We start from the raw sequence: 57,012 nt of genomic DNA, 5'->3' as shown, positions 1-57,012 counted from the left end.
GCCCGCGTCGTCCTCGACCAGGAGGACCTCGACGGGCTGCGGCTGGGACGAAGTGCTCATACGGTGCTTCCTTCGGTGGTGGGTGCCGGCGATGACGGCCCGACGGCGACGGGCCGCGCCTCTTCGACGGGGAGGGTGAAGGCGATACGGGTGCCGTCGGTGTAATCCGTGTCGATCCAGATGTGGCCGCCGCTGTGCTCGACGACCTTCTTGCACAGTGACAGACCGATGCCGGTGCCCGCGTAAGCGTCCCTGGCATGCAGCCGCTGGAAGATGATGAAGACCTTCTCGGCGAACTCCTCGGGGATGCCGATTCCGTTGTCGGTGACGGTGAACGTCCAGGAGTCGTCGTCCTCCGTGCGTTCGGCCGCGATGGTGACGCGCGGGTCCCGGTCGGGGTGGCGGAACTTGACCGCGTTCCCCAGGAGGTTCTGCCAGACCATCGTGAGCAGCGTCGGGTCGCCCACCACCTGGGGCAGCTCCGCGGGGCGCTCGACCTCGGCACCGGTCTCCTCGATGGTCACCGAGAGATTCCGTACGGCGCGGTCCAGGGCCGCGTCGAGAAGAACCTGTTCCTGCGCGTCCTGGACCCGGCCGACGCGGGAGAAGGTGAGCAGGTCGTTGATCAGGACCTGCATACGCTTGGCGCCGTCGACGGCGAAGCCGATGTACTGCGTGGCCCGCTCGTCGAGCTGGTCCCCGTAGCGCTTCTCCAGCAGCTGGCAGAAGGAGGCGACCTTGCGCAGCGGCTCCTGGAGGTCGTGCGAGGCGACGTACGCGAACTGTTCCAGCTCGGCGTTGGAACGCCGCAGCTCCACGGCGCCCGCGTCCAGGTCGGCGGTCTGACGGGCCAGCTCCTCCTCGTTGGTCCGGGAGGTGGCGAGTTCGCTGACGACCCGCAGCCGCATGCCCTCCACCGCCTGGGCGAGGGTCCGCAGGTCGGCCGGCCCGTGCGCGGGGATCGCGTGGTCGAAGTCCCCGTCGGCGACCCGCCGGGACGCGGTACGGACCGTGTCCAGCGGCCGGACCACCGTGAAGTGCACGAGGACGGTGATGGCCGCCCCGGTCAGCAGGAACGCCACCAGGGCGGCGATCAGCGCCCGGTCGCGGTCGGAGCGGGCCTCGGAGAAGTCGGCCCGGGCCTGGCGCTGTTCGTCCCCGAGATGTGTCTGCTGGGCGTCGAGCGCCGCGCGTACCCGGTCGAAGGCCCGCTTCGCCTCCGTCACCGAGGCGGGCTCGTCACCCGCGCCGGCCAGCGCCGGGTCGGCGAACTCGGTGCGCCACTCGCGCGCCGCCCGGTCGACCGCGCGCAGGTCCGCCACCGGCCGGTCGAGCCCGTCGAGCAGGGCGACCAGCCGCTCACGTGCCTGGGTCTCGTCGAGGAGGCCGCGCCGGTAGGGCTCCAGCAGGGTCTCGTCCTTGGTGAGGAGATAGCCGCGTACGCCGGTCTCCTGGTTGAGCAGGGCGGCCTGGAGGCGGAACGCCTGGGTACGGGCCGGAGCCACCTCGTCGATGAGGTGGTCGCCGGTGTCGGTGGTGCGCGCCAGGACTGTCGCGGCCACTCCCCCGGCGACCAGCGTCATGAGGCAGAGCGCGGCGACGGCCAGCAGGAACCAGCCCTGGACGGTCAGCCGCCTCATTATCCGCACCCGGTGGCCGAACGGCGGCGGGGGCGCCGTGGGCCGGGACGGCGGGGTGGTCCCCTCGGGCGGTACGTCTCCGGAGGGCGGCGGATCGGAGGAGGAGCGCGGTGCTCCGACGGAGAGGCGGGTCGTCTCGGACATCAGTTGGCACCGTTCCATTCGAGGTGGAGCACGGCGACGTCGTCCGCCAGACCTCCGCCGCTCGCCGCGAGGCTCTGCGCGGTGTTGATCAGCGTGTCGACGAACGCGTCGGCCGGTTCGTGCGTGTGGCGCCGGGCGATCTCCAGGAGACCCTGCTCCCCGAGCCGTTCGAAACCCGTGCCGACCCGTCCCTCGATGAGCCCGTCCGTGAACATCATCACAGCGCCGTCCCGGTGGACGGGGACGGGCGTCACGGGCCAGGACACGAGGCCGGGCAGCAGGCCGAGTACCGGACCTCCCGGTACCTCCTCCAGGTGTACACCTCTCTCCGGCGAGCGGATCAGCACCCCGGGGTGGCCGGCGCGCTGGAGGTTCATGTGCTCGTCGGCCGGCGAGCGGGTCAGACAGGTGAGGGTCGCGAAGATCTCGGGACCGGACCGCTCGGCCACCAGGATCTGTTCGAGCAGGGCGAGGAGTTGCTGACCACGGGCGCCCGCCAGGACGAAGGAGCGCCACGCGACCCGCAGGCAGACGCCGAGTGCCGCCTCGTCGGGGCCGTGTCCGGAGACGTCGCCCACGACCGCGTGGGTCATACCGTCCGGGGTCTGGACGACGTCGTAGAAGTCACCGCCGAGCAGGGCCTGGGAGCGGCCGGGCTGGTAGCGGGCGCAGACCGCGACCGTCGTGTCGTGGAGCAGCGGGGTGGGGAGCAGGCCGCGTTCGAGGCGGGCGTTCTCCTGGGCGCGGAGCCGGCTCGTCTGGAGGGCGGACGCGGCCTGTTCGGTGTGCTTGCGCTGTATCGCGTAGCGGATCGCGCGGACGAACAGGTCGGGCTCCAGCCGCCCCTTGATCAGGTAGTCCTGGGCTCCGGCGGCCACGGCGGCGAGTCCGGACCGTTCCTCGGCGAGCCCGGTCAGTACGACCACGGCCGAGGCGCCGGCATGGACGAGGACCCGTTCGAGGGCTTCCAGACCCTGCGCGTCGGGGAGATGGAGATCGAGCAGGATGCACTGCGGAATCTCCGCCTCCAGCGCGGTGACGGCCTCCGCGAGGGTCCTCGCGAGGCTCAGCCGCAGCGGGACCTCGCTGTCCGCGACGAGTTCCTCGACGAGGAGCGCGTCGCCGGGGTCGTCCTCGATCAACAGCACGGTGGGCGGGCGGCCGTTCCACAGCGCCTGCGTGGCGTCGTCCCCCCGCGTCGTGTCCCGGCTGGCAGGGACCTGGCCCCGGGTGCCGGGGGACGAGGGGGTGCCGGGTCTGCCCGAGGTGGATTTCACAGCTGTGTTCGGGCGGGTGCCCATGGCAGTTGTTCTCCTCTCGCCACTGGCGCCGCAGCCCGTGGGACCTCCGGGTGCGTCCGCGTTGAGACTAAAGCGATCAGTTACCCCATGACAACATTTTCCTGGATCACCCTCGGGCGACCGCCGGGGCCGCGCGCCCGCCCGACCGGCCGCCCGACCGGCGGTCCGACCGCCGGTCAGACACCCGGGGACATCGAGCGCCCGCGCGCGGGACGACGGTTCCGGAGTACCCGAAAGAGATCCTGGCAGAGACGAGGACCGTGGAGTGCGGATCGATCACAACTGGCCCGCACCGCCGAGGCCCCGGGGGGCCGATGCGGCCGGGGACCGGGGGCGGCAAGGGCCGGGACCCGGCGGCGCCCCGTCTGCCGCACGCAGGAGGCCGTTGGGACTGAAAGGGTTCAGCGGCGCCGCTCAATTCCCCTGCCCGGAGGGGAAATATGCGCGCGACTCCTTGACCGACCAGGGAGCCGCCCCTACTTTCCGTCAGTGAATCGATTCACTGTCGAATTGTTCTGGGGTTGACGTGATCAGTAGACGCCGCATGCTCACCACCACGACCGCAGCAGCGCTGGGCACCACCCTCGCCACGGCCGCCACGCCGTCGGCACAGGCCGCCGACGCGTCGGTCGCCGCCGGACCGGGCCGGGCCGGCGCGCTCCGGGTCGGCCCGCCGACCGTCGAGTACGTACGCAATCCGCTGGGCCTCGACACCCCGGAGCCCCGGCTGAGCTGGCCCCTGGTGTCCGAGACGAACGGCCAGGCGCAGAGCGCGTACCAGATCCGGGTCGCCACCCGTCCCGACCGGCTTGCCGAGCCCGACGTGTGGGACAGCGGCAAGGTCGTGTCGGACCGGTCGGTCCTCGTGCCGTACGCGGGGCCCGCGCTCAAGCCCCTGACCCGGTATCACTGGTCGGTCCGGGTCTGGAACGCCTCCGGCGAGGTCTCCGGCTGGAGCGAGAGCGCCTGGTGGGAGACGGGGCTGATGAGCACGGCTGCCTGGTCCGCTCGGTGGATCGCCGCGCCGGCCACGCTGACCACCGCCCCGAGCCTGCGGGGCGCGTCCTGGATCTGGTTCCCCGAGGGCGAGCCGACCGACAACCTGCCCGCCGGGACCCGTTGGTTCCGCCGCGCCGTCGACGTCCCGGCCGGCGTCACCGGCGCCCGGCTCGTGATCGGCGCCGACGACGCGTACACCGTGTACGTGAACGGCACCGAGGTGAGCCGGACCGAACCCGACGGGCCCGCCGAGAACTGGCGCCGGCCGGCCGTCGTGGACGTCACGGCCCAGCTGCGCGCGGGCGCCAACGTCGTGGCGGCGTCCGCGGTCAACGCCACCGCGAGTCCGGCCGGTCTCATCGCCGTGCTGGAAGTCACCTCCGCCGACGGCACCGCCGCCGTCCGTACCGACGGCACGTGGCGCACGACGGACCAGGAGCCGTCCGGCGCCGACGGCGCGTGGCGGCTGGCCGGTTACGACGACAGCGCCTGGCCCGCCGCGAAGGCGGGTCCCGCCTGGGGCTCCGGGCCGTGGGGCGCGGTGGCGCCCGCGCACTTCCCCGCCACCCAGCTCCGGCACGGCTTCCGGCTGGCGGACAAGCCCGTGGCGAGCGCCCGTCTGTACACGACGGCGCTCGGCCACTACGAGGCGCACCTCAACGGACAGCGGGTCGGCAAGGACCAGTTCGCTCCCGGCTGGACCGACTACCGCCGGCGGGTCCAGTACCAGACGTACGACGTCACCGGGCTCGTCCGGCGGGGCGCCAACGCGCTCGGGGCGCATCTCGCGCTCGGCTGGTACGGCGGGAATCTCGGCATGTTCGGTCCGCACCACTACGGCGACCGGCCCGCGCTGCTGGCCCAGTTGGAGGTCGTCTATCAGGACGGGACGAGGGAGCGGGTCGTGTCGGGGGACGGCTGGCGGGCCGCTCCCGGGCCGATCGTGTCGGCCGACATGCAGGCGGGCGAGGAGTACGACGCGCGCCTGGAGACCAAGGGCTGGACCTCGCCCGGTTTCGACGACGCGGGGTGGCTCGCCGCCGAGCGGGTCGACGGGGTGGAGACGGAGATCGTCGCGGAGCTGGACGGCCCGGTGCGGATCATGAAAGAGCTGCCCGCCAAGAAGGTCACCCGCGTGGCTCCGGGGGTCTTCGTCTTCGACCTCGGGCAGAACATGGTCGGTTCGGTACGGCTCCGGGTGTCGGGCGAGGCGGGTACGACCGTGAGGCTGCGCCACGCCGAGGTGCTGAACCCGGACGGGTCCCTCTACACGGCCAACCTCCGTTCGGCGCGGGCCACCGACACCTACACCCTCCGGGGCGGGGGCGAGGAGACGTACGAGCCGCGCTTCACCTTCCACGGTTTCCGCTACGTCGAGGTCACCGGCTTCCCGGGCACACCGCGGGCGAGCGCGGTCACCGGCCGGGTCATGCACACGTCGGCGCCGTTCACCTTCGAGTTCGAGTCGGACGTCCCGATGCTCAACCAGCTGCACAGCAACATCAGTTGGGGTCAGCGCTCCAACTTCCTCTCCATTCCGACCGACACCCCCGCCCGGGACGAACGGCTCGGCTGGACCGGCGACATCAATGTCTTCGCCCCCACCGCCACCTACGTGATGGAGTCGGCGCGCTTCCTCACCAAGTGGCTCCAGGACCTGCGGGACGCGCAGACGGACGCCGGTTCGTTCACCCATGTCGCGCCCGACATCGGCAACGTCGGTGACGGCGCGGCCGGTTGGGGCGACGCGGGGGTCACGGTGCCGTGGGCGCTGTACCAGGCGTACGGCGACGAGCGGATCCTGGAGCAGTCGTGGGACTCGCTGCTGGGGTGGCTGGACTATCTGCGTGAGCACAGCGACGGCCTCCTGCGTCCGGCGGAGGGGTTCGGCGACTGGCTGAACATCGAGGACGAGACACCGAAGGACGTCATCGGTACCGCCTACTTCGCGCACAGCGCGGATCTCACCGCGCGCGTCGCGCGGGTGCTGGGGAAGGACCCCGCGCCGTACGAGACGCTGTTCGGCCAGGTCCGCGACGCCTTCCGGGCGGCGTACGTGGGCGCGGACGGCAGGGTGAAGGGGGACACGCAGACGGCGTACGTGCTCGCCCTGTCGATGGATCTGCTGCCGGAAGCGGCCCGGAAGCCCGCAGCGGACCGGCTGGTGGCGCTGATCGAGGCGAAGGACTGGCATCTGTCGACCGGGTTCCTCGGCACGCCCCGGCTGCTGCCGGTGCTCACCGCCGCCGGCCGCACCGATGTCGCCTACCGGCTGCTGCACCGGCGCACCTTCCCCGGCTGGGGGTACCAGATCGAGAACGGCGCGACCACGATGTGGGAGCGCTGGGACTCCATCAGGCCGGACGGCGGTTTCCAGGACGCCGGGATGAACTCCTTCAACCACTACGCCTACGGGTCGGTCGGCGAGTGGATGTACGCGAACGTCGCGGGCATCGCGCCGGGCCGGCCCGGCTTCAAGGAGATCGTGATCAGGCCGCGCCCCGGTGGTGAGGTGCGGCGGGCCGGGGGCCGGTACGCGTCGGTCTACGGGCCGGTGACCACCCGCTGGGAGTCCGGGCCCGGCGGTTTCGAGCTGGAGTGCGCCGTGCCGCCCAACACCACGGCGCAGGTGTGGGTGCCGGCCCGGAGGGCGGCTGACGTCAGGCACAGGGGCGCGACGTTCCTGCGGATGGAGGACGGTTGCGCGGTGTACGCGGTGGCGTCGGGGCGCCATCGGTTCACCGTCTGATCCCCGACCGGGGCGGTCCGCGCCGGCCGGGTACGGGAGGCTCTTCCGTACCCGGCTGGCTCTCCCCGCTCCCGGTCAGGCGCGCGCGGTCAGCGCCCGTACGTGCTCGCGCACCTGTTCCGGTGTCAGATAGGCGTCGGTGTACTCGAAGTCGTGCAGCGTGGCCCGTTTCTGGGCCTGGAAACCGGTCCGTACGAAGTCGTCCCCGGCGACGGCGTTGAGCATCCAGTTGGTCAGCACCCGCGCCTTGGCGACATTGGTGCGCATCGCCGACCAGTGATAGCCGCGGGCGACGGCCTGGGCGGGCATCCCGCGCAGTTCGACGCCCATCGGCTTGGAGACGGCGTCCCTGCCGCCGAGGTCGACGACCAGTCCCAGATCCTTGTGCTCGTAGCGCCGCAGCGGTTGTCGGCGCACGGTGGCGATGATGTTGTCCGCGGCCGTACGGCCCTGCCGCATCGCGTGCTGGGCGGTGGGCGGGCAGACCGCGTCGCCGCCCTTGGTCAGGTCCGGCACCGCGGCGGCGTCGCCGAGCGCGAAGACTCCGTCGAGTGTCCTGACCCGCAGCTCGGGCGAGACGACGAGCCGGCCGTGTACCTTCTCGGCGTCGAACGTGCCGACGAGCGGGCTCGCGACCACGCCTGCCGTCCAGATGAGCGTGCGGCAGGGCAGCACCCGGCCGTCGGTGAAGGTCACCTCGTCGGGCCCGACCGCGGAGACCGACACGCCGAGCGACACCTCGATCCCGCGCCTGCGGAGGATGCCGAGGGCGGTGGTGCCGAGCCTGTCGCCGAGTTCGGGCATGAGCTTCGGGGCGATGTCGATGAGATGCCATTTGATCTGGTCCGGGTCCAGCCTCGGATACCGGCGCAGTGCGCCGCTGGTGACGCGTTGCAGGGCGGCTGCCGTCTCCGTACCCGCGTAGCCGCCGCCGACCACGACGAACCGGAGGCGGGCCTCGCGCTCCTTCTCGTCCAGGCTGGCGTCCGCGAGGTCGAGCTGTGCGACGACGTGGTCACGGATGTAGGCGGCCTCGGCGAGCGTCTTCATGCCGCGCGCGTGGTCGACGAGTCCGGGGATGTCGAAGGTGCGGGTGACACTGCCGGGGGCCAGCACGAGGTAGTCGTAGGGCAGGTCGGCGATCTCCCCGGTGATCTTCCGGACGACGCAGATCCTGGCCTTGGGATCCACTCCGATGGCCCCGCCGGGGACGATCCGCGTGCGGTGCTTCCTGCTGCGGCGCAGTGAGATCGCGATGGCCTGCGGGGGCAGGACTCCCGAGGCGACCTGGGGCAGCAACGGCAGATAGAGCTGGTACGAGAACGGGGTGACCAGGCTGATCTCCGCCTCTCCCGGTACCAGTTTCCGCTCCAGGCGCCGCACGGCCGCGGAACCCGCGAAGCCTGCTCCCACTACGAGAATCCTCGGTCGTGCCACGGTGTCCGTCCTTTCCCGGTCCTGCTGGGTCGCCCCTTCACCTTCCCCGGGTCCGGTTTCTCTCACGGTTCTCCCACGGACGGACTCACTCCGTCGCGGACTTCACCACCGCGGTGCTGTTCCTGACGACCAGTCGCGTACCGAACTCGATCCGGGTGTCGGCCTGGTCGGGGCGGGCGTCGGAGCGGGTGTCCGGCCGGGGCCCGCCGCTCTGGTAGCCGCGCCGGAGCCGCAGCAGCATCTGGGCGGCCTCCTCGGCCATCTCCAGCAGCGGCTGGTGGACGGTGGTCAGCGCGGGGCTCGACCACTGGGCCAGCGGGATGTCGTCGTAGCCGACCACGGAGAGGTCCTCGGGCACCTGGACGCCGAGCACCCGTGCGGCCTCCAGTACGCCGAGTGCCTGTAGGTCGCTCCCGGCGAAGATCGCGGTCGGCGGTTCGCTGAGCCGGAGCAGTTCCATCGCGTGGTGGTAGCCGGCCTGGACATGGAAGTCGCCGAACCGCACGAGGCGGGGGTCGACCTCGACACCGGCCATCGCCATGGCGGAGCGGAAGCCGTCGAGGCGGGCGAGGGAGCAGAGCATGTCCTCGGGACCGGTGACGACGGCGATGCCGCGGTGTCCGAGGTCGAGCAGATGGCGGGTGGCGGCCAGTCCGCCGGCCCAGTTGGCGGATCCCACGGAGGGTACGTCGGGTTCCGGGTCGCCCGCCGGATCGATGATCACGAACGGGATGGCGCGTGACCACAGCTTCTTCTTGAGCTCGTCGGGGAGGGTGGAGAAGACCAGCACCACCCCGAGCGGGCGGCGGCGCAGAACGCCCTCCACCCACTCGGCGCCCGGGGAGTGCCGGGTCCCCGTCTCGGTGAGGACGACGCTGGCGCCGGCGCTCTTGGCGACGTTCTGCATGCCCCGGATGAGCTCCATCGACCAGGCGCTGTCCAGCTCGTGGAAGACGATCTCGATGAGCGGAGCCTCGGGGGGAGACGCCGAGGAGCGTCGGTAGCCGTGCGCCTCCAGCAGTTCCTCGACCTTGACACGCGTCGGGGCGGACACATCGGGGCGCCCGTTGAGCACCTTCGAAACTGTCGAAAGGGAAACACCCGCCTGGGTGGCCACCTGAGCGAGGGTGACTCGCCCCGTACTCCTGTCGTCTCGCATGGACTGAAGGATAAAGCACGGCGTTGTGTAACGGTTTCGTCGAGTGGTGACAGCGATGTTGACCGGCCCTTGAGCGGACCTTACGGTCGCTCTCCACAGAGACTTTCGATCAGATTCCCGATACTTTCGAAGGGTCGACCGATGAAGACACGCGCACGGTTCCGTCGAGCCGTCGCAGGAGGCGCGGCGCTCGCTCTCAGTCTGGGCCTCGCGGCCTGTGGCGGCGGCTCGTCCTCCGGCAGTTCGGACGAGTTCCACGTACTGGTCTACGGCGATGCCACGAACCGGGTGGAGGAGCGCATCGTCGCGACCTTCAACAAGACCTCCGACGTGAAGGCGGTCCTGGACACCGTCCCCGGCGCCGACTACCAGCAGAAGCTCCAGACGGTCATCAACACCCCGCAGGCCCCCGACGTGTTCTTCAACTGGGGCGGCGGCAGCATCACGCCCTTCGTCGAGGCGGATCTGCTGCTGCCGCTCGACGACATGATCAAGAAGGAGCCGGGGCTCAAGTCGAACTTCCTCCCGTCCGTCTTCGAGACCGCCCAGGTCGACGGGAAGTCGTACGGCGTGCCGATGCGCGGCACCCAGCCCGTGCTGCTCTTCCACAACAAGAAGGTCCTCGGCAACGCAGGTGTCGAAGCGCCCAAGACCTGGGACGAGCTGCTGGCCGCCGTGAAGACCCTGAAGGGCGAGGGCGTCACGCCCATCGCTCTCGGCGGCGGCGACCGGTGGACCACGATGATGTGGTTCGAGTATCTGTACGACCGCGTGGCGGGACCCGAGCTGTTCAAGGAGGCCCTGGCCGGCGACAAGGAGGTCTGGGAGAGCGCCGACAGCAGGAAGGCGCTGGACATGCTGAAGGAGCTCATCGACGCGGGCGCCTTCGGTACCAACTACGACTCGGTCAAGTTCACCGACGGCGGCTCTCCGGCCCTGCTGTCGAGCGGCAGGGCGGCCTTCGAGCTGATGGGGTCGTGGGCCTACTCCACCCAGCAGGAGGCGAACCCCGACTTCGCCAAGAACGACCTCGGTTACAGCGCCTTCCCGGGTGTCGAGGGCGGCAAGGGCGACGCGGCCAACCTCGTCGGCAACACCAACAACTTCTACTCGGTCCGCGCGTCGACCGAACACGCCGACGAGATAGCCGAGTTCCTGAAGCTCATGTACTCGGACGAGTTCGTCGAGTCGCAGCTCGCGATCGGCAATCTGCCGACCACCACGAACACCGGGAAGTTCCTGGGCTCCGCCGACAACCCGGAGTATCTGAAGTACCAGTACGACCTGGTGGACAAGGCGCCCGCGTTCCAGCTCTCGTGGGACCAGGCGTATCCGCCGAAGAACATGACCCCCATCTATGTGGCGGTCCAGCAGTTCTTCAACGGGCAGCTCGACGCGGACGGATTCATCAAGGCCATGCAAGCCCTCACGACCGCCTGAGAGGGACATCCTTCATGGTCTCGGTTTCCCCCACCCCTCCCCTGGCGAAGGACGGGCCCCGGCCCGCCCGGGCCCGGGGGCCGGCCGGTCCCGGTGCCCGGCGCCGGACCGGCCGGCCCGGTATCGGCTGGGCCCTGCCCGCCGTCGTGTTCTTCGCGCTGTTCGCCGTCGTGCCGCTGGTGCTGGTGGCCGTCCTGTCCTTCACCACCTGGTCGGGCCTGGGCTCACCGGAGTTCGCCGGATTCGACAACTGGGTCACGCTCTTCCAGGACCCGGTGATGATCAAGAGTCTGTGGCTGAGCGTGCTGCTCACCGTCCTGGGGGTGGTGGTCCAGACCCCGTTGAGCATTCTGCTCGGAGTCTGGGCCGCGGGCCCGCAGCGCAACCGGGCCGTGCTGTCGGCGGTCTTCTTCGTGCCGCTGCTGCTGTCCGCGACCGCCGTCTCGGTGCTGTGGCGGGCCCTGCTCGACCCGAACTTCGGCGTCCCCGCGGAGGCCGAATGGCTCTTCGGGGACGGCAATCTCCTCGGCAGCCGTACGGGAGCCATCTCCGTACTGGTGCTGGTGAGCGCCTGGCAGTACACGCCGCTGCACGCGCTGATCTACCAGGGCGCGACACGCGCGATCCCGGCGGTTCTCTACCAGGCCGCCGAGATCGACGGCGCCGGGCGGGTGCGTCAGTTCCTCCACGTCACCCTGCCGCAGCTGCGCAACTCCATCATCACGTCGGTGATCCTGATGGTCGTCGGGGGTCTCACCACCTTCGACACGGTCCTGATCCTCACCCAGGGCGGACCGGGCACCGACACCACCATCAGCGCCTACTACATGTACCAGAAGGCCTTCAAGGGCTTCGAGTTCGGCGCGGGCGCGGCCATCGCGCTGCTGCTGGTCCTGGTGGCCACCGCCGTCTCGCTGGTCGTGGTGCGGGTCTCCGGCTACGACCGGATGGCCGGCACCAAGGAAGGCATGTGATGAGGCGCCGACCCAACTACCTGGCGGGCGTGGGTGTCACCCTGTGGCTCTTCGTCGTCGGCCTGCCGCTGTACGTCATGCTCGGCGCCGGGGTGCAGTCGCGCCCGGACTACCAGTCGGGCGGCCCGCTGGGCTTCCCCGACCACGTCACCTTCCAGAACTACCTCGACAGCTTCTCGAACGGCTTCGGCCGGTACTTCGTGAACACGCTGATCGTGACGGCCAGTGTCGTCGCGATCGTCGTCCTCCTCGTCCCACCGCTGGCGTTCACGATCGTCCGCAACCGGGGCCGCGCCACGTCGGGTGTCTTCCGGCTCTTCCTGCTGGGCCTGGCGATCCCCGCCCAGGCGGTGATCGTGCCCATGTTCTACGTGATCAGCGAGGCGGGGCTCTACGACAACCTCATCGGCGTCATCCTGCCGACGGCCGCGTTCTGCATGCCGGTCTGCGTGCTCATCCTGACCGGCACCATGCGCGACATCACCGACGACCTCTTCGAGGCGATGGCCATCGACGGCGCCGACGCGCGGCGGGTGTTCTTCCAGCTCGTCGTGCCGCTGTCGAAGAGCGGACTGTCCACCGTCGTGGTGTTCGCCGCGCTCCAGGCGTGGAACGGGTTCCTCTTCCCGCTCGTGCTCACCCAGTCCGAGGAGTCGAAGGTGATCACCCTCGGTCTGTACAACTTCCAGACCCAGCACGGCATCGAGATCCCGGGCCTGCTGGCCGCCGTGGTGCTGTCCACCGTGCCTGTCCTGCTCGTCTACCTGTTCGCCCGGCGGGCCCTGGTCCAGGGGCTGATGGGCGTCGGAGGGAAGTGACCGACAACGTGACCACCGACGCCCCCTCGGGCACGCAGAACGCCACCGCCCGTGCGGACGGCGGCCCCGCCGCACTCCACGACGACCGCTCCCGGACGGCGGCCCGTGCCGCCCGCGTCGAGGAGCTCATCGCCGCGATGACCCTCCAGGAGAAGCTGGCCCAGCTGTACGGCCTGTGGGCGGGCGCCTCCGCCGACGGCGCCGAAGTCGCCCCGCACCAGCACGACATGGACGAGCCGCCCGCCCTGGACGAGCTGCTCCCGGACGGACTCGGCCAGCTGACCCGGCCGTTCGGGACCGTCCCGGTCGATCCCGCCCTGGGCGCGCTGTCCCTGATGCGCACCCAGGAACGGATCGTCGCGGGCAACCGGTTCGGCATTCCGGCGATCGCGCACGACGAGTGCCTGGCGGGCTTCGCCGCCTGGGGCGCCACCACCTATCCGGTCCCGCTCTCCTGGGGCGCGTCCTTCGATCCCGGCCTGGTGCGGGTGATGGCGGCGGCGATCGGGAGCGACATGCGGTCGGTGGGCGTCCATCAGGGGCTGGCCCCCGTGCTGGACGTGGTGCGCGACGCGCGGTGGGGCCGGGTCGAGGAGACCATCGGCGAGGACCCGTATCTCGTCGGGACCATCGCCACCGCGTACGTCCAGGGGCTGGAGTCCACCGGTCTGGTCGCCACCCTGAAACACTTCGTCGGCTACTCGGCCTCCCGTGCCGGGCGCAATCTGGCACCGGTGAGCATGGGCACCCGGGAGCGCGCCGATGTCATGCTCCCGCCCTTCGAGATGGCGATCAGGGAGAGCGGCGCACGGTCGGTGATGCACGCCTACACGGACACCGACGGCATACCCGCCGCGGCGGACGAGGGGCTGCTGACCGGGCTGCTCCGGGACACCTGGGGCTTCGAAGGCACGGTCGTGGCCGACTACTTCGGCATCGCGTTCCTCAAGTCCCTGCACGGGGTGGCCGGGGACTGGGGACAGGCCGCGGCGATCGCCCTGACCGCCGGGGTCGATGTCGAGCTGCCCACCGTGAAGACGTTCGCCCGTCCCCTGCGGGAGGCCGTCGCCGCCGGCCTGCTGACGACGGAGGTGATCGACCGGGCGCTGCGCCGGGTGCTGACGCAGAAGGCCCAGCTCGGCCTGCTGGACCCGGACTGGAGCCCCCGGCCGCCCGCCCTGGCGGACGTCGCTCTCGACGCGCCGGAGCGGCTGCGCGACACCGTGAGCCTGGACAGCGACGCGCACCGGGACATCTCCCGCCGCCTCGCGGAGCGATCGGTGATCCTGCTGCGCAACGACGGGGTCCTGCCGCTGGAGCGGCCCGCCCGGATCGCGGTGATCGGCCCCCAGGCCGACACCCCCACCGCGGTCCTCGGCTGCTACTCCTTCCCCGTCCATGTGGGGTCCCAGCACCCCGGCACCCCGGCCGGGGTGCAACTGCCCACGCTGCTCCAGTCGTTGATGTCGGAGTTCCCCGGGTGCGAGATCGTCACCGCCGCCGGGTGCGGCGTCGACTCGCCGGTCACCGATGGATTCGCCGCCGCGCTGCGGGCGGTGCGCGGGGCGGATGTGATCGTGGCCGCGCTCGGCGACCGGGCGGGCCTCTTCGGCCGGGGCACGAGCGGCGAGGGCTGTGACGCGGAGTCGCTGGCCCTGCCGGGCGTACAGCAGCAGTTGCTCGACACCCTGCTGGCCACCGGTACGCCGGTGGTGGTCACGCTGCTCGCGGGGCGGCCGTACGCGCTGGGCGAGGCGGCCGTGAACACCTCGGCCGCGCTCGTGCAGACGTTCTTCCCCGGGCAGGAGGGCACACGCGCGATCGCGGGGGTGCTGAGCGGCCGGGTCGAGCCGTCGGGCCGGCTGCCGGTGAGCGTTCCGAGGCGGCCGGGCGGGCAGCCGGCCACCTATCTGGCGGCCCGGCTGGCGCGGGCCGGCGACTCGTCGAATGTCGATCCGACGCCCGCGTTCGCGTTCGGGCACGGGCTGACGTACACCACGTTCGTCTGGTCCGCGCTCACGGCCGACAGCACGGCCCCGACCGACGGCGAGCTGGCGCTCTCCTTCACCGTGCGCAACACCGGCGGCCGGGCGGGCACGGAGGTGGTGCAGCTGTATCTGCACGACGCGGTCGCCTCGGTCGTGCAGCCGGTCCAGCGCCTCGTGGGCTATCTGCGGGTGCCGCTGGAGCCGGGCGAGGCGGCGCGGATCAGCGCCGTCGTCCCCGCCGATCTGGCCTCCTTCACCGGGCGGGACGGGCGCCGGATCGTGGAGCCGGGCGAGCTTGAGCTGCGGCTCGGCGCCTCCAGCGCCGACACCCGGCTCACCGCCCGGGTCACTCTCACCGGCGCCGTACGGGAGGTGGACCACACCCGCGCGCTGCATGCCCGGATACACCGGGAGGCGACGGAATAGATCACCCTGATGCGGGGTCAGCACAGGTGAATATCAGGGCATATGACTCGTCACCATGGGAAATCATCTGCCCGAGTTCCGCGCCGCCGCCCGTCGTATCGACCGCCGTCAGTTCGTCACCCGCGCCGGCGCCGCGGCCGTGCTCGCCTTCGCGGCGAACATGCCCGCCGCCGGCGCGGCCGCCGCCCGCCGGCTCGACCCCCGGCGGATCACCGAGGACCCCTTCACCCTCGGCGTCGCCTCGGGCGATCCACTGCCCGGGACGGCGCTGCTCTGGACCCGGCTGGCACCGGAGCCGTACACGGCGGACGGCGGGCTGCCGGCCGAGCGGGTCGAGGTGGAGTGGGAGGTCGCGCACGACGAGCGCTTCGCACGGATCGTCGCGAGCGGCACGGCGACCGCCCACCCAGAGTTCGACCACAGCGTGCGCGTCGAGGTCCCGGGGCTCTCCTCCGGCCGCCTCTACCACTACCGCTTCAGGGCCGGTACCTGGATCAGTCCGGTGGGCCGCACCCGTACCGCCCCCGCCGCCGGGGCCGCGGTCGGCGGGCTCAAGCTGGCCACGCTCTCCTGCCAGGCGTACTACCACGGCTATTTCACCGCCTACAAACACCTGGCCGCCGAGGACCTCGATGTGGTCGTGCACCTCGGCGACTATCTGTACGAGTACGCGGTGTCGTCGGCGGGCGGCCAGCGGAAGTACACCGACCGCAAGCTGCCCGCGCACTACAACCGCGAGACCATCACGCTGGAGGACTACCGGCTGCGCTACGGCCTCTACAAGTCCGACCCGGACCTGATGGCCGCGCACTCGGCGCACCCCTTCATCGTCACGTGGGACGACCACGAGACGGAGAACAACTACGCGGACGAGACCCCCGAGAACGACGTGCCGCCGGAGGAGTTCCTGCTCCGCAGGGCCGCCGCCTACCGCGCGTACTGGGAGAACCAGCCGCTGCGCGCCCCGCAGCAGCCCGAGGGACCGGACATGCGGCTCTACCGCCGGCTGCACTTCGGGCGCCTCGCCCAGTTCGACATCCTCGACACCCGCCAGTACCGCTCCAACCAGGTGCAGGGCGCCAACTGGCAGGTCCCGGGCCCCGAGTCGAAGGACCCCGGACGCACCATGACCGGCGAGACACAGGAGCGCTGGCTGCTGAACGGCTGGAAGAGCTCGAAAGCCACCTGGAACCTGCTGGCGCAGCAGGTGACGTTCGCGCAGCGCCGGTCCGTGCCGGGGTCGGACTTCAAGTTGTCGATGGACGCGTGGGACGGGTACACGGCCTCCCGCAAGCGCGTCCTGGACGGCGCGAAGGCGGCCGGGATCGACAATCTGATGGTGCTGACCGGCGACGTGCACGTCGGTTACGGCTTCGACCTGAAGGCCGACTTCGACGACCCCGCCTCCCGCACGGTGGGGACGGAGATCGCCACGACCTCGGTGAGCAGCGACATGGACGGCGCGGAGAAGCCGTCCAACTGGACCAACCTCACCTCCGCCAACCCGCATATGAAGTACTACAACGGGCGCCGGGGTTACACCACTTTCTCTCTCACGAGGGACCGGGCTACCGTCACCTTCAACACACTGACGTCCGTCACGAAGCCCGGCTCCGCGCTCACCAGGGCGGCGTCGTTCGTGACGGAAGCCGGCGATCCGGGATTGACCCCCGCGTAACCCGCGGGCATCGCGGCCGTCATGGCAGTGTGGGAGGGTCCGGCGGTTCAGGGCCGCCGCGAGGGGACGACCCCGGGCGGAGTCCTGCCCCTGGTGGCGCGGACTCCGGGGCGGCATGCTGTCGGGCATTGCCCGCACCACCTCGTCGGCCAGGGCATCACGCACGGAGATATGTGAGCGTCTACGAGCCCAACCCGGCCGCCCACACGGCCAAGATCCGGATCGAGCTGAGGACCTTGAGAGCAGGGAGCACGGTGGCCGACGCGCCCGCCGGAAGACCGCGAAAGATCAACAGGCCTGCCACTACGGCGAGTTGCTGTGGCAGACTGTCGGTCATGACTGCGGCAGTGCTCGGGGGTGCGCGATGAGCGAGCCACGGTCGGCTCCGACGATCGGTCAGATCGTGCTGAGCAGACAGCTGTTGGCCCTGCGTGAGAAGGCGGGCCTCAGCCGTGAACAGTCCGGCCGGCTGCTGCGGGTGACCGCGGCGACCGTCCGCCGGATGGAGACGGCCGAGGTCGGGCTGAAAGTCCCCTATCTGCAGATCCTGTTGCCCGCGTACAACGTCCCGGACGACGAGATAGACGTCTTCCTGCGCTTGGCCGACGAGGCCAACAAGCCGGGCTGGTGGCAGCGGTTCCACGATGTGCTCCCCGACTGGTTCAGCGGTTACGTCAGCCTCGAAGAGGCCGCGAAGACGATGCGCTGCTACGAGCCGCACTTCGTGCCGGGGCTGCTCCAGACCGAGGAGTACGCGCGGCAGATCCTGACCACCGGCGCCCTGGGACAGCGGCTCTCCGACCCGACCCGGATCGAACGACAGGTCGCGCTCCGGCTGGAGCGCCAGGCGCTGCTGACCCGTGCCGACGCGCCCGTCTTCTGGGCCGTGCTGGACGAGACGGTGCTGCGCCGGCACGTCGGGTCGGCGGAGGTGATGCGCGCGCAGATCGACCGGCTCATCGAGGCGGCCGAGATGCCGAACGTGACCTTGCAGATCGCCGAGTTCAGCGCGGGCCATCACCCCGGTACGTACAGCCCCTTCGTGCTGTTCCGCTTCGGTGTCCCCGAGGTGCGGGACATGGTCTACATCGAGTATCTGACCGGGGCGCTCTATCTCGACGAGGACGGTGAGGTCTCCGAGCACATGGAGGCCATGGACCGGATGGTGGCCCACGCGGAGTCCGCGAGCCGTACGAAGGAACTGCTGTCCGAATTCCGCGCCACGCTGTGACCGGGGGTCCGGATAGGCGGGGCAGGACTCGCCACCTGCCCCGCGCGGTGCTAGGGGGACAGAACCACGCCGGAGGCGAGGATCGGCCGACGGGGTGACGATGGGTGGTGGTGCCTATCGCGGGAGGAGGCCCCCCATGGCTTACCCGGAACGCTACGAGCTGGTGTTCGACGAGACCGCCCCCACCGACCCGACCGACCTCACGGCCCCAGGGCCCGAGCACAAGGAGCGGGACGTGGTGACGGTCAGGCGAACCGCCAGGTCAGGAGCGGGCGGGTTTCCCGTCTACGAGGACGAGACGGGCATCGTGCGTGCGGAGATCAGCGACCGGGGCGAGGTGCGGATGCTGGCCAGCGGAGGCCAGCAGGCGCCCAGCACTCCGGTGAGGGCGCGGTCGCTCGGTTCGTGAGCGAATCCCCGGCCCCGTCCGCCCGGTGATCGTCGGGGGGACGGGGCTCCGGCTTTCGCCGAACCGGCTCAGAGCGGCGTACGCAGGGCGGAGAGGCCGTCCCGCCAGGCGGAGAGCAGTCTCTCGGCGAGGCGGGCGTCCAGCACCCCCGTGGCGTCGGCCCCGAAGGCCACGTCCGTCTCCAGCCAGGGCTCCTCCTCCAGGAGCCCGCCGACGACCTCGCGGCGTACGAGCTGTTCATGCGCCCCGTCGGCCGCCACGTGCTCGTCGTAGAAGGTCGCGGCGGCCTCGCCCGCCCCCACGCGCCGTACCGCCTCCGCCAGCCGGCGTGACGCGGGCGAGGAGGCCACCTCGACGGCGGCGAAGTGGCCGACCAGGGCGCCGCGGAGCGCGCGGTGCAGTCCGAACATCGACATGAGGTTGACGCTCGCCAGCATCTCCCCCGTCGCCACGTCGACGTACCGGCCGTACGTCGTGTCCAGACCCAGATCGGTCATGAGGCCCGCGAAGAGCCGCGCGTGTATTCGGTCCGCCCGGCCCGCGCCGAACTCGTCGAACTCGATCGCGGCCATCGCCGCCTTCGCCCGGCCCCTGAGCCGCGGGATCACCCAGGCGTGCGGGTCGGCCTCCTTGAGGTGGTAGACCGAGCGCTGGGCGGCGTACTCGCGCAGATGCCACAGCTCCCCCTCGTCCCTGAGGTAGTGGGAGGCGCTCGCGTTGTCCGGCGGCTCGACCAGCAGATCCCCGAGCGCCTCGTCGATGTCGGTACGGCGTTTGGTGTCCGCGCGCAGCGCGTCGATGAAGCGGCGCTCCAGTCCGGCGCGGAAGGCGAGGAGCGCCGGATCCCACTCCCAGGCGGGGTCGACGCCGCAGAATCCGCGGTAGTGCAGTTCGTAGCAGAGGTAGAGCGCGAGGTGCAGGTCCTCGCCGTACGGGGCGGCGTCGTCGGCCGCTCCGTACGGCGGCAGGGGGGTCCCGGATCCGGGACGGCCGCGCAGGGCGCGTACGACTCCGTAACTGAGGTCGCCACGGCCCGTCGGCAGAGCCGGGCCGGTCGGCCGGACGTCGGCGTTCTCCACTGACTTCACTCCTTGACCTGATCGAACTGATCAGCGTGCTCCGTCCGATCATTCTCGCCGCTCCGCCCCGCCTTTCCCCTTTCGGGGATGTCCCTCGGGTGACTGCTCCCGGACCGTGGGTAACGTCCGGCCGCGCCTCGTGTGCGCCGCGTCGGCGCCACTCTCCCGGTCCTCCGGGCGGCCCGCGTCCCACGGTCCGGGCGCGGCGCGGCCGTGCGGCCGTTCGGGTGAGCCGGGGCCCGTCGGCGCGGGCCGCCCCGGAGCTGTCGCGGCGCGCGGCCGGGGTCAGCGGGCCGGCAGCGCGTCCAGCCACCGCGTCAGGAGACGGTTGACCTCGTCCGCGCGCTCCTGCTGTACCCAGTGCCCGCAGTCTTCGAGGATGTGCGAGGAGACCAGGCCGGGAAGGGTGGCGGGGAAGGCCTTGACGGCCTCCGCCATCCACCCGAGCGAGGCGTCGCGCCCGCCGCCGATGAAGAGGGACGGCTGGGTGATCGGGGCGCCGTGCCAGGCGGCCAGGTCGGCCCAGTCGCGGTCGACGTTGCGGTAGCGGTTGAGCGCGCCGGTCGGTCCGGTCCGCTCGAACTCCTGCGCGTAGTGGTCGAGATCGGCCTCCGAGAGCCAGGCAGGCGGCGGTCCGGCCGGGAAGCGGTCGCGGAGTCTGCCGCCCGGGGGTACGAAGTAGAGGCCCGCCCCGCCCTCGGACGGCATGGTGTCGCCGGAGAGGCCCGTGTAGAAACCGGCCAGCCAGCCGCGGATGTCGGGCTCCATCTCGGCCTCCGCGCGGCCGGGCGTCTGGAAGTAGCTGACGTAGAACTCCTCGTCGCCGCCGATCCCCGCGAACACCTCGGTCGGGCGGGGGCCGCCCCGGGGCGCGAACGGCACGCTGAGCAGCGCGGCGGCGGTGAAGACGTCGGGGCGCAGCAGCGCCGAGTCGGCGGCGATGTTCGATCCCCAGTCGTGGCCGACGATCGTCGCGGTCTCCTCGCCGAGGGCGTGGACGACTCCGACGTTGTCGCCGACGAGGGCGAGCATCCGGTAGTCCTCGACGGCCGCCGGCTTCGAGGAGCGTCCGTAGCCGCGTACGTCGATCGCGATCGCGCGATATCCCGCGGCGGCGATGGCCGGGAGCTGGTGGCGCCAGGAGTACCAGGACTCGGGGAAGCCGTGGACCATCAGGACGAGGGGTCCGGTGCCCTGTTCGACCAGGTGGACACGGCCGCCGGGGACATCCACCAGACGGTGTCGCGCGGGCGGCGGGGTGGGTGCGGTGGCTGCCGCGGGCGGGGTGACGGGGTCCTGCATGGCTCCTCCTCGGGTGATCTTTTCCCTCACCATCATTCGGGCGCCCGCGACGCACGGCCAAGAGAACTTGCCGGACCGGCAAATCGGCCCGGGCGAGGCGGGTCGAGGAGAGTCGGAGCCGAGAGCCGAGGCCGGAGCCAGGACGGAAGTCGGACCTGAGCCTGAGGCTGAGGCTGAACGTGAGCCTGAGGTTGAGGTCGCGCTCGAGTCCGAGTCCGGACCTGAGCGTGAGCGTGAGGCCGCCGCGGGGACGGATCTCCCATCCGGGACGCGTCCGATCCGGCCGACCGGCGCCGGGCACCCGGCTGCCTCCGTACCGCACGCTCGCCGTGGCCCCGGGCATGGCCGTGAGCCGGCCCTCGGCGACGTGCGCGGCGCTACCGCCCGCTCCGTAGGGTCCGGTCCCGAAAGTGACACCACATGGTGCAACCACCGTCCGGTTGCTATGGTCGGTCGCATGACCGCCATGACGCTCCGTATCCCGGACGAGATCAACGCATCGATCAAGGCGGGGGCGGCAGCGGCCGGGCTCTCCCTCAACGCCTACATCGTGCGCGCCGCCCAGCGGCAGGCCGTGCTCGACTCCGCCCGCAGGCTCGCGTCGCTCGGTCTGGGCGACGACCTCGGCGGCGAGGGCGACGCTCTGTGAAACGTGGTGAGATCTGGACGCTCGGTGACGGGCGCAATGTCCTGATCGTCTCGCTCGACGGTCTGGAGGGGGCGTACGGCGCGGTCCTCACCGTCGTCCTCCACGACGCCGGGCGCTACCCGGACACCGCGATGTCCGTGGTGATCGACGACCCGCTGCCCTGCACCGCCGTCGCGGTCAACCTCCAGCAGTTGCGGGTCACGCGCTTCGACGGCGCGAAGCTGCTCGGGCCTGTCGACACCGCCGTGATGGAGCGGATCAGCCAGGCGTTGCGCGCGGTGCTCGATCTCTGAGCGGGAGCCGGTGGGCCCGTCCTCGGGGCCCACCGGCTCTCGTCGTTACGGCTGTGCCGTCAGCCGGAAGGTCTGGCCGGCCGCCTCCGTGCAGGGCTGCTGCGTGAGCGTGGCGCCGTTCGCCGTACCGGCGCTGACGGTCAGGCACTTGTTGCTGTGTCTGGCGGCGAACCGGTAGCGGTCGGTGGTTCCGATGCGCTGCGGCTGCCACTGCTGGTTGGTGGCGCCGGTGTAGCTCCACAGATGCGCGCGGGCCCCGTCGGCGGTGGCGCCGGCTCCGCCGTCGATGTCCCACACCTTGCCGTTGTGCCGGTTGACCACCTGGTAGTACCCGTTGCTGGTGGGCCGGAACTGCCAGGTCTGGTTGTTGGCGGCGGGCGCGGAGCAGGACCACTGCTGAAGGCCGGTGCCGTCCGCCGTGCCCCAACCGGTGGCGTCGAGGCAGGCGTTGCTGCCGCTGTTGACCACCTGGTACCAGGTCGCCGGGTCGATGGAGCCGTCACCCGGGTTCCCGGTGTCGGTGCCGGTCCACACGAGGGTGGCGACGGCGCCCGCCGGCAGCGTGTAGGTGGCCGAGCGGCCGGCGTCCGTGATCGAGAACGTCCTGGCCGCGCCGGCGCCGTTCACGACGTACGCCGCCTTGCCGCCGTCCGGGTTCTGCCAGACGACGTTCTGCACGCCGCCCGCGCCCTGGCTGGTCGAACCGATGCGCGTGGCCCCGGGCCTGACGAACTTGGTGAGATGGCCGAGTACGTAGTACTCCGCGTTGCGTGTGACCGTGCTGCCGTTGATCTCGACCACGCCGTTGCAGCGGGTGGTGCAGTGGCCCTGGTGGGGGCCGCCGTTCTGGTTCAGGGCGAGGTTCCACATGATCGTGGTCTCACCGCCGTTGCGCATGTTGGCCACGACGAGGTTCTCCGCGTGCCACTTCAGCGTGTCGGCGAACGTGGTGGCCGCGTTGGCGCTGTCGGTTCCCGAGCACTCGGTGAAGAAGACCCGCTTGCCGGCTTGTCTGATCTGCGACTGGCTGGTGGGCTGGCCGCCGTAGCAGTGGAAGGCGGCGCCGATCACGCGGTTCATGCCCGGGGTCTCGGAGAAGACCTGGAGCGGGTAGTTCGGGTGGTCCCAGTTGTGGTCGTACGCCAGGAGGTTGGTCGGCAGGTTCGCCGAGGTGAGCGTGCGGTCGAGCACCTTGAAGAACGCCGCCTGCTCCGAGGCGGTCATGCTCATCGAGGGGTAACTCGTCGCGAACTCGGGCTCGTTCTGGACCGTGAGGTCGGTGAGCTTGAGACCCTGCTGCTGATATCCCTGGATCGCCTTGACCAGGTAGTCGGCGTACTGCTGGTAGCGGTCGGTACGCAGACTGCCGCCGTTGAGGCTGTTGTTGGTCTTCATCCACGCGGGCGGCGACCAGGGGCTTCCCATGAAGCGGATGCCGGGGTTGATCGACACGGCCTGCTTGAGGACGGGGATGATCGCCTCGTGGTCACGGCCGAGGTTGAAGTCGCCCTGGTTGTCCTCGTAGGTGTAGGCGGCGCCCTGGTTGAAGTCGGTGGCGCCCAGCGGCTGGCGCAGATAGTTGAGACCGATGCCGTCGCCCTGGGCGGAGAAAAGCGAGTTCATCAGGGCGTTCTTCTGCGTCGCCGGCAGCTGGTTGATCAGATGCCCGGCCGCGCCGGTGACGGAGGCGCCCGCACCGGTGAACTGCTGTTCGCGCTGGCCCTGGTTGACGTTGATGTCGATGGCCTGCGGGGTGGAGTTGAAGGTGATCTGGCCGGCCGAGGCCAGCTTGCGGCTTCCGTCGGCGGTGGTGACCCACACCTGGGCGGTGGGGTCGGCGGCCTGCGCCGTACCGGACGCGGTCAGTCCGAGGCTTCCGCCCAGCGTGAGCACGCTGAGCGCGACGACGGCTCGGCGAACGACGTTTCTGTGCAGGGTTCTTCGCATACGTGGGGGCTCCTGCCGGTTCGTGTGTCGAACGAATCGCCTGCGGCCCGGGGCGTCCCGTGCCGTGGCCGGGTGGCGCATCGGCGACATGAAAGCACGCTTACTAAGTACTTAGTAAGTCGTCGGGCGGAACTTGTTTCGGCCGGACCCGCCAAGGCCGTGGGCGTGATCCGGAGAGCCGTAGACTGCGCCCGGTGAGCAACAGACGAGTGGGGGAACGGGGCGGCGCGCCGGCCGGGCCGGCCCAGCCGCGGACGCCCCGCAGCCCGGGGGCGCGGCAGCGGCGCGAGGAGATCCTGCGCATCGCGATGGAGACGTTCGCCGCCCGGGGCTACAACAACGCGTCACTGGCGGAGATCGCGGATCGCGCGGGGCTCACGCAGGCGGGTGTACTGCACTACTTCCGGTCCAAGGAGCTGCTGCTCACGAGCGTCCTCGAACTGCGGGACCAGACCGACATAGAGCAGCTCGGCCCCGACCGTCCGCGCGGTCTCGCCTTCCTGCGGCATCTGATCGACACCTCGCGCCGCAACGCCGAGCGGGAGGGCATCGTACGGCTCTACGCGGTGCTCTCGGCGGAGAGCGTCACGGAGAACCACCCCGCGCAGGAGTACTTCCGCGACCGGTACACGGGGCTGCGCGCCTTCGTGGTGGACGCGCTTCGCGAGGCGGCCGAACTGGGCGAGGCCCGCGAGGACCTGGACGTCGAGAACGTGGCGAACGCGATCATCGCGGTGATGGACGGGCTCCAGGTGCAGTGGCTGCTGTCGCCGGAGTCGGTGGACATGGCCGCGTCAACGGAGCGGGTGGTGTCATCGCTGCTGGCGTCCATCGCCCCGGCCAAGAACTGAGACCGGACCTGATCCGGCGTCAGGAGGCTTGCGCGGCCCGCTGCTTGGCGCGGATCAGACCGGCGGCCCACTCGCACCACCGCTCCGTCTCCGCCTCGTACCGGATGCCGCGCCGACAGGTCAGATACGGCCCGAGGTGGTTCGTGGTGCGGACGAACTCCTCCTCGTCCCGGCCGGCGAGGATCGAGGTCTCCGTCCGGCGCAGCGTGTCCAGTTTCCGCCGGGCCTCCTCGGCTCGCCGCCCGAGATGCGCGAGCAGCGCGTCCGGTTCGACCACGTCCGCGCACTGCACCGCGACGGTCAGCTCGTCCCGCAGGTTCGTCGGCCGCAGCGGCCCGGCCGCGAAGTCGACCAGCGCCTGGGTGCCCGCGTCGGTCAGCGCGTAGAGCCGCTTGGTCGGCCGCGACTCCTGGACCACTTTGGTGGCCCGTACGAGCCCTTCCGCGTGCAGCCGGGTGAGCTCCGCGTAGAGCTGCTGGGGCCGGGAGTGCCAGAAGTTGGCCACCCCGACGTCGAAGCGCTTGGTGAGTTCGTAGCCACTGGCCTCGCCCTGGATCAGGGCTGCCAGGACAGCGTGCCGCAGAGACATGACGTCACCCTATCCAGGCTGGTGAGCAGGGCTTCTCGGGCCATGATTAATCATCTACATTATTACTCATGAATATGAGTACGGGGGCGGGTCTGGTCGCGGTCGGCGACAGCGTCAGCGAGGGAGTCGGCGACCCGCACCGGGGCGGCGCGCTGAGGGGCTGGATCCACTACCTGACGGAGAGGCCGGGGCGAGGTCAGGGGTCCGGTCGTCCCGGCCCGGTGCTCGTCGCGAATCTGGCCCGCAGCGGCGCCACGGTCGCCGCGCTGCGCAGCCATCAGCTGGACCGGGCCGTCGCGCTGGCACCCGCGTACATCACCTGTGTGATCGGCGTGAACGACGTGATCGCCGGGCGCTTCGACGCCGCGCGCTTCGAGGAGGACTACGCGTATGCCGTCGCCGTGCTGAGTGCGGCGGCATCCGCCGGTGTCCTGACGATGACGCTGCACGACGTCGGCGCCTCACTGCCTCTTCCGCGCGCGAGGCGGGCGGAGTTGCGGCGCCGGATCGCCGAGGCGAACGAGGTGATCGAGCGGGTGTCGCGGCGCCACGGGGCGTGGATGATCGACGCGCGCGAGGGGGTCCGTGTCGAAAGGGCGGGGATGGTCTGCGTGGACCGGCTGCACCCGAACCGCCGGGGCCACCGCTATCTGGCCGCCCTGGCGGGTGATGTCCTGCGCACGGGTGGCGGCGCCGCGCCCGCGCCGGCGGTGATCCCCGACGCCGATCCACTGGGCGACCGGATCGTCTCCGGCGCGCGGCACACCCTGTGGGTCGGCCGGCATCTCCTACGGCCCCTGGCCGGTGCCCTGTTCACTTCTCCGCGGGCCGGGCGCGTACGTGCATCTTCTCGCCCTGCCGGCCGAAGATGGTGAGGAACTCGACCCCTTCGGGACTCGCGCTGGCCCATCCGTGCGGGGTGCGGGTGTCGAACTCGGCGGCCTCCCCCACGCCCAGCACCAGATCGTGCTCGCCGAGGCGCAGCCGTAGGCGGCCGGCCAGGATGTAGAGCCACTCGTAGCCCTCGTGCGTCCGCTGTTCCAACTCGCCCGTGTGCGGCCGACCGGCCGGGATGATCTGTTTGTACGCCTGGAGCCCGCCGAGATGGCGGGTCAGCGGCACGAAGGTCATGCCGTAGCGCGAGAAGGACCGCAGATGGACGCGGGGGTCACCGGTCGGTGGCGCGTCCACCAGCTCGTCGAGCTGCACGCCGAACGCCTTGGCGAGCGGCAGGAGCAGCTCCAGGGTCGGTTTACGGCCACCGGACTCCAGCCGGGACAGGGTGCTGACCGAGATCCCGGTCGACTCGCTCAGCGAGGTGAGCGTCGTACCGCGGTCGCGGCGCAGGGCCCGAAGGCGCGGTCCCACACCCTTCAGGACGGTCGCGAGGTCGTCGTCAGCCATGCTTCTATTTGCCACCTCGGCAAGGAATTTTGTCAAACGGCGAGCCAGGGACGGACCATCTCCAGCACAGGGAGGTGCTTCGCATGAAGGTGCAAAAGGTAGATTTCGATGTCGTGGTGGTCGGTGGCGGAGCCGCCGGGCTGAGCGCGGGGCTGGTCCTCGCGCGGGCACGCCGTTCGGTGCTGGTGATCGACTCCGGTGAGCCGCGCAACGCCCCGGCGTCCCAGGTCCACGGCTATCTGGGCCGTGAGGGCATCGCGCCGGCCGAGCTGGCGGCCGTGGGCCGCGAGGAAGTGACGGGCTACGGCGGTGAGTTCCTCGACGGAGAGGTGACGGCCGTCAAAGGGTCCGTCGCCGACGGTTTCCGTCTCGTACTCGCAGAGGGCGCGGCGGTCGCCGAGGTGACGGCGCGGAGACTGCTGGTCACGACGGGGCTCGTCGACGAACTGCCGCCGGTCCCGGGCCTGGCCGAGCGGTGGGGGCGCGATGTGCTGCACTGCCCCTACTGCCACGGGTGGGAGGTGCGCGACGCGCCCATCGGCATCCTGGCGACCGGGCCGCTCGCCGTCCACCAGGCGCAGATGTGGCGGCAGTGGAGCGACGACGTGACGCTGCTGCGGCACACGGCGCCGGACTTCGACGACGAGCAGTACGAGCAACTGGCCGCGCGTGGCGTCGCCGTCGTGGACGGCGAGGTGGTGTCCCTGGACCTGACGGACGACCGGCTGAGCGGGGTCGGACTGGCCGGCGGCCGGGTGGTCCCGGTCCGCGCCCTGGTGGTTCCGCCGCTGTTCGGCGCGCGCGGGGGCATCCTCGCGGAGCTGGGGGCGGCGCCGGTCGACCGGGAGATGGCCGGTCAGGTGGTCGGCAGCGCCGTCCCCACCGACCCGGCGGGCGCGACCTCCGTGCCCGGTGTCTGGGCGGCGGGCAATGTCGCCGATCCGACGGAGACCGTGATCGGCTCGGCTGCCGCGGGACTGCGGGCGGCGGCCGCGATCAACGCGGATCTGATCGCCGAGGAGACACGGCGTGCGGTGGAGGCGCGACAGGGCGCGCCGGGTGGTGAGCGGTGACCGACACGACCCGCGGCGATGACAGCGGTGACAGCGGTGGCAGTACGCAGGATCAACTCGACTCAGGAGAAACATCGATGACTGACGGTCAGGCGTTCCCGGACAACGGCACCACGGGCTCGGAGGGCACCGGGAGCGGTACGAACGAGGAGTTCTGGGACTCGCGTTACGGGGAGAGCGAACGTATCTGGAGCGGGAAGCCGAACACGGTCCTCGTCCGGGAGGCCAGCGGTCTGGCGCCCGGCCGGGCCCTGGATCTGGGCTGCGGCGAAGGGGCCGACGCGATCTGGCTGGCGGGGCAGGGGTGGCGGGTCACCGCCTGCGACATCTCCGGGGTCGCGCTCGCCAAGGCCCGGCGGCACGCCGCCGCGGCCGACGAGGGCGTCGCCGAGCGCGTCGACTGGCAGCGGCACGACTTCGGGACGTCCTTCCCCACCGGGACGTACGACCTGGTCTCGGCGCAGTTCCTCCACTCACCGGACGACATGCCTCGGGAGAAGATCCTGCGGGCCGCCGCCGCGGCCGTGGCCCCCGGCGGTGTGCTCCTGATCGTCGGGCACGCCGGGCTGCCGTCCTGGGAGCCGGAGCGGGACATCGAGGTGCACCTCCCGACGCCGGACGAGGTCGTCGAATCGCTCGAACTGGCCGACGGGGAGTGGGAAGTGCTGCTCAGCGAGGAGCACGAGCGGATCCAGACGCGCCCGGACGGGCAGCCGGGCACGCGTACGGACAACGCCGTGAAGGTGCGCCGGCGCGCGGTGTGAGGGGCCTCGACCGGTCGTGAGGTGCGTTCGAGGCGCTCGACGTGCGTTCCATGCCTCTGACGTGCGTGCGACGCCCTTGACCCGCGTCGACCCGCGGTGAGGTGCGTGAAGTGCGGCGTCGACGCCGTCGGGCTCCTGGCGGGCCGTTCAGTCCTTCGGACCGTTCGGTCCGCCCAGCTCGCCCAGTGCCGCCCGCAGGTCGTCGGCGGTGCGGTGGAGCACCCCGGTCATGCCGAGGGCGACGGCGGCGTCCACGTTCTCCTGCCTGTCGTCGACGAAGAGGCAGCGGTCCGGGGAGACGCCGGCGCGCTCGGCGGCGATCTCGTAAATGCGGCGGTCCGGCTTGGACACCCCCACGAGGGAGCTGTTGACGACACTGTGCGCGAGCCCGGTCAGTCCGAGTCGGGCCAGGTCCTCGTCGAGCCAGGTCGTCGCGTTGCTGACGAGCACCAGCGGGCAGTGCTCACGGACGTGCCGGAGCAGGCCCACGACGGTCTCGTCCGTCCGGAAGTCGGCCACCGTGAAGGCGAGCGCCAGGGCCTCGGCCTCCTTCCGGGAGACCCGCGGCAGCAGGTCCCGGACGATCGAGCCGGCCCACTCCTGACGGGTGATCTGCCCGAGCAGCAACGGCAGATCGTTCTCCGGGGCGTAGCCGACGGACGCCGTGGTGCCCTCCGGCAGGCCCGCCGCCCGCTCAAGACGTGACACCTCGGTGGAGTCGAGGTGGCGGATGACGCCGTCGACATCGCACAGCACGGCGTCGAAGGGCCGGTCCGCGGCGCCCTGCCCGTTCGGATGGGACTCAGTCGCTGGCACGCCCGGTTCTCGCCCTTCCCGCCGGTGCCCCGCCCGTGGGGGCACGCTTCGTCGAACGTACCGCCTCCACATACGCGCGGACGAGTGGGCGCGTGTCGTCCGCCCGCCAGGCCAAGGCGAGTTGGGCGGGTGGGAGCCCGGCGACCGGGCGGGTGACGACGCCCGGCCGTGCCACCAGAGGTGCGTTCCCGCTCGCGAGCAGGCAGACGCCGAGTCCGTCGACGAGCGCCTCGTACGTCTCGTCGGGGCTCGCTATCTCCGCGCCGATCACCGGCGGACAGCCCTCGCGGGCATCGAGGGCGAGCCAGTGGTCGCGCAGCGGTCCGGCGCTCCCCGGGAGGGCGAGGAACGGCTCGTCCCTCAGGTCGGCGAAGTCGACGGTCTCCCGCAGCGCCAGCCGGTGTGTCTCGGCCAGCGCCACGAGTTGGGGCTCCTCGGCCATCACGAGCCACCGGTAACGGTCGGCGTCGGGCAGCGGCAGCCAGACGAACGCCACGTCGCTCGTGCCGTCGGCCAGCCCGGCGGTCGTGTCGTGCCAGCTCACCTGACGGAGCGTCAGGACGGCATCCGGGTGGGCGGCGGTGAAACGTGACCTGATCGCGGGCAGCATGCCGCCACGGCCGGGGCTGGTGCTCATCCCGACCGCCAGTGTCGCCCGCTGCGCGGCCTTCGCCGCCTCGAACTCGACCAGCCCCGCCTCCCATTCGGCCAGCACGCGCCGCGCGTGGGGCAGCAGCGCCGCGCCCGCGCTCGTGAGCCGTACGCCCCGCCTGTCCCGGTCGAACAGCGGCGCGCCCAGTGACCGCTCCAGCACCCGGACCTGTTTGCTGAGCGCGGGCTGCGAGACGAAGAGCCGCTCGGCCGCACGCGTGAAGTGGAGTTCCTCCGCGACCGCGACGAAGTAGCGGAGATCCCGGCAGTGCACGTCCATAACCAATGGCTATCACGGAGGGTCTTGGACGCGCGAGGGCGCCCGTCGGCAGGGTCGTACCGCAGGCCCCACCGACGGAGGAGAACTTCATGAGCAGGGTATGGCTGATCACCGGCGCCAACAGCGGTTTCGGCCGGGCGATCACCGAGGCCGCGGTGGCCGCCGGGGACACCGTCGTCGCGGCGGCCCGTCGCACGGGGACGCTGGACGATCTCGTCGCCCGCCACCCGGACCAGGTCGAGGCGGTGCGGCTGGACGTCACCGACGCGGCGGGGATCGACACGGTGGTGGCGGACGTGGCCGCCCGGCACGGCCGGATCGACGTCCTCGTGAACAATGCCGGCCGGACCCATGTCGGGGCCCTGGAGGAGACGACGGACGAGGAACTGCGCTCGCTCTTCGAGGTCCATGTCTTCGGTCCTGCGGCGCTGACCCGCGCCGTGCTCCCCCACATGCGGGAGCGCCGCTCGGGCGCGATCGTCCAGCTCAGCAGCATGGGCGGCCAGATGTCCTTCGCGGGGTTCTCGGGCTACAGCGCCACCAAGTTCGCCCTGGAGGGCATGTCCGAGGCGCTGGCGGCCGAGGTCGCGCCGCTGGGGATCAAGGTGCTCGTGGTGGAGCCGGGCGCGTTCCGTACGGGGCTTTTCGGCGGCCGGACGATGAGCGCGGAGATCGACGCGTACGCGGCCACGGTCGGCCCGACGCGGGACATGGTCAGGACGGAGGACGGCGCGCAGCCCGGCGACCCGGCGAAGGCCGCCGCCGCGATCCTCACCGTGCTGGCGGCCGAGAACACTCCGCTGCGTCTGCCCCTGGGCCCGGACGCGGTCGACGCGGTGACGGGCCATCTCGACGGGGTCCGGGCGGAGATCGAGGCCTGGGAGAAGGTGGCGCGGGACACGGCGTTCGACAACTGAGGGCGTGGGACCGGGAGTCGGCCCGGGCCCCGGCGGCCGGGGGGGCTGCCGGGGCCGGCCCGGCGGCGGGCACGCGGCAGATTGTCGCCGCGCTGTTATATTAGTGCTGTGACATCTTCCGAGCCGACCGCGGCGCCCGAGCCCACCACGGCACGCGGCCCCACCCAGGCCGACCCCACCGCCGTGCCCGATCCCTGGCAGCCGCTGCACGCGCTGCTGGCCGCCATGGACGCCGAGATCGAGCAGGTCTACGTCGCGCGGGGCATCGAGGGGGTGCGGCCACGGTTCGCCTATCCGCTCATCCGTCTCGCCCACACCGGACCGCTCACCATCCGTGAGCTCGCGGCGTCCCTCGACCGCTCGCACTCCGCCATCAGCCAGACCCTCACCGCGATGCGCAAGGAGGGTCTGGTGACCTCCGAGCCGGGGCCCGACGCGCGTACCCGGCGGATCGATCTGACCGAGCGGGGCCGGTCGCTGGTGCCGTTCCTGGAGGCCGAGTGGCGGGCCACCCATGCGACGGTCACCGAGCTGGACGAGGAGATCCCGTACGCGCTGACCGCCGTCGTCGAGGAGTTGCGGCAGGCGCTGGAACGCCGGCCGATGCGGCAGCGGGTGCTCGACCATCTCGTCGAGCCGCGGCGGTGAAGGGGCGCGGTCAGTTCCTCGACACCCGCCCGCTGCGTGGCGGCGGGCCGTTCCGGGACCTGTGGATCGGCACCGCGGCCTCCCAGCTCGGCGCCCAGATAGCCATGGTGGCGGTACTGGCCCAGGTCTGGGACCTGACCGGCAGCCCGCTGGGCACCGGCGCCATCGGGCTGGTCACCGGTGTGGCGACGCTGCTGTTCGGGCTGCTCGGCGGGACGCTGGCCGACGCCGTCGACCGCCGTACGGTCGTACGGGCCACCACCGGCGGCCAGCTGCTGGCCGCCGCCGGGCTGTGCGTCCAGGCCCTCGCGGACAACCGGAACGTCCCCCTTCTGCTCTCCCTGGTCGCCGCCGGAGCCGCCTGCGCCGCGCTGGGGGCGCCCGCCCGGCGTACCTTGCCGGTCCTGCTGCTGCCCGCCGACCAGGTCGCGGCCGGGCTCGCGCTGAGCAACATCTCCTTCCAGGCGTCGATGCTCGGAGGGCCGGCCGCTGCCGGGCTGATCATCGCCCGGTGGGATCTCCCCGCCGCGTACGCCGCGCAGGCCGTGGCCGTCGCGATCTCGGCGCTCGCGGTGATCCGCCTGCCGTCGATGCGCCCCGAGCGCACCGGCCGCACGCCCGGCAAGCGCGGGCCGCGACGCGGCGGCTGGGGGGTCGTCCTGCGCCGCCCGACCCTGTGGGGGTCGATGGCCACCGACCTGTCCGCGACCGTGCTCGCCATGCCGGTCTCGCTCTTCCCGCTGGTCAACGAGATGCGCTTCGGCGGTGACCCGCGCACCCTCGGTCTGTTCCTCTCGGCCGTCGCGGTCGGCGGGATCACGGCGGGCCTGCTCTCCGGCAACGTGACCCGCCGGCGCGGCGGGGGCCTCGTCCAACTGGTCGCGGCCGGGGTCTGGGGCCTCGCGCTGGCCGGCTTCGGCCTGGCCGGGCCGCTGTGGCTGGCCCTCGGCTGTCTGGCCGTGGCGGGTGCCGCCGACACCGTGTCGGTGATCACGCGCAGCACCCTGGTCCAGTTGGAGACCCCCGACGCCTACCGAGGACGGGTCTCCTCGGTGGAACACGTCATCGGCGTGGCGGGCCCGGAGGTCGGCAATTTCCGCGGCGGTCTCGTGGCGTCGGTCACGTCCGCCCCTGTCGCCCTGGTGGTGGGCGGCCTGTCCGCGACGCTGGGGGTGGCGCTCGTGGCCGCGTTCAACGCGCCGCTGCGCGCGTACCGCACGCCGGCTCCCCCGCCGGTGGCAGCACGTGAAGCGCCCGAGACATCCCCCGCCTCACCTGCCGGAAGTCCGGAATCGGCCGACCTCCAGCGGTGAGAGACGGCTTCGGGGGCCGCCAGCCCCAGGACGCGACGAGAGCCCGTGCCGGATCCCCGATGTGCCTGTTCCGGCCGCCCGAGGGGCGGTAGCGTCGAGTCCCATGATCGTATGGCTCAACGGCACGCACGGCGCGGGCAAGACGACGACCGCCGCGCTCGTGCAACAACTGCTCCCGGATTCACGGGTGTTCGACGCCGAGAAGGTCGGCGAGACGTTGATGGACATCACGCCGGGGCTGCCCGCGACGGACAACTTCCAGCACTGGCCGCCATGGCGGCCCCTCGTGGTCGAGACCGCCCGGCACATCCTCGACTACACCGGCGGCACGCTCGTGATGCCCATGACGGTCCTGGTCGAGCGGTACTGGCGGGAGATCAGCTCGGGCCTCGCCCAGCACGCCATTCCGGTCCGGCACTTCGTCCTCCACGCCGACCAGGAGACCCTCCGGGCGCGTATCGCGGGCGACACCGTCCTCGGCCCCGACTCCCCGTTCCGTCTCCAGTACCTCGCGCCCTACGCAGAGGCGGCCCGCACATGGCTCCACGCCGAGGCCGAGGTCGTCGACACCACTCACCTCACCCCCGCCCAGGCCGCTCTGCGGATCGCGGAAGCGGTCAAGAGCTGAGAGAAACGCCCTTCCGGCGGTCGCTCCCCCGGCCGTCCGGATCGCCGACGCCCGGGCCCCCGGCACGGACTCAGAGGTTCATCTCCATGCAGTCGAGATCGGTGAACTCGACCTGAGGACCGGTCGGGCGGCGGCCGCCGGCTGCGGAGCCTTCACCGGAGGCGGAGCCGGGGCCTCCATCGGCTCCGGCTCCGGCTCCGCGGGGCCACGACGATCCGGTACATGGACCGGATCGTCGCGCGTGCGGAGGTTCTATCGTGCGTCGGTCACCGCCTCCGGCGGGGTGACCGGGGCGAGACTGCCGCTGCGGGTGAGTTTGGCGTACCAGTGGGCGCTGCTCTTGGGGATGCGCCGCTGGGTCGAGTAGTCGACGTACACCGCGCCGAAACGCCTGCTGTAGCCGTACCCCCACTCGTAGTTGTCGAGGAGTGACCAGAGGAAGTAGCCCCGTACGTCGGCGCCCGCCTCGATCGCGCTGTGCACGGCGGCCAGATGGTCGCGGAGATAGTCGATCCGCTCCGGGTCGTGGACCTCGCCGTCGGGGTTGGCGTAGTCGTCGAACGCCGCGCCGTTCTCGGTGATCATCACCGGCAGTTCCGGGTGGTCCCGGCGTACCCGCATCAGCAGTTCGTACAGACCGTCCGGGTCGATCGTCCAGCCCATGGCGGTGCGGGGACCGGGCGTCTGGTGGAAGGCGACGTGGTCGGCGGCCGGCCAGGGGCTGTGGTCGCTCACGCCGTGCCCGTCCGACCCGTGGGCGGGCGGTCCCTCGTGGTGGGAGACGAGCGTGGGCGAGTAGTAGTTGACGCCGAGGAAGTCCAGCGGCCGGTTGATGAGCGCGGTGTCGCCGTCCTGGACGAAGGACCAGTCCGTGAGGGACGAGGTGTCGGCGACGACGTCCTCGGGGTACGCGCCGTCGAGCATGGGGCCGGTGAAGACGCGGTTGGCGAGTCCGTCGATACGGCGGGCCGCGTCGGCGTCCGCCGCGCTGTCGGTCAGGGGCCGTACGTGGTGGAGGTTGAGCGTCACGGACAGCCGCGCGTGGGCCGGGAGCCTGTCGCGCAGCACCTGGGTCGCGAGTCCGTGCCCGAGGTTGAGGTGGTGCGCGGCGCGCAGGGCGTCGACGGGGTCGGTGCGGCCGGGGGCGTGGACCCCGGAGCCGTAGCCCAGGAACGCGCTGCACCACGGCTCGTTGAGTGTGGTCCAGGTCTTGACTCGGTCGCCGAGGGCGTCGGCGACGAGGGCCGCGTACTCGGCGAAGTGCTCGGCCGTCCGGCGCTCGGGCCAGCCGCCCGCGTCCTCCAGATGCTGCGGGAGGTCCCAGTGGTAGAGGGTGACGACCGGTTCGATGCCCTTGGCGAGCAGGTCGTCGGTGAGGCGCCGGTAGAAGTCGAGTCCCTTCTGGGAGGCGGGTCCGCTGCCGGTGGGCTGTACGCGCGGCCAGGAGACCGAGAAGCGGTAGGCGCCGACGCCGAGGTCGGACATGAGGGCGGTGTCCTCGCGCCAGCGGTGGTAGTGGTCGGCGGCGACGTCACCGGTGTCGCCGTTGCGGACCTTGCCGGGGGTGCGGGAGTAGGTGTCCCAGATGGAGGGGGTACGGCCGGCTTCCCGTGCGGCGCCCTCGATCTGGTAGGCGGCTGTGGCGGTGCCCCAGAGGAACTCGGGCGGAAAGACTCGTACGGAGGGGGATGTGGCCACGGAGGTCCCTTTCAGGAGTTGAACTGTGTGCTGTGCGCGGGCTGTCGCGCTGCGGCGCGCAAAAGCGCAGGTGCGCAAGTCACAGGGAGCAGAGGGCAGTTGGCAGCGACCCGAGGAGCGCACTCGGGCCCGGGAGGGGAACACGGAGGGGGCCGGGACAGCGGCGGGCGGAGGTCAGCCCTTGACGGCTCCCTGCATGATCCCGCCGACTATCTGGCGGCCGAAGACGACGAACATCGCCAGCAGCGGCAGCGTGCCCAGCAGAGCCCCCGCCATGATCACGGACTGGTCGCGCACATAGCCCGCGCTGAGCTGGGTGAGGGCGACGGGGACCGTGGGGTTGGTCATGTCGAGCGCGATGAACGGCCAGAAGAAGTCGTTCCACGCGTGCACGAACGTGATCATGAAGAGGACGGCCATGGGCGGCCGGGCGATGGGCAGCACGATGCTCCAGAAGATACGGAGCGAGTGCGCGCCGTCCAGACGCCCTGCCTCGATGAGTTCGTCCGGCAGCGCCTCCCTGAGGTACTGCCGCATGAAGAACACGCCGACGGCGCTGACCAGTGTCGGGAAGATGACCGACGGGAGCGTCTGCCCCCAGCCCAGCTCGGCCATCATCATGAACAGCGGTACGACTCCGAGCTGCGGCGGCACCAGCATCGTCCCGATGACCAGCAGCAGCAGGAGGTTGCGCCCCCTGAACCGCAGCTTGGCGAAGGCGAAGCCCGCCAGGGTGGCGAAGAAGACCGTGGACAGCGCGATGGCGCCGGCGACGATCAGGCTGTTGAGCATCGCCTTGCCCATCGCCGCGTCCTGCCAGGCGATCCCGAGGTTCTTCAGCAGGTTCGGACCCGGCAAGAAGGGTGGTGGGGTCTGCGCGACACGGGTGTTGTCGGTGGAGGCGGCCACCACCGTCCAGTACAGCGGGAAGAGGGAGATGAGGGCGGCGATGCCGAGCAGGACGTAGGCCAGTGGTCCGGCGTGGTGCGTGCGGCCGGCGCCGGGGCGCAGCCCGCGGCGGAACCGGAAGCGGCCGGAGGGCGGCGGGGCCTCGGGCGCCCGCTCGCGCGCGTCCGCCCGGACGGGTGCGGTGTCGATGGTCATGACGGTTGCTGCTCCCTGGTCAGGACGTCGCGGACGGCGTGGACGTGGCCTTCTTCTGCCGGGCCGTGGCAGCCCGTGCCGGTCGGCGCGCCCTGACCGCGGTGACGACGCGCTGGAGGACGAAGACGAGGACGAGGATCAGGAACATCGCCCAGGCGATCGTCGCGGCCCGGCCCATCTGGTAGTTCTTCCAGCCCTCTTCGTAGAGGAGCAGCCCGAGTGTCTGGTACTGGTTGTCGGCTCCCCCGCTGATGCCGTTCGGCCCCTGGCCGAAGATCAGCGGCTCGCCGAAGAGCTGGGTCGCGCCGATGGTGGAGAGCACGATGGTGAAGACGATCGTGGCGCTGATGCCGGGGACGGTGACCTGGCGGAACTGCTGCCACCGTGACGCCCCGTCGATGGCCGCCGCCTCGTACAGGTCCCTCGGTATCGCCTGCATCGCCGCCAGGTAGAGCAGGGCGTTGTAGCCGGTCCAGCGCCAGATGACGATGGCGGAGATGGCGAACTGGGCGGGCCATTTCTGGTTCTCCCAGTCGACGTTCTCGATCCCGAAGAAGCTCAGGCCCCAGTTGATCATGCCGAAGTCGCGTTCGAAGAGCATGGTGAAGACGAGCGCGGCGGCGGCGATGGAGGTGGCGTACGGGGTGAGGACCGCGACCCGGAAGAACGTCGAGCCCCGGAGCCGGTAGTTGAGGAGATGGGCGAGGCCGAGCGCCATCAGGAGCTGCGGGACGGTGGAGATGACACCGATGGTGAAGGTGTTCGTCAGCGCGTTCCAGAACCGGTCGTCGTCGATGAGTTCCGTGAAGTTGGCGAGTCCTCGCCACTCCATCATGTCCATGGTGGACAGCTCGACGCGGTGCAGCGAGATCCAGAAGGTGTAGATCAGCGGGTAGAGGCCGAAGGCCCCGAAGATCAGGAAGAACGGGGCGATGAAGGCGTACGGCACGGCCCGTACGTCCAGGCGGTGCAGGAGGGTGCGTCGCGACTGGCCGGCGGCTCCGTCGCGGCCGGTGCCGCCCTTCCCGGCGGAGCCGTCCGGGGGCGGGGGCGGCTGCCCGTCGGTGCGGGCTGCCGGGGTGGAGGTGGCCACGCGGGCGTCCTTCCTCGATGTCTGGGTGGAGCGGTTCGGTGGAACGGGGATGTGCGCGGTGGGCGGGTCCCGGCGGCCGGGCCGGTCAGACGGCTTCCGGCTGCCGGGACTGCCCCGCCGGTCAGCGCGTGGCCTTCTCGATGCGCTCGTCCGTCGTCTTCCATGCCTCGTCCGGGCTCTTGCCCTGGGCCTCGATCAGCTGGAGGCCGGCCGAGAACGCGTCCTTGATCGTGCCGTCCTTGCGTCCGAGCACCTGCTCGTCCGGGATCTCCTTGGCTGCGGCTCCGAAGATCTTGCCGATCGGCGCGTCGCTGAAGTACTCGGAGGTGCCGTTGGCCACGGCGGGGATGTCGAGCGCCGTCTTCGAGGAGGGGAAGTTGCCGAGCTTCTCGAAGATGTACGCCTGCTGCTCGGGCGCGGTCAGCCAGGCGATGAGGTCGGTCGCCTCCTTCTTCACGGGGCTGTTCTCCATCACGCCGAGGAACGCGCCGCCCCAGTTGGCTCCCTTGGGCGCCTTGGCGACGTCCCACTTGCCCTTGTTCGCCGGTCCGGCCTTCTCACTGATGTGCGCGAGCATCCAGGCGGGACAGACGGTCGTGGCGAACGTGCTGTTGGCCAGTCCCGGGTCCCAGCCCGGCTGGAACTGCCGGAGTTTGGCGGTCAGTCCGGACTCCGCCGCGTCGGACGCGAGTGACCAGGCGTCCTTGACCACGGGATTGTCCTGGTAGATGAGCTTGCCGCTCTTGTCGTAGAACTGCTGCTCGTCGCCGTAGATCATCGCGTTGAACAGTCCGCTGGAGCTGTCCATGAAGGCGAGCTTCTTGTTCTTGGTGCCCGACTTGAAGTCGCGCCCGACGTCGACGTACTTGGACCAGTCGCCGGCCCACAGCTTCTCGACCTCGGCCCGCTCGGTCGGCAGACCGGCCTGCTCGAACAGGTCCTTGCGGTAGCAGACCGCCATCGGGCCGATGTCCGTGCCGAGTCCGAGCAGTTTGCCGTCCTCCGTGGTCACCTGGCTCGACTTCCACGGCAGGTAGTGGTCGAGCCCGGGGGTCTTGGAGAGGTCGGCGAACTTGTCCGACCGGGTGTCGACCAGCTCCTTGGCCCGGCCTATCTCTATGCCCTGGATGTCCTTGAGGCCGCTGCCCGCGGCCAGATGCGTCTGGAGCGCCGTGTAGTACGTCTGCTCGTCACCGGCCACGTCGGCCTCGATGAGGATGTCGGGGTTCTCGTCCATGTACCGGTCGAGGAGCCCTGCCTCCTTGAAGCCCATGACACCGAAGAGGCCCACGCTGATGACGGTCTTGCCGTCCTTCGTCCGCGCCTTGTCCGTGTCGCCGCCGCCTCCGCAGCCGGCCACGAGCACGAGGGAGAGCCCGGCCGCCGCGACGGCGGCGAGCGAGGGGAAGCGGTGCGGAGAACGGGGCGGAACACGGGAGGGGAGTGCGGAGAGAACGGATCCGAAGCGATGCCGGGCGGTGCCCATGTGCTTCCTCCTTGCGGGGCGCTCGACGCGCCGAAAAGTGACTCGGTGAACACACCGGACGCGAGCCCGTCATCCGGCGAACAAGTGAGTGGGAGCGCTCCCAGTCGGTTGTGGAAGACTCTGCGGAGTACGTCGCACCGTGTCAAGAGTTGAAGACATTTCCGTTGCCCGGAGATGTCCGGCACCGAGCAGGGCGGAGCGGTGTGTCGCGGGCCAAGTGCCCTGCGTAGGCAGGAACCGGACCGCCCTCGGGGGCAGAAGTCAGGAGAAGCGATGAACAGCCGTAAACAGCAAGGTCAACGGCCAACTCTTGAAGCCGTCGCCGAGCTGGCGGGGGTGGGCCGTGGCACCGTCTCGCGGGTCGTCAACGGTTCGCCCGGGGTCAGCGCGAAGGCCCGCGCCGCGGTCGAGACGGCGATCTCGCAGCTGAACTACATACCCAATCCGGCCGCGCGCAGCCTGGTCACCAGCCGCACCGACTGCGTCGCGCTGGTGATCCCCGAGTCCGAGAGCCGGCTGGCGGCCGAGCCGTACTTCTCCGCCGTGATCCGCGGTGTCAGTACGGAACTGGCCGACACCGAGATGCAGTTGCTGCTGATCCTGGTGCGTGACCGGCGTGAACTCGACCGGCTGACGCGCTTCGCCGCGGCCCGGCGGGTGGACGGTGTCCTGCTGGTGTCGATCCATGACGACGACCCGCTGCCCGGCCTGCTCGAAGAGATGCGGATGCCCACGGTCCTGGCGGGCCGGCGCTCGCCCGACGAGTCCCTGAGCCATGTCCACTCCGACAACGTCGGCGGCGCCGCGACGGCCGTGCACCATCTGATCGACGGCGGGCGCGGCACGATCGCGACGATCACCGGACCGCTCGACATGGACGTCGGCAACAGCAGGCTCCGGGGCTGGCGCGAGGCGCTGACGGAGCGCGGCGTGCCGGTGGACGAACGCCTGGTCGCCGTCTCGGACTTCACCGAGGAGGGCGGGCGTACGGCGATGCGCGACCTGCTCGACCGCGTCCCGGGCATCGACGCCGTCTTCGCGGCGTCGGACGTGATGGCGGTGGGCGCGCTGACCGAACTGCGCGAGCGGGGTCGGCGGGTGCCCGACGACGTCGCGGTGATCGGCTTCGACGACTCGGTCATCGCCCGGCACACGACACCGGCGCTGACGAGCGTGCGGCAGCCCATCGAGGCCATCGGCCGCTCGATCACGAGGCTGCTCCTGGAGGAGATCGCGGAGCCGGCCACGGCTCATCAACAGCTCGTGCTGCCGACGACGTTGGTCGTGCGCGACTCGGCGTGACCGGGACGGGGGCGGGGAACTCTCGCAGTGGCCGACCGCCGGGCCGGGCGGTCGCCGCGACCGCGAACGATCCGCGCGAACGATCCCTACCACCGGGCCCCGGCGGGCCCGGGCCGGCGGGAGTCGGAGCCGTAAAAAATCAAGAGGTCCCGCCCCCGTCCCCTCACCCTCCCCACCGTCCACCGAGGAGAGCCCCGTCCATGAAGATCCAGTCCGTCGAAACGGTCGTCACCAGCCCCGGACGCAACTTCGTGACCCTGCGCGTCACGACGTCCGAGGGGGTCGTGGGGCTCGGCGACGCCACACTCAACGGCCGCGAGCTGGCCGTCGACACCTATCTGCGTGAGCACATCACCCCTCTCCTGCTCGGCCGGGACGCGGGCGCGATCGAGGACACCTGGCAGTACCTGTACCGGGGCGCCTACTGGCGGCGCGGCCCGGTCACGATGGCCGCCGTCGCCGCAGTCGACATGGCCCTGTGGGACATCAAGGCGAAGACCGCGGGCATGCCGCTCTACCAGCTGCTCGGCGGGCGGAGCCGGCACGGGGCGCTCGCGTACGGGCATGCCGCGGGCCGCGACATCCCCGAGCTGCTGGACTCCGTGCGGGCGGTGCTGGCCGACGGCTACCGCGCGGTCCGCGTCCAGACCGGGGTGCCGGGTCTCGACGCCGTGTACGGGGTGAACGGCGGCGACGCCGCGACCGGCGTCGGCCTGCGGACGGGCGGCGGGAACGGGGCGGCGGGCGACCACCCACTGCCGTTCGAGGAGGTGTGGGACACGGCCGCCTACCTCCGGCACATGCCGACGGTCTTCGAGGCCGTACGCCACGAGTTCGGCCCCGAGCTCCCCCTCCTCCACGACGGGCATCACCGGATGACCCCGATCGAGGCCGCGCGGCTCGGCAAGTCCCTCGAACCGTACGGCCTGTTCTGGCTGGAGGACTGCACACCGGCCGAGGACCAGGCCGCGCTTCGGCTCGTACGGCAGCACACCACGACCCCGCTGGCCATCGGCGAGGTCTTCAACCACGTCAACGACTACACGACGCTCCTCGGCGAGCGGCTGATCGACTACGTGCGCTCGGCGGTCACCCATGCCGGAGGCATCACGGCGATGCGCAGACTCCTCGACCTGGCGGCGGTCCACGGAGCCAGGTCGGGAATCCACGGTCCGGCCGACATCTCACCGGTGGGGATGGCCGCCGCGATCCATCTCGACGTGGCGATCCACAACTTCGGCATCCAGGAGTACACCCGCCACTCGGCCGACACGGTGGAGGTCTTCCGCCCCTCGTACACCTTCGACGGCGGGCTGCTGAACCCCTCGGAGGCACCCGGCCTCGGAGTCGAGCTGGACCTGGAGGCCGCGGCCCGTTTCCCGTACTCCCCCGCCTATCTGCCGGTGAACCGGCTGCTGGACGGCACGCTGCACGACTGGTGAGCGCGGCGCGGCCCGGCCGTGAAAACCCGGTTGCCGGTGGTCGGCGCCGCTGACAGGGTCTGCGCGATGCCTACCTACTCCGCACCTGACACCACACAGCTCGCCTACCACGTGTTCGGGGAGGGCCCTCCCCTGGTCTGTCTGCCCGGCGGGCCGATGCAGTCGTCCGACTACCTCGGCGAGCTGGGCGGCCTCTCGGCGCACCGGCAGCTGATCATGCTGGACCCTCGCGGTACGGGCGGATCCGCCGTTCCCGAGGACTCCGCCTCGTACCGGTGCGACCGGCTGGTGGACGACGTGGACGCGCTCCGCGATCATCTGGGCCTCGACCGGATGGACCTGCTGGGCCACTCCGGCGGCGTGAATCTGGCGGCGCTGTACGTGGGCCGCCACCCGGAACGCGTCGACCGGCTCGCGCTGATCACACCGAGCGTCTGGGCGGTCGGTATCCCGATCCCGGGCGAGGTGCGGCGCGAGACGGTTCGGCCCCGCCATGACGAGCCGTGGTTCCCCGAGGCGTACGCCGCGCTGGAGGCGATCGCCGAGGGACGGGCGACCGCCGACACCTGGGGGGCCATCACGCCCTTCTCCTACGGCCGTTGGGACGAGGAGGCACGGGCCTACGAGAGCGCGGGGGAGGCACAGCGCAACGACGAGGCCGCGGGAGTCTTCGCCGGGGAGGGCGCTTTCGACCCGGAGTCCACGCGCGAGGCGCTGGGCCGGTTCGAACGGCGGGTGCTGCTGCTCGCGGGCGAGGTCGACCCGGGGGCACCGCCGGCGACCGTGACCGAGTTCGCCGGACTGTTCCCGAACGCCGACCTCGTCGTCCAGCCGGGCGCGGGGCACTTCCCGTGGCGCGACGACCCCGAGCGCTTCGTGGCGGCCACGGAGGCGTTCCTGGGCTGAACTGCCTTCGGGTGGTGGGGAGTTACGGGGGGGAGGAGTCGCGGCTTCCGGGGCGTCGCAGGTCGTCGTTCGGAACCAGTACGCCCGTGACCGTGCCGGACGCGGCCGGGCTCATGGCGCCGGCGGCCCGCGACGGCGTCAGGCACCTTCCTCTTCTTCCACAGTGGCCCGGATCCGGTCCAGCAGGGACGTGTAGACCGACCGCTTGTCGGGGCGTGCGTGGTCGGCCGCGCGGCGGAGTGCGGGGATCACCCGCGGGCCCAGGTGCTGGAGACCGTCCGCCGCCGCGCCGCGCACCGCCGGGTGGGGATGGTCGAGCAGGGCGACGATCGCGGGAACGGCGGGCTCCCAGCCCGCGTGGGCGAGTGTGCGGACCGCCGACCGCACCACGTCCGGCTGCGGATCGCTCAGCAGCGACGACGTGTGGTGCAGGTACGTCGCCCGGTCGTACAGCGCCCGGGAGGTCCGGTGGGCGTGCAGCCGGACCCGGGGCCGGGGGTGGTGCAGCAACTCGCCGATGAGCGCACGCAGTTCGGGATCGTCATGGGCCGCCGGATCGAAACGGTCCTCGGTGAGACGGGTGAGCGCCCGGCGTATCTGGTCGGGCCCCCCGGTACGGGCCAGGTGCAGCAGCTCCTGGCGGGAAGGTGCGTCACTGGCCCCCGCGCGCTCCGTCAACCACGCACGCCGGTCCGCGCGTTCGGCCGACGGGTCGAGCAACGGGCCGTCGACAAGGACCAGACTGTCGGCGACCCGGTCCCGCCCCTCGGCGCGCAGCCGACGGCGGATCTCCGTGAGCTCGGGGGTGCGGAGCAGCGTACGGCCCGCGAGAAGGTCCAGGAACCCCCACGCGCCGGCGGCGAGACGGTCGCCGAGGAGCACGGCGAGCGTATCCGCGGGTACGGCCGCCAGGACGGGACGTACCGCTTCCGGGGTGCGCTGCCATCGCTCCAGGAGCAGGGATACGAGCGGTTCCAGCGTGGACGGGTCGAGGCGTACGGCCAACCGGGCCAGCCGCTCGTACCGGATCTCCCCGCCGTCGGGCTCCGTCTCGCCAAGCAGTGCGGCGAGCGGTCCGGTCGGTACGGCGTCGGCCGGGATGTCGACATCGACCCGACCGTGGAGATGGGCGCGCAGCACCGCCCGACGGACGCCGGGATCGGGCCACTTGAGCAGCGCGAGGGCGGCGGTCCGACGCCGGTCGGGTTCGGGCGCGTCCAGCAGGGACAGCAGACGCGCCCGCAGGGCAGCTGATCGGGGCTGGTCCAGATCGTCCGCGCGTACCGTCCGCCCGCGTCTCCCCGTCATCGACGCGTCGGCGCCGGTCTCGGTCTCGGTCTCGGTCTCGGTCTCCCCGAGGGTCCAGGGCGGCGCGTCCAAGGGTTGGAGCGCCGTCATCCGGTCGAGCAGGGTGGTCCGGGTCGTGGGATCGGCCGTGGGATACGAGTCCACCAACGCGGCGAGCCGGGCGCGGGAGTCGGGCGCCGAGCGGGACGTGTCCGGGCTCCCGAACGCCTCGCGGAGTACGGCTCCCTCCTCCCGCGCCGTGGCCGCCGCGGCGAGCGCCTGGTCCAGGTCGGCGCGTACCAGCACCGCGTCGCAGCCGCGCAGCAGGTTGAGCGTGGGCGCGGGCGCCGTGCCGGGCAGCGCGCGTACGGTCGCGGCGACCGCCCGTCTCTCCACCGTCGGCAAGGTGGGCGCGAGCTCTTCGAGGACGGACACGACGTCCCGCCCGTCCTCACCCGAAGTCGCCTTGTCCGTCAGACACATGAGCAGGAGCCGTACGAAGCGCGCGTACGTCCTTCTCTCCTCGTGGGACAGCCGGCCCGGGGCGATCCTGACGGCCACCCTCACAAGTCGGCCCCGAACAGCGGACATCGACTCGGGCAGCGAGTCGGCCAGCTCCAGCCAGTCCGCGTGTGTCGCCCGCAGCCGGCGCAGCGTGTGACGCGCGGGCAGTTCCGGTCGTCCGGCGATTCGCGCCGCGATCGCGGGCTGCCAGCCCCCTGCCTCCAGCGCGGCGACGTCGGAGAGGGGCGCCCCGCCGGGTCGCCTCTCGGCGAGGCACTCGGACAGCAACTTACGGGCGCGCGGCTCCTCCGCCCGGTCGAGGGCGGCGCGCACCGTCGCCTCGTACGCCGGACCGAGGATGGACCGCAGCGCTTCGACGAGCGCGGTCCTGAGTCCCGGATTGTCGTGCCTGCCGAGCCAGTTGAGGAGCTGAGGCACCGCGACCGCACTGCCGGCGTGGGCCAGCACCCCGGCCGCTGTCTTCTTGATGTTCATGTTCGGATGGTCGAGACAGGCGGCGATCGTGCCCGAGGCCCAGCGCGCGCGTGCGTGACCGAGGGCGAGCAGTGCCTGCCGTACGGTCTGGATGTCGTCGGCGGCGGTCAGCGTGACGAGGCTCGCGGAGAGTGTCCGCGCGTCGTCGCCGTCGGTGTCCTGGGCGAGCAGCGCGATCACATGTTTCCGCAGGTGAGGGTCGCGGTGGCGGAGGAGGCGGTGGACGCGGGGCCGGGTGTGCGGATACGGGATCCTGGTCAGCAGTTCGAGGAGGATCACCCGCTCGCCGTCGGTCGGCCCCGGGCGGTCGAGCAGGTCGAGGACCATGGTCGCGGCGAGGGCGTCGCCGGCCGCGTCGGCGTCGGCGGCGTCGAGAAGGCAGACCGGCCGGATCCGGCGCCGGGCGTGCAGCCGTCGGCCCAACTCGCGTACGGCTTCGAGGACTTCCCCCGGTACGACGGCCCCACCGGCGGCCTCGCCCGCCGTGGTACCTCGGGGCCGCCGGGCCGCGTCGTGTTCGCTCAACGCGTGCTCCCCCAGGGCCAGTTCGGCGACCACGTCCAGGAGCAGACCGGCGATGACCGGGATCGTGCCCGCGCCGCCGTGGGCGGCCAGTCCGCACAGTGCTTTCTCCGGCTCGGCCCGGTCCACGCGGGAGGCGAGGAGGCCGAGTTCGCTCTCGTCGGGACCGCCGAGATCGGCGGCGATGCGCGCGGGGAGGTCGGCGGGGTCGAGTCGTACGAGAAGGGCCCGGCGCTCGGCCGTGTCATCGGTGAGCTGCCAGAGCAGCTCAAGTGCCCGGTGCCGGACGGCACGCAGATGGGGTGCGACCACGCCCGCCCCCTCCAGCGCTATGACGCCGAGGCCCTCCCGCAAGGCCTCCGTCGTGCGCCGTCCCCCGATCGCCTCCAGGGTGTGGAGTGCGGCGGCGGGCTCCGTCTCAAGACATGCCAGTACGGCTTCCTCGGCCGGCGTGTACCGCAGCGCGCGCAGCGCGCCGAGGAGGGGCCGAGGCGTCGAAGTGGCCTCCAGCGCACGGGTGACGGCGTCTCCGACGGGGACTTCGCCGGTCTCGCCCGTGCCTTGTCCGGCCAGCGCGACCAGCAGGTCGAGCCGTCGCGGCCAGTCGGGTTCGTCGGCCGGGACATCGGTCAGGACCCGGAACATGTCCCGGCGGCAGGTGAAGAGGATGGTGGCGACATCGCGCGGCGCGACGGCGTGGTCGGCCAGCGCGAGCGCGATCACGGCGGGGACATCGGGGGCGGTGACGAAGTGTCCGCGCCGGTGGAGCCCGCGCAGGCAGGCAAGGGCCGACTCGCCGAAGAGCAACGGGTCGCGCGTCGCGACGGCCGTCAGCTCCCCGATGTCGTCGCGTGTCGCGAGTGGGCCGAGCAGTTCCAGGGCGCGGCGTCGCAGTCCGGGTGGCAACTCCCCGTCGTCGACGGCCCGCCGCAGTGCGCCGGAGTGTCCGTACCGGGCGAGTGCGGTGAGCGCCGCGTCCGCCGCCTCGGGTCGTACGGCCGCTTCGGTGGCGGTCAGGAGGCCGACCACGGCGGTCACCTGGGCGGGCGGCAGGGGCTCCAACACCGCCCAGGGCTCGGCGAGTTCGGCAAGGGCGGTGGCGACGTTCCCGCCCCCGGCGTCCATGTCCAGCAGGCGGGCCAGATGGGCCCGTACGAGCGCGGCCGACAGGGCTCCGGCGTGCAGGCCTTCCCTGGCCAGTCTCAACGACTCGCGCACCAGGACGGGATCGCCGCTGTCGAGCAGCTCACCGACCAGTCGCCGGAGCCGTGCGGTTCCGGCGATGCTCGTCTCCCGTACGGCCTGGTACAGCGGCTCGCCCGGGGGCTCGCGGCGGACGGTCGTCGGGTCGTTGGCGATCTCGGCGCGCAGCCAGACGATCTGTACGCGTACGGGGAGCCCGGCCGTGCGCCAGGCCGGAACGCGTCCTGCCACGGCATACGGCTTCGGCACATGCGGTCCGAGCCGTGCGTACAGCTCCGCCAGGACGAGCGCGTCCTCCGCCGCCCGGGCCGGCCAGGCGGCCGACAGCGCGAGGGGCAGGAGAGCGCCGAGTTCCGACGCCTCGCCGCGGGCTGCCTGCTCGGCGAGGAGGGTCAGCCCCAGCGACCGGACGGGCGCGTCGTCGTGCCGGAGGAGCCGCTCGAAGACGTCGGGCGGGCAGAGATCCGTATTCACCAGCAGGGAGAGCCGACGGACGTCCGCCCGCCGGAACGCGTCGTCGAATGCCTCGTCCCCTGGCCTCATCTCGATCGATCCTAGGCGCGGCCCCGAGCGCGCCACCAGGGAGATTCGACTCGCGCGGGACGGCCCCGCCTCCGCCGTCAGCGGGTCGCGGAGCCGTCCCGCGCGACGAGCGCCCAGTCCTCGCCGTCCTGGCCGCGGACGATGTCCATCACCTGGACCACGGCGTCGCGGTTGAGCGGTCCCCGTAGCCGGGCCATCCGGAAGCCGGGGCGAGCGGCCAGCGGCGAGTGGGCGGGCGGTGCCACCCGCTCGACCGGGACGTCGACCCTCGTCTCGTCGATGGCCAGGACGACTCCGGCCGTCTCCCGGTGGAAGCGCGCGACCGCCATGAGCACCGCCTCCTCCGTCGGGGAGCAGTGGACCGTGCCGTCGGTGGCCAAGGACGGCGGCGCGTAGGGCCGGTCCGGGTCGGCCGACCAGTTTTCGAGCGTCGCGAAGTGATAGAGCATGACGTGGTTATAGCCGTCCGGAGGAGACCGGTGCGCTCGCACCGCCGCGCTCACCGGAACGGACCACGCGTAGCGGTCGTGGCCGGTCCCGCTACGACCGGCCCTGGGCCCCGGCCGCGAGGCTCTCGACCGTGCCGGCCAGTGCCCGCCACGCCTGCTCGATGTCCGGGGTCCGCCCGTGCGGTGCGCGAAGGACGTCGAGGAACTCGGCGACATCGTTGAGGGCCCAGCGGAGCCGGTAGAGCGCCAGCGCCGAGGGGTCCGGCCCGCGACCGCCGGCCTCCTCGTACCGTGCGAGGTCGGCAGGTCCTTCGGCGACCAGCCAGAGGTCACGCTCGGGTACCGCGAGGCCCACCGTGTCCCAGTCGAGCAGCAGCCGCCGCTCGCCCACCCGCAGCACATTGCCGGGATGCGGCTCGCCGTGCGTGATGACGAGCGGACCGCCGCCGTCCTTCAGTTCACCGGCGAGCCGGTCGAACTCGCCGAGCCGGCCCCGCAGAGCGGTGGCATGGTCCAGGAGCAGTCGGCGGGCGGGCTCGGCGTATGGTCCGGGACCGTCCCAGGGACCGCCCATCTCCCGCAGCGCGGCGTCCAGTTGGGGGCGGGTCGCGAACGCGGCCGGCAGCACACGGGCAGAGGGTGGTGGAGCCGTCCGATGGAGCTTGGCGAGCAGCTCCACCATCAGGCCGCGGTCGTGTGCGGTGAGGGTGTCGCCGAAGTGGCCGGGCGTGCCGGACATGAGGGGGAACACGCTGACCGCGTGCCCGCTCCCCAGCCTCCGTACGGTCCCGCCGTCGGCGTTACGCGCCGGGGCGACGACGAAGTCCAGGCCGTGGGGCTCGGCGTCCCGAAGCGCGGCGGCGGTGTCCATGGCGTCCCGCAGCCCCTGGAAGGCGGCCTCGGTCCCGTCCCCGTACCAGCTCTTCCGCGTCAGATCCGCCACGGTCACGAACCACCGTCGCCCGCGCGTGTCGGCGGCCGTCCAGTGGTAGTCGCCGAACCCGACGGGTGCGTACTCCCAGGTGACGGGGTCGATCCCCCACGCGTCCAGGGCGTGTCGTACGTCGGGGTCCTCGATGCCGTCCGGTCGCTCTTCCATGGCGGTGAAGGTAGTGGCCCGGCACCGGAGCCGCACGTCGTTAATCGGGTGGAGAGCGCGGGGGGCGGCTGGTATCTTGCCGATCATGGCTAGCCCCGAGTCGGACAGACTCTAGCCACCGGTCGCCCGGTGGCCGATCCGCTGTCGATTTGACGCGTACCACCGTGTGGGTGGTGTGCGCGCCCTCGTTACGGCTGCTGCCGCCGGTCCACCGTCGTGTGGGCCGCTCCTGAACGCCGACACCCGTCGTGTTCCGCGTTCGGCGTCTCCCGATCCGTCCGGTCCCGTCCTGGCCCGCCTGTGCGTGAACTCGCCTGGGCCGTCGATGAGTTGACGGATCTCTCGCCGCGTCGCCGTGTGGCATGACACACCGTCATGCCGCACGGGCCGGCCCACCTCCCCCTCCTCATGCCATCCGACAGGCCGTCAACTCTTCTAGCCTCTCTGGGGTTCCGTCATGCCATTCGCTGTGTACGTGCTCGGGCTCGCCGTCTTCGCCCAGGGCACCTCCGAGTTCATGCTGTCCGGGCTCGTCTCGGGTATCGCCGAGGATCTGCAGGTGTCCATCCCCGCCGCAGGGCTGCTGACCTCGGCGTTCGCCGTGGGGATGGTGGTCGGGGCGCCGCTGATGGCGCTCTTCAGCCGTACCTGGCCGCGCCGTCGCGCGCTGCTGATCTTTCTGACCGTGTTCGTCGCCGCGCACGTCGTCGGCGCCCTCACCCCCGGCTACGAGGTGCTGCTCGCGACCCGGATCGTCGGGGCGCTGGCCAACGCCGGGTTCTGGGCGGTCGCCCTGGTCGCGGCGGTCTCGATGGTGGAGCCGGCGGCGCGGGCGCGCGCCACGTCGGTCGTGGTCGGCGGTGTCACCGTCGCCTGTGTGGTGGGCGTGCCCGCCGGGGCGCTGCTGGGTGAGCACCTGGGATGGCGGTCGGCGTTCTGGGCGGTGGCTCTCGTGTCGGTGCCGGCGCTGCTGGCGATCGTGACGTCGGTGCCGGACGACCGGCCGCGAGTCACCGCCCCCACGGGTGCTTCCGTCGCGGGCACCGGAACACCCACCGTACGGGCGGAGTTGCGTTCCCTCACCGGCCGACGTGTGCTGCTCACGCTGCTGACGATGGCTCTCGTCCAGGGCGCGACCTTCGGCGCCTTCTCCTACCTCGAACCGCTGGCCACCCGTGTCACCGGGCTCGGCGCGGGGTGGGTCCCCGCCCTGCTGGCGTTGTTCGGTGTGGGGTCGCTCGTCGGCGTCACCGTCTCGGGCCGCGTCGCCGACGCGCGGCGCAGCGCGTTCGTCCTGGCCGGCATGGTGTCTCTCATGGTCGGCTGGATCGCGCTCGCGCTGGGCGCGGTGAGCCCGGCGGCGGTGGTCGCGCTCGTCTTCGTCCAGGGGATGCTCGCTTTCGGCACCGGGTCGGCGATGATCTCCCAGGTGTTCCACCTGGCCCCCGGGGCGCCGACCCTTGGCGGTTCGTTCGCGGCGGCGGCCTTCAACATCGGTGCGGCGGCCGGTCCCTGGCTCGGCGGGCTCACCATCGACGCGGGTCTCGGCTTCCGGTCCCCGGTGTGGGTGAGCGCGGTCCTGATGGGTCTGGCTCTGATCGTGGCGGGTGTCATCCGGCTCGTTCGCTCGCCGCAATTCACGAAGGCTACGGTCGCTTGAGGCCGAGCGACGGCCTTGGACGACAGCACGCCCGCCATGGCGACATCGGCGGCCCCTCGTCACACCTCCCGCCTCCCACGCGTCAGCACGGTGAGGAACGCACTGACGGGTCGGGTCGAGAGGTACGGCGATGGACGACAACGAATTTCTGGCGCGGCGCTTCGAGGCGCACCGCGGCCATCTGCGGGCGGTGGCCTACCGGATGCTCGGGTCGCTGAGCGAGGCGGACGACGCGGTCCAGGAGGCGTGGTTCAAGCTGCACCGCTCCGACACGAGCGAGGTCGAGAATCTCGGTGGCTGGCTGACGACGGTCGTCGGCCGCGTCTGCCTCGACATGCTCCGCTCGCGGACGTCGCGCCGCGAGGACCCGCTGGAGGAGCGCGTACGGCTGCCCGACCCGATCATCAGCGGGGCGGACGGTGTGGACCCGGAGCAGGAGGCGCTGCTGGCGGACTCGGTCGGTCTGGCGCTGCTCGTGGTGCTCGAAGCGCTGGCTCCCGCCGAGCGGCTGGCGTTCGTGCTGCACGATCTGTTCGCGGTGCCGTTCGACGAGATCGCCCCCGTCGTCGGCCGTACCCCGGCCGCCGCCCGTCAGCTCGCCAGTCGCGCCCGACGCCGGGTCCAGGGGGCGGCTCCGGCCCCGGACCCGGATGTCGCCAGGCAGCGTGAGGTCGTGGACGCGTTCCTCGCGGCGGCGCGGGACGGCGACTTCGACGGGCTGGTGGCGCTGCTGGACCCGGACATCGTGGTGCGTTCGGACGGCGGGACGCTGCGTCCCGGCGGGCTCGTGCGGGGTGCGGCGGCCGTCGCGGGCGGGGCGATCTTCGCGGCCCGGTTCGCCGAGGTCTCGCGCCCCGCGCTCGTCAACGGCGCGGCGGGGGTCGTCGCGACGACGGACGGGCAGCCGATCTCGGTCATGGCGTTCACGATCTCCGGCGGGCGGATCGCCTCCATCGCCATCCTCAACGACCCCGAGCGTCTGGCCCGGCTCGATCTGACGGTGCTGGACGCCTGAGCGAGGCGTCCCGGCCCCGTGCACCAGGGCGGGGCCGGGACGGCGCGCCGGCGGGCTCGTAGCGACCCCGGCGGATCACCCCAGAGGGGCGTCAACGTCGAGTTGACACCCCCGAGGCGTCAACCTACAGTTGACACATGACGCATCCCATCCGGCTCGACGATCTGATCGACGCCATCAAGAAGGTTCACACCGACGCTCTCGACCAGCTCTCCGACGCGGTCATCGCCGCGGATCATCTCGGCGACGTGGCGGATCACCTGATCGGTCACTTCGTCGATCAGGCACGACGTTCCGGCGCTTCCTGGACGGACATCGGCCGCAGCATGGGGGTCACCCGGCAGGCCGCCCAGAAGCGGTTCGTGGCCAAGGCCCAGGACGAGGGGACCGATCTCGACGCCAGCCAGGGGTTCAGCCGCTTCACCGAACGGGCCAGGAAAGTGGTGATGGCCTCCCAGGAGGAGGCCCGCGCGGCGGGCAACGACCAGATCCGGACGGAGCACCTCGTACTCGGCCTGCTGAGCGAGCCCAAGGGCATCGGCGCGCTCGCCGTCGTCGCGCAGGGCGTGAGCGCCGACGCTCTGCGGGACGCGGTCGAGGCCGTCCTGCCGCCGGCGGTCGGGGAGGTTCCCGACCTCATCCCGTACGACGCGGGCGGGAAGAAGGCCCTGGAACTCACCTTCCGGGAGGCCCTGCGGCTCGGGCACAACTACATCGGCACCGAGCACATCCTGCTCGCCCTGCTCGAACAGGAGAACGGCGAGGGGGTGCTCAGTGGGCTCGGTATCGACAAGTCGGCCGCCGAGACCTACACCGTCGAGGCCCTGAACGCGATCGTCGCGGCGCAGGAAGGCGCCTGATCCGAAGAGGGCTCCTGATCCAACGCCCCGGCCCCGGCGCGCCCGTTCGCGGGCACGCCGGGGCCGGCGGCGTAATCCTCAGGGGCGTCCGGCCGGCGGGACCACCTCGGCCGCCGGGACCGGGCCGGGCGGAGTGCCGTCCCCGAACGGCCGGCCACCGAGCTCCTCCCGGTGGTGCGGGTCGAGCAAGCCGGAGAGATCGGGCCCGAGGGGGACGATGGCGGTGGGATTCACGCTGGTGTGCACCATGTAGTAGTGGCGCTTGATGTGGTCGAAGTCCACGGTGTCACCGAAGCCGGGCGTCTGATAGAGGTCCTTGACATACGCCTGGAGGACCGGATCCTCCGTCAGCTTGTTGCGGTTGCACTTGAAGTGCCCGTGGTAGACGGCGTCGAAGCGCACGAGCGTGGTGAACAGCCTGATGTCGGCCTCCGTGATGGTGTCCCCCACCAGATACCGCTGACCCGCCAGCCGCTCCGACACCAGGTCGAGCCGGCGGAAGACATCGCGGTACGCGCGCTCGTAATCACTCTGCCTCGTCGCGAAACCGGCCCGGTACACGCCGTTGTTGACATCGAGGTAGATACCCTCCATCACCTCGTCGATCTCGTCACGCAGCGGCTCCGGATACAGATCGGGCGCGCCGGGGCGGTGCAGCGCGGTCCACTCGGTCGCGAGGTCGAGCGTGATCCGCTGGTAGTCGTTGGTGACGAGCTTTCCGCTCGGTACGTCCACGATCGCCGGCACGCTGACACCCCCGGGGTACTCCGTCTCCCGGGCATCGTACGCCTCGCTGAGGAAGCTGATGCCCAGCACGGGGTCCCGGCTGTCGGGGTCGAGGGTGAAGCGCCAACTGCGCTCGTCCTGGATCGGATCGGCGACGGCGAGCGAGAGCGCGCCCTCCAGGCCGAGCAGCCGCCGTGACACGAGGGCGCGGCTCGCCCAGGGGCAGGCGCGGCTCACCACCAGCCGGTAGCGGCCGGCCTCCACCGGCCAGCCGTCGCGGCCGTCGGCGGTGATGCGGTCGGTGAAGTGACTCGTGGACCGTTTGAAGGGCTTCTTGCCGTACGCGGCGTTCCCTTCCCTGCCCCTGGTGTCCGTGCCCCTGGTGTCCGTGCCCTTGGCGCCGGTTGCGTCGCTCATGACCGTCCTTCCCGGTCGGGCCCCCGAGGAGAGTGCGCGGGCCGGGCTCGGCCATCGGCCGGCCGCTCTCTCCACGCTCGGTTCCGAGCTTTCTTCCACGCTGTCCAGCATGCGCGGAAACACACGTACGGGCACCGTCGGCGTACGGGTCCGGTCACCGTCCGGGGCGGCCGGGGGCCCGCCTGGCGCCGGGGTCCCCTCAGATGCCGTACATAACGACGTCTCGGATGGCGCAACCCGGACGGATGTGGGTTTGTTGTAGCAACGCGTGCGTGCTCATCACGCACCGTGACCAGCACGGTGTGTGCCCACCCGTGAAGTTCGAGGCAAGGGAGCCGCGCCATGCCGCTCGACCCCACCACCCCCACCCACAACGACGCCCACTACGACGATCCGCCCGAGCGCGAGGCCGGGACGCCGGCCGGATCGCGGGACCCGGTCACGGACTCCGGCGAGGAGCCCATACGCACGCTGCTCTGGACTGCCGCCACCTACCGGCCGCTGGAGGAGCTCGCGGCGCTGGTGATGCTGCTCAAACGGAGCGACGAGGTGCCCAACCCCGGTGACGAGGCCCTGCGGGTCGCCGCGGTGGCACGTCCGATCGACGAGGTCATGCGACTCGTCGCGATACTGAAGGCGCCGCCGCACGAGTTCGACGAGGCCGGCACGACGCTGCGCGCCGCCGCCGTCGGCCGGCCGATCGAGGAAGTGGCACAACTGGTCTCGTACCTCGGCACCCACGAGAACGAGCCGCCCGTCGCGGCTCCCCGCCGGAACACGGCCACCGGGGAGAAGCCGCGCCCCGAACAGACCGGTGACGTACGGAACCGGTCCGAAGAGGCCCGCCACGACCCGAAGCGCCCCGACCGGGCCCGGACCGACGGCAGCGCCCGGACCGCGCGGACCGGGACCGAACCACGTCAGCCCGAGCAGCTCCCGTACGAGGAGAGCCGCCCCGAACAGAGCCGCCGCACCGCGTTCGCCCGTCCCCCCGAGTCCGGCGAGAGTCGCGACCCCGACGCCCGCCGCGCGGGCCTCTCCGGCCTCGCCGAGGCGATGGCCGACCCGGCGCGCCTCGCCGAAGCCATGGCCCACCCCTCTCGCCGCGTCGAGCCCGAACCGGAGCCCGAGCCGTCCGCACACGTCGCGCCGTGGACGAGCGCCCCGGCCGCCGCACCGCCCGAGGTCCCGCGCCTCGCCCCGCCGGACGCCGACCGCGCCCAGAACCGTACGGCGCTATCCGTCCCCCGCTCCCCCGTGGGTTCTCCGCTGCGCTGGTTCGCCGCCGCCGCGCTGTTCGTCTGTGGTGTGCTCCATCTGCCGACGGACTTCGCCGCCCTGCGGTCCGGCGGATCCGCGGACGCCGTCTCCCTCGTCGTCACCGTGCTCTGCCTGATGTTCGGCCTCTGGCTCGCGGTGGCCGACACCGTGCGGATCTGGGCGGCGGGCGCGGCCACGGCGGTCGGGGTCCTCGCGGCCCACGCGCTGTCGGGTCTCGGCTCGGCGGATCTGCTCCGGAGCGGTCCGGTCGCGGACTCCGGCTGGGCGAGCCTGGCCGCGTCGGGCGGTGCCGGGGTCGCCCTGGTGCTCGCGGGCGTCACCCTGACGCTCCGTCGGAGGACGGCGCGGCAGGGCGTGCGGCCTTCGCCGCGGCGCTCGTCGCCCACCGAGGGCGCGCCCGGCGACGCCTGAGAATCCCCACCTCACACCCCGTCCCCCGTTCGCGGTCTGTCACCGATCACGAGCGGGGGACGGTCGCGTCGCGACGCTCCCTCACCCGTCCAGCAGGCCGCGATTACGCCGTACCAAGGTCCAACTGATCGTTCACACAGGGCTATTGACGTGAACGCGACTGCCTGTATGGTCTAGGCCAAGTGGTAAAGACCTTTGCCGAATGCACGCCCCCATGCGTGCCCTCGGACAAGGCCTCCAGCCACCGCCCTTCGCGCCTCTTGGCCCCACACCTGAGAGGCCCGCCCGCGCCGCGCCCATGTCCCCCCACGGACCGGTACGGCTCGGGAAGACCTGATGTGAAGGAGTACGCATGCATTCGAAGAGGAAGATGGCCGTCGCCCTCGGTGCGGTGATCGCGCCGATCGTCGCGATAAGCCTTCCCGCGGGTTCCGCGAGCGCCCACGGCTATATCTCGGACCCGCCGAGCAGGCAGGCCCAGTGCGCCGCCGGAACCGTCAGCTGCGGTGACATCAAGTACGAGCCCCAGAGCGTGGAAGGCCCCAAGGGTCTGACCAGTTGCAGCGGCGGCAACTCCCGCTTCAGCGAGCTGGACGACGACGGCAAGGGCTGGGCGGTGACTCCGATCGGCTCCAGCCAGAACTTCAACTGGAAGATCACCGCGCGGCACGCCACCAGCACCTGGCAGTACTTCGTCGGCGGTCAGAAGGTCGCGGAATTCAACGACGGCGGCGCGCAGCCCGGAGCGACGGTCACCCACAACGTCAACTTCGGCGGCCTGTCGGGCAAGCAGGAGATCCTCGCGGTCTGGAACATCGCCGACACCGCGAACGCGTTCTACGCGTGCATCGACGTGAACATCGGCGGCTGACGAATTCTCCCGCGGAGCCGGTAACCACGATCCCTCCGCCGAAGAAGCACTGACCGCCGAGCGTTCGCCCCGGTGCCCCACCCTGTGCCGGACGGTGCCCGATCCCCGCGCCGGTGAGCCCCTGATCTGCGAGAAGGGGGCTCACCGGTGCCACTCGACCCACCCCCCACACTTGGGCCGCGGTATGTCTCCGAGGCCCTTCCGAGGAGTGAATCCCTTGCGTAAGCGCCTTATCGGCCTTTTCGCCGCGACCGCGTCGGCCGCCGCTCTCTCCCTGACGTCGCTCGCCCCTCTCTCGTCCGCCGCCGAGAAGGACGCCGCCGACTTCATCGTCAGCGAGTCGCAGTTCAACCAGATGTTCCCGAGCAAGAATCCCTTCTACACCTACGGTGGGCTCAACGCCGCCCTGAGCGCCTACCCGGGATTCACGGGAACGGGAAGTGACACCGTACGTAGGCAGGAAGCCGCCGCGTTCCTCGCGAACGTCAGCCACGAGACCGGTGGACTTGTCCATGTGGTCGAGCAGAACACCGCCAACTACCCGCACTACTGCGACGCTTCGCAGCCTTACGGCTGCCCGGCGGGTGTCGACAAGTACTACGGCCGCGGCCCGATCCAGCTCAGCTGGAACTTCAACTACAAGGCGGCCGGCGACGCGCTCGGCATCGACCTGCTCAACAACCCCGACCTCGTGCAGAACGATTCCGCCGTCGCGTGGAAGACCGGCCTCTGGTACTGGAACACCCAGAGCGGTCCCGGCACCATGACCCCGCACAACGCGATGGTGAACGGCGCCGGATTCGGCGAGACCATTCGCAGCATCAACGGCAGCATCGAGTGCAACGGCGGAAACCCCGCCCAGGTGCAGAGCCGTATCGACAAGTACCGTCAGTTCACCGGAATCCTCGGCGTGGACCCGGGCGGCAACCTGAGCTGCTGACGCTTCCTCCGGGAAGCGGACGAGGGGTGGGAACCCCCGCGAAGGCGGGTACACACCACGGGTGGATAAACCCCCCCCCAGAAGAAAACCCCAACAAAACG

The 57,012-nt window shown here is 71.4% G+C and carries 47 protein-coding genes (1 of these 47 running past the window's edge); 27 read left to right on the top strand and 20 right to left on the bottom strand.

The window, feature by feature from the left end; all coding sequences use genetic code 11:
• The 3 genes from ACFWU9_RS18275 to ACFWU9_RS18265 form a co-directional block, all read right to left on the bottom strand.
• On the bottom strand, nt 1-60 hold the beginning of the coding sequence (locus ACFWU9_RS18275) for a response regulator (protein WP_384319478.1). It extends 390 nt beyond the left edge of the window; 60 of the gene's 450 nt are visible here — the first part of the coding sequence; its start codon is at nt 58-60; its stop codon lies off the left edge, out of view.
• Nucleotides 57-1,640, bottom strand: coding sequence for an ATP-binding protein (locus ACFWU9_RS18270; protein WP_384319585.1), 1,584 nt, complete (start codon nt 1,638-1,640; stop codon nt 57-59). Before ACFWU9_RS18270 ends, ACFWU9_RS18275 begins: the two co-directional genes overlap by 4 nt.
• A 143-nt stretch (nt 1,641-1,783) precedes the next feature.
• A complete protein-coding gene (locus tag ACFWU9_RS18265; RefSeq protein ID WP_384319476.1) occupies nt 1,784-3,085 on the bottom strand; it encodes a PP2C family protein-serine/threonine phosphatase in 1,302 nt (433 codons plus the stop codon).
• A 526-nt stretch (nt 3,086-3,611) separates the two neighbouring features.
• Here ACFWU9_RS18265 and ACFWU9_RS18260 point away from each other — a divergent pair.
• Nucleotides 3,612-6,833 (top strand): alpha-L-rhamnosidase, encoded by a 3,222-nt coding sequence (locus tag ACFWU9_RS18260; RefSeq protein WP_384319474.1) that lies wholly within the window; start codon nt 3,612-3,614, stop codon nt 6,831-6,833.
• A gap of 75 nt (nt 6,834-6,908) precedes the next feature.
• Here ACFWU9_RS18260 and ACFWU9_RS18255 read toward each other — a convergent pair whose 3' ends face one another.
• Both ACFWU9_RS18255 and ACFWU9_RS18250 read right to left on the bottom strand, forming a co-directional pair.
• Nucleotides 6,909-8,270, bottom strand: coding sequence for an NAD(P)/FAD-dependent oxidoreductase (locus ACFWU9_RS18255; protein WP_384319472.1), 1,362 nt, complete (start codon nt 8,268-8,270; stop codon nt 6,909-6,911).
• Between the two features lie 85 nt (nt 8,271-8,355).
• Nucleotides 8,356-9,429 (bottom strand): LacI family DNA-binding transcriptional regulator, encoded by a 1,074-nt coding sequence (locus ACFWU9_RS18250; RefSeq protein WP_384319470.1) that lies wholly within the window; start codon nt 9,427-9,429, stop codon nt 8,356-8,358.
• Nucleotides 9,430-9,570: 141 nt separating this feature from the next.
• Between ACFWU9_RS18250 and ACFWU9_RS18245 the strand changes: the two genes are divergently transcribed.
• The 7 genes from ACFWU9_RS18245 to ACFWU9_RS18215 all read left to right on the top strand — a co-directional run bounded on the left by ACFWU9_RS18245 (nt 9,571) and on the right by ACFWU9_RS18215 (nt 18,393).
• Nucleotides 9,571-10,869 carry an ABC transporter substrate-binding protein gene (locus ACFWU9_RS18245; protein ID WP_384319468.1) on the top strand — a complete coding sequence of 433 codons (1,299 nt, stop codon included), beginning with the start codon at nt 9,571-9,573 and terminating at the stop codon, nt 10,867-10,869.
• A gap of 14 nt (nt 10,870-10,883) precedes the next feature.
• Nucleotides 10,884-11,843, top strand: a complete 960-nt coding sequence (locus ACFWU9_RS18240; RefSeq protein ID WP_384319466.1) for a carbohydrate ABC transporter permease — start codon at nt 10,884-10,886, stop codon at nt 11,841-11,843.
• Complete coding sequence (locus ACFWU9_RS18235) at nt 11,843-12,661, top strand: carbohydrate ABC transporter permease (protein ID WP_384319464.1); 819 nt, start codon at nt 11,843-11,845, stop codon at nt 12,659-12,661. Before ACFWU9_RS18240 ends, ACFWU9_RS18235 begins: the two co-directional genes overlap by 1 nt.
• Complete coding sequence (locus ACFWU9_RS18230) at nt 12,658-15,075, top strand: glycoside hydrolase family 3 N-terminal domain-containing protein (protein WP_384319462.1); 2,418 nt, start codon at nt 12,658-12,660, stop codon at nt 15,073-15,075. Before ACFWU9_RS18235 ends, ACFWU9_RS18230 begins: the two co-directional genes overlap by 4 nt.
• Nucleotides 15,076-15,130: 55 nt before the next feature.
• Entirely contained in the window at nt 15,131-16,753 is a 1,623-nt protein-coding gene (locus ACFWU9_RS18225) for an alkaline phosphatase D family protein (protein WP_384319460.1), read from the top strand.
• A gap of 364 nt (nt 16,754-17,117) precedes the next feature.
• Complete coding sequence (locus tag ACFWU9_RS18220) at nt 17,118-17,984, top strand: helix-turn-helix domain-containing protein (protein ID WP_384319458.1); 867 nt, start codon at nt 17,118-17,120, stop codon at nt 17,982-17,984.
• 136 nt (nt 17,985-18,120) lie between these two features.
• Nucleotides 18,121-18,393, top strand: coding sequence for a DUF6296 family protein (locus ACFWU9_RS18215; RefSeq protein ID WP_384319456.1), 273 nt, complete (start codon nt 18,121-18,123; stop codon nt 18,391-18,393).
• 68 nt (nt 18,394-18,461) lie between these two features.
• Here ACFWU9_RS18215 and ACFWU9_RS18210 read toward each other — a convergent pair whose 3' ends face one another.
• Nucleotides 18,462-19,472, bottom strand: a complete 1,011-nt coding sequence (locus tag ACFWU9_RS18210; RefSeq protein ID WP_384319454.1) for an iron-containing redox enzyme family protein — start codon at nt 19,470-19,472, stop codon at nt 18,462-18,464.
• A gap of 285 nt (nt 19,473-19,757) precedes the next feature.
• Nucleotides 19,758-20,774, bottom strand: coding sequence for an alpha/beta fold hydrolase (locus ACFWU9_RS18205; protein ID WP_384319452.1), 1,017 nt, complete (start codon nt 20,772-20,774; stop codon nt 19,758-19,760).
• A 457-nt stretch (nt 20,775-21,231) separates the two neighbouring features.
• Between ACFWU9_RS18205 and ACFWU9_RS18200 the strand changes: the two genes are divergently transcribed.
• Both ACFWU9_RS18200 and ACFWU9_RS18195 read left to right on the top strand, forming a co-directional pair.
• Nucleotides 21,232-21,423 carry a toxin-antitoxin system HicB family antitoxin gene (locus tag ACFWU9_RS18200; RefSeq protein ID WP_384319450.1) on the top strand — a complete coding sequence of 64 codons (192 nt, stop codon included), beginning with the start codon at nt 21,232-21,234 and terminating at the stop codon, nt 21,421-21,423.
• Complete coding sequence (locus ACFWU9_RS18195) at nt 21,420-21,716, top strand: hypothetical protein (protein WP_384319448.1); 297 nt, start codon at nt 21,420-21,422, stop codon at nt 21,714-21,716. Before ACFWU9_RS18200 ends, ACFWU9_RS18195 begins: the two co-directional genes overlap by 4 nt.
• A gap of 45 nt (nt 21,717-21,761) precedes the next feature.
• Here ACFWU9_RS18195 and ACFWU9_RS18190 read toward each other — a convergent pair whose 3' ends face one another.
• The gene (locus ACFWU9_RS18190; RefSeq protein WP_384319446.1) at nt 21,762-23,663 is read right to left on the bottom strand and encodes an RICIN domain-containing protein; all 1,902 of its coding nucleotides are present in this window, start codon (nt 23,661-23,663) and stop codon (nt 21,762-21,764) included.
• 296 nt (nt 23,664-23,959) lie between these two features.
• Between ACFWU9_RS18190 and ACFWU9_RS18185 the strand changes: the two genes are divergently transcribed.
• Nucleotides 23,960-24,514, top strand: coding sequence for a TetR family transcriptional regulator C-terminal domain-containing protein (locus ACFWU9_RS18185; protein WP_384319583.1), 555 nt, complete (start codon nt 23,960-23,962; stop codon nt 24,512-24,514).
• Between the two features lie 19 nt (nt 24,515-24,533).
• Here ACFWU9_RS18185 and ACFWU9_RS18180 read toward each other — a convergent pair whose 3' ends face one another.
• Entirely contained in the window at nt 24,534-25,103 is a 570-nt protein-coding gene (locus ACFWU9_RS18180; RefSeq protein ID WP_384319444.1) for a PadR family transcriptional regulator, read from the bottom strand.
• 68 nt (nt 25,104-25,171) lie between these two features.
• Between ACFWU9_RS18180 and ACFWU9_RS18175 the strand changes: the two genes are divergently transcribed.
• Nucleotides 25,172-25,978, top strand: a complete 807-nt coding sequence (locus ACFWU9_RS18175; RefSeq protein WP_384319442.1) for an SGNH/GDSL hydrolase family protein — start codon at nt 25,172-25,174, stop codon at nt 25,976-25,978.
• Here ACFWU9_RS18175 and ACFWU9_RS18170 read toward each other — a convergent pair.
• The gene (locus ACFWU9_RS18170) at nt 25,917-26,507 is read right to left on the bottom strand and encodes a helix-turn-helix domain-containing protein (protein WP_384319440.1); all 591 of its coding nucleotides are present in this window, start codon (nt 26,505-26,507) and stop codon (nt 25,917-25,919) included. The two genes, ACFWU9_RS18175 and ACFWU9_RS18170, sit on opposite strands and share 62 nt — an antisense overlap.
• An 83-nt stretch (nt 26,508-26,590) precedes the next feature.
• Here ACFWU9_RS18170 and ACFWU9_RS18165 point away from each other — a divergent pair, with 83 nt between their 5' ends.
• Both ACFWU9_RS18165 and ACFWU9_RS18160 read left to right on the top strand, forming a co-directional pair.
• Nucleotides 26,591-27,580 carry an NAD(P)/FAD-dependent oxidoreductase gene (locus ACFWU9_RS18165; protein WP_384319438.1) on the top strand — a complete coding sequence of 330 codons (990 nt, stop codon included), beginning with the start codon at nt 26,591-26,593 and terminating at the stop codon, nt 27,578-27,580.
• Nucleotides 27,581-27,657: 77 nt separating this feature from the next.
• Entirely contained in the window at nt 27,658-28,344 is a 687-nt protein-coding gene (locus ACFWU9_RS18160; protein WP_384319436.1) for a class I SAM-dependent methyltransferase, read from the top strand.
• 147 nt (nt 28,345-28,491) lie between these two features.
• Here the strand turns inward: ACFWU9_RS18160 and ACFWU9_RS18155 are convergent, their stop codons facing one another.
• Nucleotides 28,492-29,160, bottom strand: coding sequence for an HAD family hydrolase (locus ACFWU9_RS18155; protein WP_384319434.1), 669 nt, complete (start codon nt 29,158-29,160; stop codon nt 28,492-28,494).
• Nucleotides 29,147-30,091 (bottom strand): LysR family transcriptional regulator, encoded by a 945-nt coding sequence (locus tag ACFWU9_RS18150; RefSeq protein ID WP_384319432.1) that lies wholly within the window; start codon nt 30,089-30,091, stop codon nt 29,147-29,149. The genes ACFWU9_RS18155 and ACFWU9_RS18150 overlap by 14 nt, the downstream gene beginning before the upstream one ends.
• Nucleotides 30,092-30,180: 89 nt before the next feature.
• On the opposite strand from ACFWU9_RS18150, the gene ACFWU9_RS18145 reads away from it, so the two are divergent.
• The 4 genes from ACFWU9_RS18145 (at nt 30,181) to ACFWU9_RS18130 (ending at nt 33,597) form a co-directional block, all read left to right on the top strand.
• Nucleotides 30,181-31,008, top strand: a complete 828-nt coding sequence (locus tag ACFWU9_RS18145) for an oxidoreductase (protein ID WP_384319430.1) — start codon at nt 30,181-30,183, stop codon at nt 31,006-31,008.
• A 108-nt stretch (nt 31,009-31,116) separates the two neighbouring features.
• A complete protein-coding gene (locus tag ACFWU9_RS18140; protein ID WP_384319428.1) occupies nt 31,117-31,656 on the top strand; it encodes a MarR family winged helix-turn-helix transcriptional regulator in 540 nt (179 codons plus the stop codon).
• Entirely contained in the window at nt 31,653-32,969 is a 1,317-nt protein-coding gene (locus ACFWU9_RS18135; RefSeq protein WP_384319426.1) for an MFS transporter, read from the top strand. Before ACFWU9_RS18140 ends, ACFWU9_RS18135 begins: the two co-directional genes overlap by 4 nt.
• A gap of 103 nt (nt 32,970-33,072) precedes the next feature.
• Nucleotides 33,073-33,597: an AAA family ATPase gene (locus ACFWU9_RS18130; RefSeq protein WP_384319424.1), complete on the top strand. Its 525-nt coding sequence runs from the start codon at nt 33,073-33,075 to the stop codon at nt 33,595-33,597.
• A gap of 252 nt (nt 33,598-33,849) precedes the next feature.
• Here ACFWU9_RS18130 and ACFWU9_RS18125 read toward each other — a convergent pair whose 3' ends face one another.
• The 4 genes from ACFWU9_RS18125 to ACFWU9_RS18110 form a co-directional block, all read right to left on the bottom strand.
• Complete coding sequence (locus ACFWU9_RS18125; RefSeq protein WP_384319422.1) at nt 33,850-35,295, bottom strand: GH1 family beta-glucosidase; 1,446 nt, start codon at nt 35,293-35,295, stop codon at nt 33,850-33,852.
• A 174-nt stretch (nt 35,296-35,469) separates the two neighbouring features.
• Complete coding sequence (locus ACFWU9_RS18120) at nt 35,470-36,399, bottom strand: carbohydrate ABC transporter permease (RefSeq protein WP_384319420.1); 930 nt, start codon at nt 36,397-36,399, stop codon at nt 35,470-35,472.
• A gap of 19 nt (nt 36,400-36,418) precedes the next feature.
• Nucleotides 36,419-37,492: a carbohydrate ABC transporter permease gene (locus tag ACFWU9_RS18115; protein WP_384319418.1), complete on the bottom strand. Its 1,074-nt coding sequence runs from the start codon at nt 37,490-37,492 to the stop codon at nt 36,419-36,421.
• Between the two features lie 121 nt (nt 37,493-37,613).
• Nucleotides 37,614-38,978 carry an extracellular solute-binding protein gene (locus ACFWU9_RS18110; RefSeq protein WP_384319416.1) on the bottom strand — a complete coding sequence of 455 codons (1,365 nt, stop codon included), beginning with the start codon at nt 38,976-38,978 and terminating at the stop codon, nt 37,614-37,616.
• Between the two features lie 273 nt (nt 38,979-39,251).
• Between ACFWU9_RS18110 and ACFWU9_RS18105 the strand changes: the two genes are divergently transcribed.
• The 3 genes from ACFWU9_RS18105 (at nt 39,252) to ACFWU9_RS18095 (ending at nt 42,628) form a co-directional block, all read left to right on the top strand.
• Nucleotides 39,252-40,280, top strand: a complete 1,029-nt coding sequence (locus ACFWU9_RS18105) for a LacI family DNA-binding transcriptional regulator (protein ID WP_384319414.1) — start codon at nt 39,252-39,254, stop codon at nt 40,278-40,280.
• 200 nt (nt 40,281-40,480) lie between these two features.
• On the top strand, nt 40,481-41,722 hold the full coding sequence (gene manD, locus ACFWU9_RS18100; protein ID WP_384319412.1) for a D-mannonate dehydratase ManD: 1,242 nt from the start codon (nt 40,481-40,483) through the stop codon (nt 41,720-41,722).
• A gap of 66 nt (nt 41,723-41,788) precedes the next feature.
• Nucleotides 41,789-42,628, top strand: coding sequence for an alpha/beta fold hydrolase (locus ACFWU9_RS18095; RefSeq protein ID WP_384319410.1), 840 nt, complete (start codon nt 41,789-41,791; stop codon nt 42,626-42,628).
• Between the two features lie 138 nt (nt 42,629-42,766).
• Here ACFWU9_RS18095 and ACFWU9_RS18090 read toward each other — a convergent pair whose 3' ends face one another.
• The 3 genes from ACFWU9_RS18090 to ACFWU9_RS18080 all read right to left on the bottom strand — a co-directional run bounded on the left by ACFWU9_RS18090 (nt 42,767) and on the right by ACFWU9_RS18080 (nt 48,730).
• A complete protein-coding gene (locus ACFWU9_RS18090) occupies nt 42,767-47,182 on the bottom strand; it encodes a HEAT repeat domain-containing protein (RefSeq protein WP_384319408.1) in 4,416 nt (1,471 codons plus the stop codon).
• 77 nt (nt 47,183-47,259) lie between these two features.
• The gene (locus tag ACFWU9_RS18085) at nt 47,260-47,631 is read right to left on the bottom strand and encodes a DUF952 domain-containing protein (protein WP_384319407.1); all 372 of its coding nucleotides are present in this window, start codon (nt 47,629-47,631) and stop codon (nt 47,260-47,262) included.
• A 91-nt stretch (nt 47,632-47,722) separates the two neighbouring features.
• Nucleotides 47,723-48,730: a phosphotransferase gene (locus tag ACFWU9_RS18080; RefSeq protein ID WP_384319405.1), complete on the bottom strand. Its 1,008-nt coding sequence runs from the start codon at nt 48,728-48,730 to the stop codon at nt 47,723-47,725.
• Between the two features lie 457 nt (nt 48,731-49,187).
• Here ACFWU9_RS18080 and ACFWU9_RS18075 point away from each other — a divergent pair, with 457 nt between their 5' ends.
• The 3 genes from ACFWU9_RS18075 to ACFWU9_RS18065 all read left to right on the top strand — a co-directional run bounded on the left by ACFWU9_RS18075 (nt 49,188) and on the right by ACFWU9_RS18065 (nt 52,265).
• Nucleotides 49,188-50,390, top strand: coding sequence for a Cmx/CmrA family chloramphenicol efflux MFS transporter (locus ACFWU9_RS18075; protein ID WP_384319403.1), 1,203 nt, complete (start codon nt 49,188-49,190; stop codon nt 50,388-50,390).
• A 130-nt stretch (nt 50,391-50,520) separates the two neighbouring features.
• Nucleotides 50,521-51,405 carry a sigma-70 family RNA polymerase sigma factor gene (locus ACFWU9_RS18070; RefSeq protein WP_384319401.1) on the top strand — a complete coding sequence of 295 codons (885 nt, stop codon included), beginning with the start codon at nt 50,521-50,523 and terminating at the stop codon, nt 51,403-51,405.
• Between the two features lie 137 nt (nt 51,406-51,542).
• Nucleotides 51,543-52,265 (top strand): Clp protease N-terminal domain-containing protein, encoded by a 723-nt coding sequence (locus tag ACFWU9_RS18065; RefSeq protein WP_384319399.1) that lies wholly within the window; start codon nt 51,543-51,545, stop codon nt 52,263-52,265.
• A gap of 78 nt (nt 52,266-52,343) precedes the next feature.
• Here the strand turns inward: ACFWU9_RS18065 and ACFWU9_RS18060 are convergent, their stop codons facing one another.
• Nucleotides 52,344-53,408 carry a glutathione S-transferase family protein gene (locus ACFWU9_RS18060; RefSeq protein WP_384319397.1) on the bottom strand — a complete coding sequence of 355 codons (1,065 nt, stop codon included), beginning with the start codon at nt 53,406-53,408 and terminating at the stop codon, nt 52,344-52,346.
• A gap of 342 nt (nt 53,409-53,750) precedes the next feature.
• Between ACFWU9_RS18060 and ACFWU9_RS18055 the strand changes: the two genes are divergently transcribed.
• From ACFWU9_RS18055 to ACFWU9_RS18045, 3 genes are all read left to right on the top strand, one after another.
• On the top strand, nt 53,751-55,100 hold the full coding sequence (locus ACFWU9_RS18055) for a DUF308 domain-containing protein (protein WP_384319395.1): 1,350 nt from the start codon (nt 53,751-53,753) through the stop codon (nt 55,098-55,100).
• 352 nt (nt 55,101-55,452) lie between these two features.
• Complete coding sequence (locus tag ACFWU9_RS18050) at nt 55,453-55,971, top strand: lytic polysaccharide monooxygenase auxiliary activity family 9 protein (RefSeq protein ID WP_384319393.1); 519 nt, start codon at nt 55,453-55,455, stop codon at nt 55,969-55,971.
• 217 nt (nt 55,972-56,188) lie between these two features.
• Nucleotides 56,189-56,911 (top strand): chitinase, encoded by a 723-nt coding sequence (locus ACFWU9_RS18045; RefSeq protein WP_384319391.1) that lies wholly within the window; start codon nt 56,189-56,191, stop codon nt 56,909-56,911.
• The last annotated feature ends 101 nt before the right edge of the window (nt 56,912-57,012 follow it).

It is taken from the genome of Streptomyces sp. NPDC058653 (assembly GCF_042716895.1).
In the GTDB taxonomy this organism is placed as follows: Bacteria; Actinomycetota; Actinomycetes; order Streptomycetales; family Streptomycetaceae; genus Streptomyces.
This window is presented reverse-complemented; position numbering and strand designations above follow the sequence as displayed.

Excerpts from the sequence above, each read along its gene's own strand:
- ACFWU9_RS18270 (WP_384319585.1), bottom strand. The coding sequence starts at position 1,640 with ATGAGGCGGCTGACCGTCCAGGGCTGGTTCCTGCTGGCCGTCGCCGCG.
- ACFWU9_RS18265 (WP_384319476.1), bottom strand. The coding sequence starts at position 3,085 with ATGGGCACCCGCCCGAACACAGCTGTGAAATCCACCTCGGGCAGACCC.
- ACFWU9_RS18250 (WP_384319470.1), bottom strand. The coding sequence starts at position 9,429 with ATGCGAGACGACAGGAGTACGGGGCGAGTCACCCTCGCTCAGGTGGCC.
- ACFWU9_RS18245 (WP_384319468.1), top strand. The coding sequence starts at position 9,571 with ATGAAGACACGCGCACGGTTCCGTCGAGCCGTCGCAGGAGGCGCGGCG.
- ACFWU9_RS18240 (WP_384319466.1), top strand. The coding sequence starts at position 10,884 with ATGGTCTCGGTTTCCCCCACCCCTCCCCTGGCGAAGGACGGGCCCCGG.
- ACFWU9_RS18235 (WP_384319464.1), top strand. The coding sequence starts at position 11,843 with ATGAGGCGCCGACCCAACTACCTGGCGGGCGTGGGTGTCACCCTGTGG.
- ACFWU9_RS18225 (WP_384319460.1), top strand. The coding sequence starts at position 15,131 with ATGGGAAATCATCTGCCCGAGTTCCGCGCCGCCGCCCGTCGTATCGAC.
- ACFWU9_RS18220 (WP_384319458.1), top strand. The coding sequence starts at position 17,118 with ATGAGCGAGCCACGGTCGGCTCCGACGATCGGTCAGATCGTGCTGAGC.
- ACFWU9_RS18215 (WP_384319456.1), top strand. The coding sequence starts at position 18,121 with ATGGCTTACCCGGAACGCTACGAGCTGGTGTTCGACGAGACCGCCCCC.
- ACFWU9_RS18205 (WP_384319452.1), bottom strand. The coding sequence starts at position 20,774 with ATGCAGGACCCCGTCACCCCGCCCGCGGCAGCCACCGCACCCACCCCG.
- ACFWU9_RS18200 (WP_384319450.1), top strand. The coding sequence starts at position 21,232 with ATGACCGCCATGACGCTCCGTATCCCGGACGAGATCAACGCATCGATC.
- ACFWU9_RS18190 (WP_384319446.1), bottom strand. The coding sequence starts at position 23,663 with ATGCGAAGAACCCTGCACAGAAACGTCGTTCGCCGAGCCGTCGTCGCG.
- ACFWU9_RS18180 (WP_384319444.1), bottom strand. The coding sequence starts at position 25,103 with ATGTCTCTGCGGCACGCTGTCCTGGCAGCCCTGATCCAGGGCGAGGCC.
- ACFWU9_RS18175 (WP_384319442.1), top strand. The coding sequence starts at position 25,172 with ATGAATATGAGTACGGGGGCGGGTCTGGTCGCGGTCGGCGACAGCGTC.
- ACFWU9_RS18170 (WP_384319440.1), bottom strand. The coding sequence starts at position 26,507 with ATGGCTGACGACGACCTCGCGACCGTCCTGAAGGGTGTGGGACCGCGC.
- ACFWU9_RS18165 (WP_384319438.1), top strand. The coding sequence starts at position 26,591 with ATGAAGGTGCAAAAGGTAGATTTCGATGTCGTGGTGGTCGGTGGCGGA.
- ACFWU9_RS18160 (WP_384319436.1), top strand. The coding sequence starts at position 27,658 with ATGACTGACGGTCAGGCGTTCCCGGACAACGGCACCACGGGCTCGGAG.
- ACFWU9_RS18150 (WP_384319432.1), bottom strand. The coding sequence starts at position 30,091 with ATGGACGTGCACTGCCGGGATCTCCGCTACTTCGTCGCGGTCGCGGAG.
- ACFWU9_RS18145 (WP_384319430.1), top strand. The coding sequence starts at position 30,181 with ATGAGCAGGGTATGGCTGATCACCGGCGCCAACAGCGGTTTCGGCCGG.
- ACFWU9_RS18130 (WP_384319424.1), top strand. The coding sequence starts at position 33,073 with ATGATCGTATGGCTCAACGGCACGCACGGCGCGGGCAAGACGACGACC.
- ACFWU9_RS18120 (WP_384319420.1), bottom strand. The coding sequence starts at position 36,399 with ATGACCATCGACACCGCACCCGTCCGGGCGGACGCGCGCGAGCGGGCG.
- ACFWU9_RS18110 (WP_384319416.1), bottom strand. The coding sequence starts at position 38,978 with ATGGGCACCGCCCGGCATCGCTTCGGATCCGTTCTCTCCGCACTCCCC.
- ACFWU9_RS18105 (WP_384319414.1), top strand. The coding sequence starts at position 39,252 with ATGAACAGCCGTAAACAGCAAGGTCAACGGCCAACTCTTGAAGCCGTC.
- manD (WP_384319412.1), top strand. The coding sequence starts at position 40,481 with ATGAAGATCCAGTCCGTCGAAACGGTCGTCACCAGCCCCGGACGCAAC.
- ACFWU9_RS18095 (WP_384319410.1), top strand. The coding sequence starts at position 41,789 with ATGCCTACCTACTCCGCACCTGACACCACACAGCTCGCCTACCACGTG.
- ACFWU9_RS18090 (WP_384319408.1), bottom strand. The coding sequence starts at position 47,182 with ATGAGGCCAGGGGACGAGGCATTCGACGACGCGTTCCGGCGGGCGGAC.
- ACFWU9_RS18085 (WP_384319407.1), bottom strand. The coding sequence starts at position 47,631 with ATGCTCTATCACTTCGCGACGCTCGAAAACTGGTCGGCCGACCCGGAC.
- ACFWU9_RS18080 (WP_384319405.1), bottom strand. The coding sequence starts at position 48,730 with ATGGAAGAGCGACCGGACGGCATCGAGGACCCCGACGTACGACACGCC.
- ACFWU9_RS18075 (WP_384319403.1), top strand. The coding sequence starts at position 49,188 with ATGCCATTCGCTGTGTACGTGCTCGGGCTCGCCGTCTTCGCCCAGGGC.
- ACFWU9_RS18070 (WP_384319401.1), top strand. The coding sequence starts at position 50,521 with ATGGACGACAACGAATTTCTGGCGCGGCGCTTCGAGGCGCACCGCGGC.
- ACFWU9_RS18065 (WP_384319399.1), top strand. The coding sequence starts at position 51,543 with ATGACGCATCCCATCCGGCTCGACGATCTGATCGACGCCATCAAGAAG.
- ACFWU9_RS18060 (WP_384319397.1), bottom strand. The coding sequence starts at position 53,408 with ATGAGCGACGCAACCGGCGCCAAGGGCACGGACACCAGGGGCACGGAC.
- ACFWU9_RS18055 (WP_384319395.1), top strand. The coding sequence starts at position 53,751 with ATGCCGCTCGACCCCACCACCCCCACCCACAACGACGCCCACTACGAC.
- ACFWU9_RS18050 (WP_384319393.1), top strand. The coding sequence starts at position 55,453 with ATGCATTCGAAGAGGAAGATGGCCGTCGCCCTCGGTGCGGTGATCGCG.